The following is a 57,671-nucleotide window of genomic DNA, read 5'->3' as shown; positions in this document are numbered from 1 at the left end:
CGTCAATAACAGTGAAATCGCCGATGATCTGCAAATGACGCTCACCTGGGGCGCACCGTTTGAGGTGGGAGCATCGCGGTTTCTGTTTGATGGCTATATCGACTACTCAACGTCGGCATCGGACCATGACGCAGAGTTTCATTTCAATCCCCAGCTAAAATTAGACTTAGGGCACTACCGTGGCCGCCCAGGGGTGCTCTATGCAGGGATTGAGTACTCCTACTGGAACCATAAGTACGGCCTTACCGATAGTGTTATGGATACCGAAAGCGCGGTGAGTGCACTGGTTAAATTTCACTTCTAATCGGCGAAGGTAGCACCATGATGGTGCTACCAGCTATACAACAGCGAGGCGCTGGTGGTGGTATCAGTGCGCTCGCTGGCATCCTCCGGGGGCTGTGAGTTGTGCTTCACTTCATAAGAGAGGCGCAGCGACAGCCTAGCGTTAAGACGGGCGGTGAGCGCCGTTAGTGAGCGGCCGGTGGTGTTTGCATCGGTGTACTCCACCGACATCTCCTGGGTGATATCGGCGTAATCAGAAAACCGGTAGCGGTAATCCAGCGCGGTATAAGCCACGGCTAGCTGTTGATGATCTGTCTCCCGCAGGCGGTCGTTACGGTAGCCTGGCCCCGCTTCTAGTGAGAGCGTATGGCGCTTATTTTTCAATAGCTGACGCCCGTAGCCGCCAATCACCGAGAGCTGCTGGTCGTACCCGGCAAAGCGGTCTTTCTCCCAACGGGCAAACCCGAATAAATAGTGCGGCCCGCTGAAGTCGTAGCGCTCGCGTCCGGCCAATACGTACTGCTCAGCACTGGTTACGCCATCCTTGCTTACGTTACGCACCTCCCCCCGCAGCGAGTGGGTCAACGGCCCCGTTAGCCAAGTCAGGCGGGTCTTGCCGATCAAGGTCTGGCTATCGGTATTGCCGGAGAGACGGGTAAAACCAAGCTCCGCGTCACCACTAAAGAGTGGTGTATCCTCCTTTGGTGGTGGCGGCGCATAGAAGGGGGAGGCCGCCGCGTGACTAGCCCATAGCGCACAACCGACGAGCGCAAGATAGCGGGAAAGGGCTTGGGGCAGTCGTTGGAAAAGGGGATGCACGTATCTCCTCCTTGAGGGAGCATGAGTAAGTGGCTGCTATATAAGCAAAGTAGCGGGTGAACGCAACGACTAACGTCACCTGACGCTGCATGCCATAATGGCGTTGTCGCGCATTGTGAGTTCCGTTATGACTGCCACCCGCCCTAGAACGCTGGCCGAATTACAGCGCTGGCGCCGCACCCGCGCCAAGCGCCGCTGGTATAAGCGCAGTTTTCGCCTGCAGGTCATGATGCTGGTGGGGCTGCTGCTGGCGGGTATGTTGCTGGCTCAAGGCACTTATTTGAACCACCGCAAAGCCGAAATCATCACCCACCAAATGGGCGAGCGGGCACTGGCCGTGGCCAAAACCGTGGCTGGGATGCCGCAGATTGTAAACGCTTTTTTCACACCTGACCCCTCCGCCATTATCCAGCCCCTTGCCGAACGAGTGCGCCAGGAGACCGGTGCGCGCTACGTGGTGGTGGGTAATGCCCAATCGATCCGTTACTCCCATCCAGTGCCTGAGCGTATCGGCCACCCCATGGTGGGCGGCGATAACGAGCAGGCGCTGGTGTATGGCCAGTCGTATGTTTCTGAAGCCACCGGCACGCTAGGCACGGCCATGCGCGGTAAAACCCCAGTATGGGACGAGGAGGGCAATATCATCGGGGTGGTCTCGGTGGGCTTTATGCTCGACCGCGTCGATATGGACGTGGCCCGCTACACCAGCCTCGGCTGGGCGCTGGTGGCGCTGATGATTATGCTGGGATTCGCCGGTGCCTATTGGCTGTCGCAGCACTTGAAAAAGATCATTTTAGGGCTGGAGCCTTACGAAATCGCACGCTTGGCGATGGAGAAAGAGGCCATCTTGCAGTCGATCCATGAGGGCATTCTTGCGGTGAATCGGGATGGCCATATCACCCTGGTGAACCAGCAGGCGCGGCGCTTTTTAGAGCTGCCCGACGATCATGTGTTGCTCGGCCAGCCGATCCGCGAGGTGGTGCCTAACTCGCGGCTGTTGGAAGTGTTAAAGCGCGGAGAACAGGAGTTCAACCAGGAGATGTGGCTGGGGGATCACCCTGTGGTGGTCAACCGCGTGCCGATTCTGCATGAAGGAGAAATAGAAGGGGCAGTGGCTACCTTCCGCAGCCGACGGGAAATCATCGACCTCTCCCAAGCGCTCACCCAAGCCAGCCGTGATGTGGATATGCTGCGCGCCCAGGCCCACGAGTTCTCCAACAAGCTCTACACCATCTCCGGCCTGTTGCAGCTACAGCGTATTGATGAAGCGCTGGCGCTGATTCACCAGGAAACCGAGCGTGCCCAGGCGCAAATGAGCTTTTTGATGCGCCATGTGGCGGATGCGGTATTGAGCGGCACGCTGCTGGGCAAACTCACCCGCGCCCGCGAGCTGGGAGTTGCCCTGGAGATCGATGAGCAGAGCTCACTCTCCTGCCCACTGACCCCCACCGGCCAGGAGGTGATGATGAGCGTAGTCGGCAACCTGCTGGATAACGCCTGCCACGCCGCGCTCAACGGCCCCCACGGTGACCAGCCCACTGTGCGGCTGTTTTTCACCGACCTGGGCGAGCAACTACTTATTGAAGTGGAAGATAACGGTGCCGGGGTGCCCGCCGAGCATGCGGAGTCGATTTTTGCCGACGGGTTTTCCACCAAAACCGGCAAGCATCGGGGCATAGGGCTTGCCCTGGTAGCGAGGCTTTGCCGCCAGCACGGTGGCGCGGTGACGCTGGAAGAGAGCGAGCTGGGCGGTGCATGCTTTATTGCCGTGCTGGACCGCTCGCTATGCGCCGAGGCCGCCACCCAGCCCCTGACCTCATAACGAGATCATGACGACAATAAGAGGACACCGCATGTCTGCGACGCAATACGGCATTTTGGTCGTCGAAGACGATTTTCGCATCGCCGATATCCACCGCGCCTTTATTGAGCAGAGCGAGGGCTTTTATGTGGTCGGCATGGCGCGCAACGGCAGTGAAGCCAAGGCGCTGATGGCCCAGCACGCCGCTGAAATTCAACTGATTTTGCTGGATGCCTACCTACCGGACGTAGAAGGGCTGGAGCTACTCTGGGCCATCCGCCGGGACTATGTGCATGTGGATATTGTAATGGTGACCGCCGCCAAGGAGGTGGAGACCATTAGCGAAGCGCTGCGTGGCGGCGTATTCGATTATCTGATCAAACCCATTGAAGCGGCCCGCATGAACCAGATGTTGACCCGCTTTCGCCGCGAGCGTGAAGTGCTGGCGAACCGTGCCGAGATGAGCCAGGACGAATTGGATCACGTGCTGGCCCGGGTTACCCCGAGTGAACCCACACGCTCCGCTAGCCGAGCGCTGCCCAAAGGCATCGACCGCTTAACGCTGCGCCGGGTGGTGGATGCGCTGGCTGCCGCGCCCGACTCGCTCACCGCAATGCAGGTAGCACGCACCATGGGCGCCAGCCGTTCAACCGCACGGCGCTATTTGGAATTCTTGGTTGCTGAACAGGCGGTGAGCGCCGAGCTAGGGTATGGCGATGTGGGCCGCCCCGAGCGGCGCTATCGGCTGTTAAACGCCGCTAAGGGGTGGCTAGAAACGTTGTAAGCACGTCTGCGTGAACAAAATGAACAAAACGCACAAAAAGAACAATTTGTCGTTTATGGTCATAAGCTTGCCGCTAGGGGTGGCGCTCTTCTAACGTTCGCTGCGTAACCACACAAAGTTAATAGCCGAGTGCCCGGCGCCGTTTATTAACTCTGCGTATAAAGAAGCTTGGTTAACCATAAGCCAACGTTAATAACAACACTGTCTGAAATAACAATGTGGAGAACGCCAATGACGACGCTACCCTTAAAGCGCCTCGCCGTGCTTGCCTTGCCGATGGCTGCCCTGGCCATGACGACATCTGCCCAAGCGCAAGAGTGGACCCCGAGCCGTTCTATCGAATTTATTGCACCGGCTAACCCCGGTGGCGGCTGGGACACCCTGGTACGCACCATGTCCCGCGTAATTCAGCAAGAGTCCCTGGCGGATGAGAGTTTTGCAGCGATCAACGTGCCCGGCGGTGGCGGTGCGGTGGCGTGGGCCCAGGTGGCTCGCGATAGCGGCAACCCCCACAAACTGTTTGCCACCAGCCCGCCGATGATTCTGGTACCGCTGGCAGGCGCTTCCCGCTACGACCACACCGACTTCACGCCGATTGCGCGTATTAACACCGACTACTCGATTATTCTGGTCGCGGCGGATTCCGAATACCAAACCCTGGATGATCTGTTTGAAGCGCTCAAAGCCAACCCTGGCCTGAGCGTGGGCGGCGGCAGTGCGCCAGGCTCTATGGATCATATTTCGGTAGCGGGTCTAGCCTCGGCGGCGGGAATGGAACCCTCGGCAGTGAACTATATCCCGTTCTCTGGCGGTGGCGATGCCATGACCAACCTGATGGGCGGCCACATTGAAGCGGTGATCGGCGGTGCTGGTGAAGCCGTGGGCCAGCTAGGCGAAGGCAGCCAGCTGCGCGCACTGGGCGTCTCTTCTGAAGAGCGTCTGGGCGGTGGCCTGGCCGACGTGCCCACCTACCAAGAGCAGGGCTACGACTACACCTTCGATATCTGGCGTGGCGTGATGGGTGCGCCGGAGATGCCGGAAGAGGCGGTGGAGTACTACGAAACACTGTTCGCTGAAATGCTCGAAACCGACGCATGGCGCGAAGCCAGCGACCAGCTGGGCTGGATCGATGCCTACCAGGATAGCGAAGCGTTCGGTGCCTTCCTGGACGATCAGCAAGAGCAGTTCAGCAGCGTGCTGACCGACCTGGGCCTGCTGCGCCAGTAAGCGCCAGCGCCCGCTAGAGATTCCCCGGTGGCGCTATGCTGCTGGGATCTTCTGTCTGTTACCGCGAGGGCCAGCGCATTCGCGTTGGCTCCTTCGGAGAAATCCCAATGACCCGATTGAATACGAACCAGTGGCTAGCGCTTGTACTGGCGTTAGTGGCGGCTGCTTATTTAGCCATGGCCTGGCAAATCCCGACGTTCCCCTTACCGCGTCCGGTGGATTCCGACCTGTTCCCCAAAGTGTTGGGGGTGTCTCTGCTGCTGCTGGCAGCGCTGCTGTTCTTTGAAAAGCCGAGCGCCATTGCCGGGGCCGATGAGATCGACCATGAGGCCACCAACGGCCCGCTGCTGTTCACTCCCTGGGCGCGTGTCATCGTGACCTCGTTAGCCATCGCCGCCTATGCGTTTTTGCTGGTGCCGCTGGGCTTTGTGCTGGCCTCCACGTTGCTAAGCGTTGGTTTAACCGCCTACTACGGCTATCGCCGCCACGGCGTCAACCTGGCGGCATCGCTGGGTGTGGTACTGGCCCTTTACCTGACCATGACGCGGGTAATGGATGTTTACCTACCCACCGGCGTACTGCCGTTCTAAGCAGGGTGTGCTGACGCACGCTTAGCGGGTTTTAACGAGAGACACTCCCATGGATGCCTTAAACAATTTGATGTATGGCTTTGGCATCGCGCTTGAGCCAATCAATATCGCTTACGTTTTCGCCGGTGTGTTTGCCGGTACCATTATCGGTATGTTGCCCGGCCTGGGGCCGATCAGCGCGCTGGCGCTGATGATCCCAATTACCTTTGCCATGGAGCCCTCCTCCGGTTTGATTCTGATGGCAGGGGTCTATTACGGCGCTATTTTCGGCGGCTCGACCTCATCCATTCTGCTCAACGCCCCCGGCGTGGCGGGCACGGTAGCGACCTCTTTTGACGGCTACCCGATGGCCAAGCAGGGCATGGCGGGTAAAGCGCTGGCCATTGCGGCGTATGCCTCCTTTATCGGCGGTACGGTATCGGTCATCTTTTTGATGCTGGTGGCGCCGCTGCTCTCCAAAGTGGCGGTGAGCTTTGGCCCTGCTGAGTACTTTGCACTGATGGTGCTGGGCTTAACGGCGGTGGTGTCACTGTCGGATAAGTCGCTAGTCAAAGGCCTGATTGCGGCGGTGGTGGGTGTCATGATCTCGATTGTGGGGATCGACACGCAAACCGGCACCGAGCGCTTTACCTTTAACTCGATTCAACTACTCGACGGTATCGACTTCCTGGTGGTGGCGCTGGGTATCTTCGCCCTGGCGGAAGTGTTCTACATGCTGCTGCGCGGCAGCGGCGGTAAAGAGGTGCCGCGCAACGTGATTGGCTCGCTGAAGCTGAGCCGTGGCGAAGTGAAGAAAATTGCTGGCCCCATTAGCCGCAGTTCCGTACTGGGCTTCTTTACCGGCGTATTACCGGGGGCGGGTGCCACCATTGGCTCCTTCCTGGGCTACAGCATGGAGAAGCGCCTGGCGAAAGATGGCGACACCTTTGGTCAGGGCAACATTAAGGGCGTGGCCGCGCCGGAAGCGGCGAACAACGCTGCCTGTACCGGCTCTTTCGTGCCGCTACTGACGCTGGGCGTACCGGGTTCCGGCACCACGGCGGTACTGTTGGGCGCGCTGCTGGTAATGGGCGTCACCCCTGGCCCGATGATGCTGGAGCAGCGCCCGGACGTGTTCTGGGGCGTGATTGCCAGTATGTATATCGGCAACATCTTCCTGCTGGTACTGAACCTGCCGCTGATCCCGCTGATCGCCAAAATCCTCGACCTGCCGCGCCCGCTGCTGCTGTCGATGATCCTGATCTTCTGCATGATCGGCGTTTACGGCATGAGCTTCAGTATCTTCGACCTGCTGCTGCTGTTGGGCTTTGGCCTGTTGGGCTTGGGCATGCGCCTGTTTGGCTTCCCCACCGCACCGCTGATTCTTGCACTGATCCTGGGCAATATTATGGAAGAGTCCATGCGTCGGGCACTGCAGATCTCCGGTGGCGACTGGACCACCTTTATCGACAAGCCGATTTCGCTGTCGCTCCTGGTCATCGCGGTGCTCTCCCTGGGCCTGCCGCTGCTTAAAAAGCGGCGTAGCAAAGCGGCTACGGCGGCTAACTAAACACCCACGCTTTACGCCTCAGCGCTCTAGGTCTCCTAGGGCGCTTTTTTGTTGGCGGTATGAATACCCCTTAGTGGTGCAAGGCCTTCTGCTGGTGCCTAACAATTGTGCATCGTGGCTGCGTCATTGCGCCATGTTTGTGCTTATAGCCTAAATCTGCGTTTTTATAAAATAACTAAGTTATTGATTAATTATGTGTTAATGGCTTTTGCCTCAATCTGGCGCACCCCTTGCTAAGTGAATAGCGACGTGTGAATAACGAGCAACACCTCGCTAACCACAAGTGGACGCACCAAGTACTCCCGTCGCATTCACAACGACAACGCTTGGTCGCGGTACCCCAAACACGAGCCCCAACGATAAGGGGCGCAAGGAGGTTCAAGTGACCACACTGCAGCGCAAGACACACCCACGCACCCTTAGCCGCTTCGCCACTGCCCTGATCACCGCCGCTGTGATGGGCGCCAGCGCGCAAGCGGTTGCCCAAGACGATGACCCCATCAAAGTCGGTATTCTGCACTCGCTCTCCGGCACCATGGCCATCAGTGAATCGACCCTGAAAGACACCGTGGAAATGCTCATCGAGCAGCAGAACGAGGCCGGTGGCTTGCTGGGCCGTCAGTTGGAAGCTGTGGTGGTCGACCCCGCTTCTAACTGGCCGCTGTTTGCCGAGCGTGCCCGCGAGCTGCTGGCCCAGGAGGAAGTGGACGTCATCTTCGGTAACTGGACCTCCGTTTCCCGTAAAGCGGTGCTGCCGGTGGTGGAAGAGCTGAATGGTCTGCTGTTCTACCCGGTGCAGTACGAAGGCGAAGAGTCGTCTGAAAACGTTTTCTACACCGGTGCCGCGCCCAATCAGCAGGCCATCCCTGCCGTTGAGTATTTGATCAACGAAGTCGGTATCGAGCGCTTTGCGCTGATCGGCACCGACTACGTCTATCCGCGCACCACCAACCGCATCCTGGAAGCGTTCCTGAAAGATGAGCACGGCGTGGCGGACGAAGACATCATGGTCAACTACACGCCGTTTGGTCACTCGGACTGGCAGAACATCGTCTCCGAAATTCGCCGCTTTGGTGAAGAGGGCAAGCCTACCGCCGTGATCTCCACCATTAACGGCGACGCCAACGTGCCGTTCTACCGCGAGCTGGCTAACCAAGGCATCGATGCCGCCGACATTCCGGTGATCGCCTTCTCGGTGGGCGAGCAGGAGCTGTCCGGTATCGACACCGCGCCGCTGGTGGGCCATCTGGCCGCCTGGAACTACTTCATGAGCGTGGACACCGACGCCAACTACGACTTTATCGACGCCTGGATTGAGCACACCGGTGACGAGATGTCGGTGACCAACGACCCCATGGAAGCGCACTACATTGGCTTCAACATGTGGGCCGAAGCGGTGCGTAAAGCAGGCACCACCGATGTAGACGCGGTGAAAGACGCGATTATCGGCGTGACCGTGCCGAACCTCTCCGGCGGTTACGCGGCGATGATGCCTAACCACCACATCACCAAGCCGGTGCTGATTGGTGAAGTTCAGGATAACGGCCAGTTCGATATCGTCTGGCAAACGCCCTCGACCGTGGCCGGTGACGCGTGGTCGGATTACCTGCCGGGCTCCCGCGACCTGATCGCTGATTGGCGCAAGCCTATGGAGTGCGGCAACTTTAACGTTGTGAACGGTTCCTGTGGTGGCAGCACCGCAGCAGAAGAAGCCGAAGCAGCGCTTGCCGAGTAACTTTCGTCCCCTACTGCGCCAGCGCAATGGCGCAGTAGGGGAGCACGCTATCTCCCCCATTTGATCACCAAAGGAAGAACCCCATGAGGCGTTTCCTTTCCTTGGGGCTGCTGTGCTTGATGCTACTCGGCACCGCCGTGTCGGCGCAGGCACAAAGCAGCTCCTCGACTCCCGATGACCAAGCAGCACTCGCGCTGTTGACCGCGCTGGATGTGGACTCCTACCGCGATAAAGGCGAAGCCATTACCGCTATTTTGCAAAGCGATGACGAGCGCGCCCGCGACTGGCTGCAGGCACTGCTGGATGGCCGCCTACAACGCACCGACGATGGCCGCTTTGTGCTGGTGCTTGAGAACCGTGGTCGCGACTGGCCAGTGGCCGATGCGCTGACCAACGAGCCGCTGGGTGAAATGTCCCGCCGCGACCTGGACCGTATCGGCATCAACAATGCGCTGCGCAACCAGCTGCGCAGCGCCATTGCCGTGGTGGACCTCTACTCACCTAACGTAGAGCGCCGCCGCACTTCCGCTGACCGCTTGCTGGGCGAAGTGGACGGCGAGCTGGCCGAAACGCTGGAACCAGTCATTGCCGACGCGGAAGATGAGTATGTTCGCACGCGCTTGGCTCAGGCGGTGGCAATTTACCGCGCCGAGCAGGGCGAGATGGTGGGTGTCGAGGCGCTTACCGGCAGCCTTCACCCGCGTGCTCGCGTGGCGTTAGGCCGTGCCGCGAACAGCGACGATCCCATGGTTGCCGAGGCAGCAGCGACGGCGCTGGCAGGCATTGAGCAGCAGCTCAAGATTAACCGGGGCCTGGAGACGCTCTATTTCGGCTTGAGCCTGGGCTCGGTGCTGGTGCTGGCAGCGATTGGCTTAGCGATTACCTTTGGCGTGATGGGCGTAATCAACATGGCTCACGGCGAGCTGATGATGCTGGGCGCCTACACCACCTGGATGATGCAGCAACTGCTGCCGGGCCAGCCGGGGCTAGCGCTGATTCTATCGATTCCGGCGGGCTTTATGGTCGCCGCGCTGGTGGGTATTGCCATCGAGCGGGGCGTGATCCAGTTCCTCAAAGGCCGCCCGCTGGAAACCCTGCTGGCCACTTTCGGCATCAGCCTGATTCTGCAGCAGCTGGTGCGCACGGTGATCTCTCCGCTCAACCGTACCGTGGTGACGCCAGAGTGGATGAGCGGCTCGCTGGTGATCAACGACGCGCTGTCGCTCACGCTCAACCGGATGTTCGTGCTGGGCTTTGCGCTGGTGGTGTTCGCTGCGCTGATGCTGATTATGCGCCGCACCCGCTTAGGGCTTGAAGTGCGTGCCGTGACCCAAAACCGCGCCATGGCGCGCTCCATGGGCATCCGCGCCACCCGCGTGGATATTATGACCTTTGCGCTGGGCTCCGGCGTGGCGGGCTTGGCGGGCGTGGCGCTCTCCCAGCTCACCAACGTGGGCCCCAACCTCGGCCAGAACTACATCATCGACTCGTTCATGGTGGTGGTGTTTGGTGGCGTAGGTAACCTGTGGGGCACGCTAGTGGCGGGGCTCTCGCTGGGTGTCATCAACCAGGTGCTGGAACCCTGGGCAGGCGCGGTGCTGGCCAAGATTATCGTGCTGGTCTTCATCATTCTGTTTATTCAAAAACGCCCGCGTGGACTCTTCCCGCAGAAGGGCCGGGCTGCGGAGGGCTAACCCATGATGACGCAAGCAACTTCCAGCCAGTTTTGGCTGACCCGCCCATTCGGTGAGCGGGCCACGCAGACCTTCCTCGGCGTGCTGTTTGCCGCGCTGCTGCTGGTCACCGTGCTGCATCTGGCGGTGCCCCAGGGGCATCCGCTGCATGTGAACGCTTACACCGTCAACTTGTTCGGCAAGTACCTGAGCTACGCGCTGCTCGCCGTCGCGGTGGATCTGGTATGGGGTTACCTGGGCATCTTGAGCCTGGGGCACGGGGCGTTTTTCGCCATTGGCGGCTACGCCATGGGCATGTACCTGATGCGCCAAATCGGTGACCGTGGCACCTACGGTCATCCGGTACTGCCGGACTTTATGGTGTTCCTCAACTGGGACAGCCTGCCCTGGTACTGGCACGGCTTCGATATGGCCTGGTTCGCCTTTGCCATGGTGCTACTGGCACCGGGGCTGCTGGCGCTGGTGTTCGGCTTTTTGGCCTTCCGCTCACGGGTGACGGGGGTGTATCTCTCGATCATCACCCAGGCGCTCACGTTTGCCTTGATGCTGGCCTTCTTCCGTAACGAGATGGGCTTTGGTGGCAATAACGGCCTGACCGACTTCCGCGAGCTGCTGGGCTTTAACCTGCGTAGCGATGCCACGCGCTTGGGGCTGTTTATCGCCACCGGCGTAGCGCTGGCGCTGGGCTATATCCTCTGCCGGGCAATCGTGACCAGCAAGCTGGGCCGGGTATGTGTGGCCACCCGCGATGCCGAAGCGCGCACGCGCTTTATTGGCTACCGCGTCGAGCGCTTCCAGCTGTTTGTGTTTGTGGTCTCGGCCATGCTGGCGGGCCTTGCCGGGGCGCTCTATGTGCCGCAGGTGGGTATTATCAACCCCAGCGAGTTCTCGCCGCTGTTCTCGATTGAAATCGTGCTGTGGGTGGCGCTGGGTGGCCGGGCCACACTGTACGGCGCGGTGATCGGCGCGATTTTGGTCAACTACGCCAAAACCATCTTCACCGGCATTATGCCCGACGCCTGGCTATTCGCCCTGGGCGCGCTATTCGTGCTGGTCACGGTGCTGCTGCCTAAAGGCGTGGCGGGGCTGTTAGGCCACCTAAAGCGCCGCAAAGAGGATGATCACCCATCCAAGGAGGCCGCTGCATGAGCCTATTACAATCGCTAAAAGCGCGGGATCGGGTGTTTGATTTTATGGCCACCGAGGCCTCGCCGGTCGACGTGCGCCACGGCCCGATTCTGTATATGGAAGATGTCACCGTCAGCTTCGACGGTTTTAAAGCCATCAATAACCTAAACCTGACCATCGACGACGGCGAGCTGCGCTGCATTATCGGCCCCAACGGGGCCGGTAAAACCACCATGATGGATATCATCACCGGCAAAACCCGCCCCACCGAAGGCAGCGTGTGGTTCGGCAGCCGCCATAACCTGCTGCAGATGAACGAGCCGGAAATCGCCAGCCTCGGCATTGGCCGCAAGTTTCAGAAGCCCACGGTGTTCGAAGCGCTCAGCGTATTCGAGAACCTGGAGCTGGCCATGGCTGCCGACAAGCGCATTTTCCCCACGCTGACCGCCCGCATGACCGGGGAGATTAAAGACCGCATTGACGACGTGCTGGAAACCATCGGCCTCACTGCGCTGCGCTTTCAGCCCGCCGGTATTCTCTCCCACGGCCAAAAACAGTGGCTGGAGATTGGCATGCTGCTGATGCAGCGCCCGCGCCTGCTACTGGTGGATGAGCCGGTGGCAGGGATGACCGAGCAGGAGATGGAGCGCACCGCTGAGCTGCTCACCGGCCTGGCTGGCAAGCAGTCGGTGGTGGTGGTAGAGCACGACATGGGTTTTGTGCGCTCGATTGCGCGCAAGGTGACCGTGCTGCACCAGGGCAGCGTGCTGGCCGAAGGCAGCATGGATCAGGTCTCCAACGACCCCAACGTGGTCGAGGTGTATTTAGGGTCGGATGAAGAGGAGAGCGCCTGATGCTGGCCATTGAAAAGCTCAACCAGTTCTACGGCGAGAGCCATACGCTGTGGGACTTAGACCTAGACGTGCCCACCGGGCAGTGCACCTGCGTGATGGGCCGCAACGGGGTGGGTAAAACCACCCTAATGAAAGCCATCATGGGCGAAGTCGCGGTGAAAAGCGGCCAGCTGCGCTACCAAGGCGATGGCAGCGAGATCGAACTCACCAAAAAGGCCGTGGAAGCGCGCTCGCGCATGGGCATCGGCTTTGTGCCCCAGGGGCGGCAGATCTTCCCGCTGCTGACGGTGGAGGAGAACCTGCGCACTGGGCTTGCCGCGCGAGGCGACGGGCTGAAAAAAATTCCCGAGCGCATCTACGAACTGTTTCCGGTGCTCAAAGAGATGAAGCACCGCCGGGGTGGCGATTTATCCGGCGGGCAACAGCAGCAGCTCGCCATCGGCCGCGCGCTGGTGATTGAGCCTAAGCTGCTAATTCTGGACGAGCCAGGGGAGGGCATTCAGCCCAATATCGTCGCCCAAATTGGCCAAGTGATTCGCCAACTAATCAAAGAGGATGGCCTGACAGTGCTGCTGGTCGAGCAAAAGCTGCCCTTCGCCCGCAAATACGCCGACCGCTTCGTGATTATGGATCGCGGCCGCCCGGTGGCTAAAGGCGAGATCAGCGAACTCTCTAACGAGCTGATTAAGCAGCATTTGACGGTTTAGGTTATCCACAGCCACTCTTTGCTAAGCCTCATTCACTTTTATTTACCTACAACAAGCCCGCCCTTTAATATGCATCAAAAGGGCGGGCTTGTTGCTTAGAACCCTGCTTTGGGTTCGTATTGGTTATCCTTATTTATGTGTAATATGGTTGGTCTTTACAATGATCATCGGGTGGGGTATGCGTTATAAAGATAAACATCAGCTCGCCGCCGAGTGGCAAGCACTGTTAGAGCGTACACCTGTGGCGCTACGCCAAGCAGTTGAAACGCTGGTCGATGCTCATGGCACCCATCTTGCCGACCACTTCTATAGCGTGATGCTAGATGATCCTCATGCCTCGCTGTTTCTCTCGAACGACCAAGTTCAGCAGCGCTTGCACCCCTCCATGCGGCGCTGGTTAAGCGCAATGTTTGCCGTTGAGCACGCTGATTTTGTATCGCTGGTAGAACAGCAAGAGAAAGTTGGGCAAGTGCATGCCCGTATCGATATTCCGGTGAATCTGGTGCTTAATGGTGCCAGGCAGCTTAAACAGGCGCTATATAAAAAGATCAATGAAACATTTAACGCGTCACTTTCACCAGGAGATGCCTCGGTCTATGTATCGGATCATATCGATATGGCCATGGAGATCATGAGCCACGCCTATTCTGTTGCCAGTGACCGCCACGCTCGAACTGAAGAGGCTTATAGGCTCTTTTCCCTTACCCAAAATATTGGCGATGAGCGTGAGCGGCAGCGCGCTGCGTTACTCAACTGGGAAAACGCGCTGATGTTTGCCATTGCCGCACAGCAGGCTACTAGCGCATTACCTAGATTGACCAGCTCAGAGTTTGGTCTTTGGTACTTCCATAAAGCTTGCCACGCTTTTGATGGCGCGCCGGAAATAACCACTATCTCTCAACATATTCAACGGATAGATGAGGAGTGGCTAACACAGTTAAGCCATCAACATAATGAGATGCGATTAGCAGCGCTTGGCCATATTCGAGATGCTGCCCGTACAATTTTGATGATGCTTGATGACATCCTTAATCGAGCATCGGGGCTGGATGCAGGGCGCGACAGCTTAACGAGTCTACTGAACCGTAAATTCTTGCCTGTGGTATTAAATCGAGAGATTGAATTGTCCCGCAGCTCTGAAAAGTGCTTTGCGCTGTTAATGGTGGATATTGACCACTTTAAATCCATTAACGATACCCACGGCCATGATGCGGGCGATAGTGTGCTACAGCAGGTGGCGAGCATTCTCGACCGCTCCACGCGAGGTGGTGACTACGTATTCCGCATGGGTGGCGAAGAGTTTTTAATCGTGCTGGTGGATACCGACGAGAACGGTAGTCGACTCTTTGCTGAACGTTTACGCCAAACGGTAGCAAAAGAGTCTATGCTCGCGACAGCGGATACGCTCTTAAATATCACGGTCAGCATAGGGGTAACGCTCCATGACGGCCATCCCGACTATCAGCGCACTATACAGCGGGCAGACCAGGCGCTGTATCAAGCGAAACGCAGCGGACGCGACCAAGTGGTAGTAGCCGCCTGTGCTGAGTAATATCGCGGTGGAAGACACGCTGTTGCTGTTTTACTAAGGGAGAACACTATGTTGATGCGCCGCGTCACGCTGTTAATCGCACTGCTTCTGATGAGCACACCACTGGTGGCGGCCCATCATGGAAGCGATCACTCTGAGGCAATGGCAGGCCACTCCTCTATTGAGGTCACCCACCCCTGGGCCCGCGCCACTCCGCCAGGGGCCGGAGCGGGCGGCGGTTTTGTCACCCTCACTAATCACGGCGATAAGGATGACACGCTGGTAGGCGCAACTAGCCCGCTGACCGAACGTGTCGAAATCCACATGATGGAGATGCACGGCGATGTGATGCGTATGGTGCCACTGCCCGGCGGCATTGATATCCCAGCCGGAGAGACAGTCACGCTGGCGCCGGGTGGTTTACACTTGATGTTTATGGAATTGGCATCACCGTTGGTGGAAGGCCAACCTGTCCCCGTTACGCTGGAGTTCCAGCATGCCGAACCCATCCAGGTAAAACTACAGGTACTGCCAGTAGGTGCTGCGCTAGAGAGTAGTCACCACCAAAGTGGCCACGGCCATACCACTCATAACTGATTTATTTAGCTAACAGTAAGATGAGCGCCCCATCAGCCTTGGTTGATGGGGCGCTCTTATTTTTAGAGGGAGCTAGCTGGGACTCTGGCAAGTAACGCAGGGCTAATTGGCTCAGGTTTAAAGTGTAGGCCCCATCCAGGTGCATAACGCTATTTTTATGTGCTTTTTTGGTGCGCATAAGGACGAGATAAGAGATCAGTTGCTCAAAAAAAGGTCTTTATGACGGTGTGGCAGCGCTTTTCACCATTTTGGCGCACTCTTTGCATTTGTCAGGCAATGATGAATCCACCAGAAAGCGACAGCGCCCATGATGTTAAGCGAACTTGCCCCACCGGCTGCCGGTTCCGGTCACCGTTTCGACGCTGAACGCCGCTGGGCCGCCTCGCTGGCCTTGCGCTTTGCCAACCGCGATGGGGTGACCCGGTTAGTGCAGGCGCGCCACCAAGGGCCGTTACGGGTTCAGCGCCCCTTCTACCCGGAAGGCAGCCAGGAAGCGTGCCACGTTTATGTACTGCACCCGCCCGGTGGGCTTGTTAGCGGCGATGCGCTGACCATCCGCGCCCATGTAGAGCGCGGTGCCCATGCGCTGCTCACCACGCCCGCCGCCAATAAGCTCTACAAAGCCGACAGCCAAGGCGTGGCCTGGACACAGCACACCGAGCTAACGGTAGAAGAGGGCGGCACCCTGGAGTGGCTACCCCAGGAAACCATCGCCTTCAACGGCTCCAAAGGTACCCAACGCACCCATATTGCCCTGAATGGCAATGCCCGCTGCCTAGGCTGGGAAGTGATGGCGCTCGGCCGCCCGGCAAGCGATCTGCCCTATGTCACGGGGCGTATCGAGCAGCACTTTCGCTTAACCCTAGATGGCAAACCGCTGTGGCTTGAACGCCAGCCGCTGGACCCCGCCCACCCACGCTTTGCAGGCCGCTGGGGGCAGGGCGGCGCCACGGTGCAGGCCACGCTCTGGGCGGTGGGCATTGACGATGCCGCTGCGGCCATTGAAGCACTGCGCGAAGCGCTGCCGGATAACCCCCGCTGGGCGGTGACCGTGCGCCACGGCGTGCTGCTGCTGCGCTATCTAGGCACATCCCGTAACGAAGCCTGGGCGCTGTGTGAACAGGCCTGGCACCTGCTGCGGCCGCGCTGGATCGAGCGTGAGGCGCATACGCCGCGCATTTGGCTAACCTAATTGGCAACACGCTGCTAACGCTGGAGATACTCCATGGAACTGACCCCACGAGACAAAGACAAGCTGATGCTGTTTACCGCCGCTCAGCTTGCCGAGCGCCGCAAAGCGCGTGGTTTAAAACTGAACTACCCCGAAGCGGTAGCGCTGATCAGCTTTGAGATTATGGAAGGCGCACGGGATGGCCGCAGCGTGGCGGATTTAATGAGCTACGGCCGCGAGATCCTCACCCGAGACGACGTGATGGAAGGCGTGGCGGAGATGGTCGATGAAGTGCAGGTAGAAGCCACCTTCCCCGACGGCACCAAGTTGGTCACCGTCCACACGCCGATCAACTAATCATCCACCGTTAGGAGAGCGCCATGATTTCCGGCCCAATGATTCCAGGACAGTATCAGTTAAAAGAGGGTGAGATCGAGCTGTGCGCGGGTCGCGAGCGTATCACCGTGGAGGTGGCCAATACCGGCGACCGCCCCATTCAGCTTGGCTCCCACTACCACTTTGCCGAAGCCAACCCCGCGCTGGTGTTTGATCGGGATAAAACCCGTGGCTATCGCCTGGACGTCGCCGCCGGCACCGCCATCCGCTTCGAACCCGGCCAAACCCGCGACGTCACGCTGATTCCGTTTGTCGGCAAGCGGGAAATCTACGGCTTCCGTGGCGATGTGATGGGTGCGCTCGATTAGCCAACGGCTTAATAAAGAACAACCGACGGTAGGGCGGCCATCGTCTGTGTGACTGTCTGCGCCATGGATGGCGCAGTCAAGCGTACAAGGACGTATTCACAGCGTGTCACACAGACGATGGCCGCCCAGCACTGGACTCAACGCTTGAGGCAGAGGCAAATATGAAACCGGTAAACAAGATCAGTCGGCAGGCCTACGCCGATATGTACGGCCCCACCGTAGGCGACCGCGTGCGCCTGGGCGACACCGAGCTGTGGATTCAAGTCGAAAAAGACGCCACCCACTACGGGGAAGAAGTGAAGTTCGGCGGCGGCAAAGTCATCCGAGATGGCATGGGCCAAAGCCAGCGCCAGGATGCCACGGTGATGGACACCGTGATCACCAACGCGCTGATTTTAGACTGGTGGGGCATCGTCAAAGCCGATGTGGGGCTACAAAACGGCCGCATCGCCGCCATCGGCAAAGCAGGCAACCCTGATACCCAGCCCGATGTGGAGATCGTGATTGGCCCCGGCACCGAAGTGATTGCGGGCGAAGGCAAAATCCTCACCGCAGGCGGCATCGACGCCCACATCCACTTCATCTGCCCTCAGCAGGTTGAAGAAGCGCTGATGAGCGGCGTGACCACCATGCTCGGCGGCGGCACCGGCCCCGCCACCGGCTCCAACGCCACCACCTGCACCCCCGGTGAGTGGCACATTGGCAAAATGCTTCAAGCGGTAGACGACCTGCCAATGAACATCGGCCTGCTCGGCAAAGGCAACGCCAGCCTGCCAGAAGGGCTCGAAGCACAGTTGGAAGCGGGCGCGATGGGTCTCAAGCTGCATGAAGACTGGGGCACCACCCCGGCCTCGATTGATACCTGCCTGAGCGTGGCGGAAAAGTACGATGTGCAGATCGCCATTCACACCGACACGCTCAACGAGTCCGGCTTTGTCGAAGACACCCTGGCGGCGTTTAAAGAGCGCGGCATTCACACCTACCACACCGAAGGCGCAGGCGGCGGCCACGCCCCGGATATCCTCACCGCCTGCTCCAAAGAGTACGTGCTGCCGTCCTCCACCAACCCCACGCGGCCCTACACGGTGAACACCATTGATGAGCACCTGGACATGCTCATGGTCTGCCACCACCTGGACCCCAATATTCCCGAAGACGTGGCCTTTGCCGATTCACGCATTCGCCGCGAAACCATCGCCGCCGAGGATATTTTGCACGACCTGGGCGTGATCTCGATGATCGCCTCCGACTCCCAGGCCATGGGCCGCGTGGGCGAAGTCGTCTGCCGCACCTGGCAAACCGCCCATAAAATGAAAGTGCAGCGCGGCCTGTTGCCGGAAGATGAAGCGCTGGGGGCCGATAACCTGCGTGCTAAACGCTATATCGCCAAGTACACCATCAATCCCGCCATTACCCACGGCATTGCCCACGAGGTCGGCTCGATTGAGGTCGGCAAACTGGCGGATTTGGTGTTGTGGAAGCCCGCCTTCTTCGGCGTCAAACCCGCGCTGATTCTGAAAGGCGGCATGATTGCCGGTGCGCCGATGGGCGACCCCAACGCCTCCATCCCCACGCCGCAGCCGGTGCATTACCGCCCCATGTTCGGCACCTTTGGCCGCGCCGCCAGCCAGACCCGGCTCAACTTTGTTAGCCAAGCGGCGATTGACGCGGGCATCAAAGAGCGCCTGGGCCTACAGAGCACGCTTTCCGCCTGTAAAAACGTGCGCGGCGTGCGTAAAAAAGACATGAAGCTCAACGACGCCTGCCCAGAACTCACCGTCGACCCGCAAACCTACGAAGTGCGCTGCGACGGCGAACTGCTCACCTGCGAGCCCGCGACCGAGCTACCGCTGGCGCAGCGGTATCACTTGTTTTGATTGAGTTGTTGCCCGGGGCGCCGGGGGTAGGCCTACGAGAGGGCGCTGTAAATACGTCCCTGTACGCTACTTTTGCCATCCATGGCAAAAGACCCTCTCTACGGCCTACCCCCGGCTCAGCCTTCATGGATCGAGAAAGGATGAGAGCATGCTGAAATTAATTGAGCGCTTAGGGCCGATAGACGCAAGCGCCGCCAGCGACACACTGACACTGCCCTTTGAACTACGCATTCGCGGCCGTTTAAAAGCTGAGAGCGACAGCGGCCAGCCGCTGGGGCTGTTTCTGGATCGCGGCCCCGTACTGCGCGATGGCGAAGGCCTGAAAGCCGAAAATGGCGAGATCGTGCGCATTTGCGCCGCGATCGAACCCGTGGTGACCGCGCGAGTGAGTACTGGCTTACCGCTGGCACGGCTTGCTTACCACCTCGGCAACCGCCATGTGCAGCTCGCGCTGGGTGAAGATGCTAAAGGTGGCTGGGTACGCTTCCCGCCCGACCACGTCCTCGAAGAGCTGGCCGAGCTGCTGGGTGCCACGCTTGAGCACCACAACGCCACCTTCGACCCCGAACCGGGCGCCTACAACCAAGTGGGCGGTGAGCACCCGCACAGTCATTCACACAGCCACGGCCACGCTCATTCCCACGACCACGACCACGACCACGCACATGATCACCACCATGCCCACTGAGCAGCCATCAGACCTCGCCCTGCTAGGGTTGATGCAGCTGGTCAGCCCTGCGCTGCCCATCGGTGCCTTCGCCTTTTCCCAAGGGCTGGAGAGCGCTTTTGAACTGGGCTGGGTGAGTGATGAGCCAAGTCTAACCGAGTGGCTATCCGGCGTGCTGGAAGATGGCATAAGCTGCTGTGAGCTACCGTTGATCGAGCGGCTATATCGCGCTTTCGAGGAGCAGGATGGCACTGCGGTGGCAGAGTGGGACGACTGGCTGGCTGCCACCCGTGAAACCGCCGAACTCGCCGCCGAAGATAGCCGCCTGGGCGCCTCGCTGAAGCGGCTGCTGGGCAGCCTCGACCTATTACCAAAAAATGAAGGGCTGCCCAGTGAAGATGCAATCACGCCCTTGCTGCCGGCGCAGGCAGGCTATGTGACCCTATTTGCCTGGGCGGCCTACCAGCGCGGCATCCCCGTGCGCCAAGCGCAGCTCGGCTTTGGCTGGGCGTGGCTGGAAAACCAACTCGCGGTGGCCTGTAAAGCGTTGCCGCTGGGCCACACCGCTGCCCAGCGCATTATCGAGCAGTTACGTGGCGAGTTGGTGGATGCCGTCGATAAGGCCCAGCGGCTAGAAGATGACGAGCTTGGCCCCGCTCTGCCCGGCGTGGCGCTGGCCAGCGCTCTACACGAAACCCAATATTCCCGCTTGTTTAGAAGCTAACGAGCGTTGTTATTTAGGAGAAAACCATGACTCACTGTTTACGTGTTGGTGTAGGTGGGCCGGTCGGTTCCGGCAAAACCGCCCTGCTCAAGCAGCTCTGTACCGCGTTGCGCGACCACTACGATATCGCCGTCGTCACCAACGATATCTACACCCGCGAAGACGCCGATTTCCTGCTCAAGCACGATGCACTGCCCGCCGACCGAATTTTAGGCGTTGAGACCGGCGGCTGCCCGCACACGGCGATTCGTGAAGATGCCTCCATGAACCTAGCGGCGATTGACGAGCTGCACGCCCGTCATCCCAAGCTGGAGCTGGTGCTGGTCGAATCCGGCGGCGACAACCTCTCCGCCACGTTCAGCCCCGAGCTTTCCGACCTGACCCTCTACGTTATCGACGTATCCGCAGGCGATAAGATCCCCCGCAAGGGCGGGCCAGGCATCACCAAATCGGACCTGCTGATTATCAATAAGATCGACATCGCTGAGCAGGTGCACGCCTCTTTGGAGGTGATGGAGCGCGACTCGAAAAAGATGCGCGGCGAGCGGCCGTTCGTGTTCACCAATCTCTACGATGGCGTGGGGCTTGAAGAGATCATCCGCTTTATTCTCGATAAAGGGATGCTGGACGAGCGTCGCCCACAGGCGGCGTTAGCGTAAAGTCGTTCTGCTCTATCTGAGCAGCAAAAAAAAGCTGCCCAGCTCCTGAATTAAGGGAGCTGGGCAGCGTTGTTTCGTGCCTAGCATCGTGCCAAAACGGGCCGTCCCTGGCCACCACGTCTCTACAGTGAACTGATAAGCCATTGTTATCCTTAACATAGGTTATTAAGTTTTGTTATATCGCGTTAATTTATTGTTCATAAAGTAAAAATTATGAAAAGTGACTAAAGTTGACACACTTTGTGTCGATAACAAGGCACTAATTATGATGTGTCACTCCCTACTTGATGAGGCTGGAACTCAAACATGATGGCTACTTCTGAAAAAAGAAGTCGTTGGGCCTTGGGTTTGCAAACCAAGGTACTGATGTTGGTATTACTCCCCCTGCTATTGGTCACCATAGCTTTGGCTGGCTTTGAAGCGTATAGCAGCGCCAAAGATAGCCGTGAGGCGCTAGCGGAACAGCGCGAGCTATTAATTAAAGAGCGTCGAGACTCGGTGCGCGATATCGTGCAGCTAGCCACGACCGCCATCGCCCCGATTTATGAAAATGCCAGCGCCAATGACAGGGAAGCCAAAGAGCTTGCCGCCGATATGCTGCGCTCTATGCGCTTTGAAGGTGACAACTATATTTTTGTATATGAATACGATGGCACCAACGTCGTGTTGCCTCACTCTCAGGAGCGCGAGGGCCAAAACCTTAGCAACCTGCAAGCCCCCGATGGCTCTTATATCGTGCGGGACTTTATCCAAGTTGGCCAAGATGGCGGTGGGTTTTACGAATATCCCTGGGAATACCCCGGTACCAACGAGCCTCAGCTGAAGCACTCTTATATTGATCGCTTAGAGAAGTGGGGATGGATTGTAGGCGCCGGTGTGTATGTAACGGATGTTGATGAATCAATGGCCGAGGTGAAAGCCGCCGCCGCTGCTGACCTACGAAACGCGATTATATTCACAACGTTATTGGGCGTCGCTCTCTTTGTAGGCGTTGCTCTGCTGGCCTTTGGCTTTGTGCGTCGCATCGTCGGACCGATAAAGCGTACCGCAGAGGCGATGGGAGATATCGCTCAAGGGCGTGGCGATCTCACCAGCCGCCTAGCAGTAGAAAGCCGTGATGAAATTGGTAATCTCGCCGTTCAGTTCAACGCCTTTGTCGCGCGCATGCAGGATACCTTACGCGATGTCCGTCGCAGTACCGCCAGCGTTTACCACTCAGCTGAAGAAATTTCCCGCAGCTCAGAAGATCTAGCCACCCGTACCGAGCAAGCTGCGGCCAACCTGCAGCAAACGTCAGCCTCTATGGAGGAGATTACCTCTACCGTAAATCACAGTGCCGATAACGCTCAGCAGGCCAACAAGCTGGTACAGTCCACGGCGGAAGTAGCGTACCAGGGTGAAAAAGCCATGGGGCAGGTAGAAAGCACCATGCAAGATATTAATAATTCGGCTACGCGCATTAGTGAAATCATTACCATGATTGATGCGATTGCCTTCCAAACCAATATCCTGGCACTGAACGCTTCGGTGGAGGCCGCCCGTGCAGGTGAGCATGGCCGCGGCTTTGCAGTGGTTGCCCAGGAAGTGCGGACCCTAGCTAGCCGCTCTAGTAATGCGTCTAAAGAGATCCGTGCACTGATTGATACCTCCGTCCAGCACACCTATACGGGTGCTGAGCTAGTGCGTAACGCCGGTGCTACGATGCGCGACATTGTTGAGAGCGTCTCGAAAGTTACCGACGTGATTGGCGAAATTAGTGCAGGTGCCAAAGAGCAGAGCAGCGGTATCGGCCAGATCAATTCCGCCGTGGCAGAAATGGACACTATGACCCAGCAGAACGCCGCCATGGTGCAAGAGTCCACCACGGCCGCCGCCAATATGCGCCGTCATGCTGAGCACTTAAATGAGCTTATCCACTCCTTCGTATTGGGGGAAGATGAGCCACAAAGCAAAACGACACGGCAATTGCAGGGCCAGTCTCGCCAAGCATTACCTGCCAGTAAATCGAGCAGTCGCCAAGAGCTCAAACGCCCAGCACTCTCTGCTAAACCTTCAGCTACTAAAGCTGGTGGCGATGAGTGGGAAGAGTTTTAAAACAGCAGCGGGTCATCTTACCTGAACAGCAGTAACGAGAAGGGGCTTGCCAAACGGCAAGCCCCCTTTTCTTTCCATTCGTATTCCATTGGTAGCGCTAGCAATAGCAGCGCTAACTACCCGACCAGCCTAGCAGTATGGGCACGTAAACCACCAACAGCAGCACGCCGATCAGCCCCAGCAGGTAAGGAATAATCGCACGGGTAATTCGCTCTAGCGGCAGTTGGGTGACGGACGACGCCACGTAAAGGTTGATAGCCACGGGTGGGGTAATCATGCCAATCGATAGCCCGACCACGATAATCAGCCCGAAGTGGATCGGGTCGATACCCAGCTGCAGCACCAGCGGCAGCAGCACTGGTGTCAGAATGATCAAAGCGCTGGCCGTTTCGATAAACACCCCGGTCAGCAGTATCACCGCCACTACCAGCAGCATAATCACGTAGGGGTTGGTGGAGAGCGACAGCACCGCTTGGGCAATCGCACCGGGCACCTGCCAGCTAGAGAGCGTCCAGCTCAGTACCGCCGACATGGCAATCACCAGCATAATCACCGCCGTGGTCATCGCCGAACGGATCAGCAGCTTATACACCTGGGGCAGGGTTAAATCCCGATACACAAACAGCGACACCAGCAGCGCGTAATTCACCGCCACCACGGCCGCTTCCGAGGGGGTGAAAATGCCCGAGAAAATGCCGCCAAGAATAATCACCGGCGTCATCAGCCCCCAGCTGGCCGCCTTTAGCGTGCGCCAAATGGTCGCCAGCGAGAGCGGCGTGCCTTTCGGGTACTGGCGCTTGTACGCCTGGGTGATGGCGATAGCGATCAGCCCCAGCCCCATGGCCAGCCCCGGCAAAAAGCCGTTCAAAAATAGCTGGGAGACCGACTGCTGGGCAATCACCGCGTAGATGATCATTGGCACCGACGGGGGAATCACCACGCCAATGGTGCCGCTGGCGGCAATCAGGCTGGCCGCCGAGGCGGGGTCGTAGCCTTTACGTTTCAGCTCTGGCACCAGGCTTGAACCCACCGCCGCCGTCGTGGCCGCACCAGAGCCGGAAATGGCCGCGAAGAACATGCCCGCCATCACCGAGACAACCGACAGCCCACCTCGCATAAAGCCTACCAGCGAATCCGCAAAGCTCACCAACCGCTCGCTGACTTTACCCTGGGCCATTAAATCCCCAGCCAGGATAAACATCGGGATGGCGACCAGGGCAAAGGAGTTAATGCCCTGGAACATCTGCTGGGTGACCACCATCAGCGGCACGCCGGATTGATACAGCGCGTATAGCGAACTGGCACCAATCGCAAAGGCAATCGGCACGCCCAGCAGCATAAACAGGAAGAACAGCCCAAACAGTACCAGGGTCATAGCGGCTCCTCCTGGTCGGCGGCGGTGGGTTCACCGTTCACCAGCACTTCCACCATATCTACCAGGGCGTACCAGGCCATAATGCCCGCTGCGATTGGCATCACTGCGTATACATACGTCATCGAGAGCCGCAGCGAGGCGGATTTCTGGAAGCTCTGCACCTGCATATAGCGGTAGCCAATCACGATCAGCGCGATCATAAACGCCACGACAATCGCCAGCGCTGCTAGCCTGGCTAGCTTACGCAACGGCAGCGGCAGGGCATCTACTGCAAAAGTAACCGCAATGTGCCGCCCGCGCTGAAACGCCAGCGTGCCCGCTAAAAAGGTGATCCACACCAGCAGAAACCGGGCGACCTCTTCGGTCCAGCCCACGGCGCTAAACAGCACCCGCGAGATAATCTGCAGTGTAATTACGCCGATTAACGCTGCCATGCCCGCAAAGACTACGGGCTGGATGATGGCAACCAGCCCGCGTTCAATGCGTTGCAGCAGCGTCAAAAGAGGCTGTGCAAACGGCATCACTGTTGCAGCGCCTCCTGGATGCGCGGCAGGTAGTCACCAAACTTCTCGCCGTACTTCTCATATACTGGGGCTACAGCGGCTTGGAAGGCTTCCATATCCGGGGTGTCGTTAATTTCCATCCCCGCTTCGCGCAGTGCCGCGAGCTGTTCGGCTTCCATATCCGCATTCATTTGGCGCTCATGCTCGGCAGCTTCTTGGGCGGCCTCTTCCAGCACCGCTTGGGCTGCTTCGGGGAGCTGGTTCCAGGCGGGCATTCCCATTACGAAAATCGCCGGGGCGTAGGTGTGGCGGGAGAGCGTCATGTAGTTCTGGGTTTCATCCAGCTTGAATGAGTGAATCACGTTCACCGGGTTTTCCTGGCCATCGATAGTGCCCTGCTGCATAGCGGTGAGCGCTTCGGTCCACGCCATGGGAATTGCGTTGGCACCCAGCTCGCGGAAGGTGTCGGTGTAAACGGGGTTTTCCATCACGCGGATGCGCAGGCCATCCAGGTCTTCCGGCGAATTTACCGCCCGCTCGCTATTGGTCAGGTTACGGAAACCGCGCTCGGCGTAGGCCAAGCCTTTCAGATTCACGTCCGCCAGCTTATCCAGCAGTTCCTGGCCGATGGGGCCATCCAGCACTTCGTAGGCGGCTTCGGGGGAGGGGAAGAGGAACGGCAGTTCAAACACCGCCATCTCTTCGACAAAGTTGGCGACCGGCCCGTTGGTAATCACGCCCATATCTACGGTGCCGATCTGCATCCCTTCCAGCAGCGTGCGCTCATCGCCCAGCGTGGCATTGGGGAAGATCTCGATATCCACCTTGCCGTCAGTGCGTGCTTCCACCAGCTCTTCAAACTTGGTGGCAGCGATATGGAAGCCATCCTGCTCGTTGACCACGTGGGCAAGGCGCAGCGTCACGGGGTCCATATCGGCAAAATCGTTCGCGTTGGCGGCGCTTACCAGTGCCAGTGAGATGCCCAGAGCCAGCGTACTACGTGCAAATGTTTTCATTATGTTATGTTCCCAGCGTTGCTAAGGTTTAGAAGTGCCTGCAAAGCATGCACCACACTGGGGAAAAGGGTCAATTTCGCTGCCGCGCAAAACCGCTAAGTGGCTGGACACAGCGCGCCCACACGGGTACGATACGCACCCAAAGCGCCCGTAGCTCAGTTGGATAGAGTGTCGGCCTCCGAAGCCGAAGGTCGCAGGTTCAATTCCTGCCGGGCGCGCCAAATATATCAAGGGCTTACGTTAACGCGTAAGCCCTTTTGTTTTGGCTGTGTCAAATCTGTGTCATCCATGTGCCACGCCTGCCAATATTGCCTTCAAGCCTTGCTACTCAGCCGTTGACCTATGGCTTTTATCTGACACCGGTGTGTCACACGCATATTAGCGTTCTGCTACCCAGTGTGTCGCTTGTGGGTATAACTATCGATATTCTCACGTCCGCTTAGCACAAGATGCTTAAGTCGGCTGAGTATCGTAAGCTAGTGCTTATAAGCTCACCCGCCAGAATAAGCAGGATGCTGCCATGGATAAGAAGGCCCTCAGCGAACGCGATATTTGCACCAAATTCATTACCCCGGCCCTTGTACAGTCGGGGTGGGATATCCAAACGCAAATTCGTGAAGAGGTGACCTTTACCGCCGGGCGGATTATCGTGCGGGGGCGGTTGCATACCCGGGGCAAAAAGCGCCGGGCAGATTACCTACTTAGCTTCCAGAAAAACCAGCCGATTGCGGTGATAGAGGCGAAAGACAATAAGCACAGCCTGGGCGATGGCATGCAGCAGGCGCTGGCGTATAGCGATGCGCTGGATGTGCCTTTTGTGTTTTCAAGCAATGGCGACGGCTTCCTGTTTCACGACCGCACGGGGCTGGGTGGGCAAACCGAAACTACCCTGACGCTGGCAGAGTTTCCGTCGCCTAATGCGCTATGGGAGCGCTACTGCCAATACAAAGGCATTCAGCCCGATGCTCGCCCGGTGGTGGAGCAGCCCTATTACGATGATGGCAGTGGCCGAAGCCCGCGCTACTACCAGCGCATTGCCATCAACCGCACTGTTGAAGCCGTGGCGCGGGGGCAGGATCGTATCCTACTGGTGATGGCCACCGGCACCGGCAAGACCTTTACCGCGTTTCAGATCATCTGGCGGCTGTGGAAGTCACGCCAGAAGAAGCGAATCCTGTTCCTCGCTGACCGCAATATCCTGGTCGACCAAACCAAGAACAACGACTTCAAACCTTTCGGCCAGGCGATGACCAAGGTCACCAACCGCACGGTGGATGCCTCCTACGAGATTTATCTCTCGCTCTATCAGGCGGTGACCGGCAGCGAAGAAGAGCAGAATATCTACAAGCAGTTCTCGCCGGACTTCTTCGACCTGATTGTAATTGACGAGTGCCACCGGGGCAGCGCAGCGGAGGACTCCGCCTGGCGCAAGATTCTGGATTACTTCAGCGCGGCAACGCATATCGGTTTAACCGCTACGCCGAAAGAGACCAAAGAAGTCTCCAACATCGATTACTTCGGCGCGCCGCTTTATACCTACTCGCTCAAGCAGGGCATCGAGGATGGCTTTCTGGCCCCTTACAAAGTGGTGCGGGTGGATATCGACAAGGATCTGCAAGGCTGGCGGCCCAGCAAGGGCCAGCGGGATAAGCTTGGCCAGGAGATCGAAGACCGCATCTACAACCAGAAGGATTTCGATAAACAGCTGGTGCTGGAAAAGCGCACCACCTTGGTAGCCGCCAAGATTACCGAGCTGCTGGAAAGCAGCGACCCCTATCAGAAAACCATCGTCTTCTGTGAGGATATCGACCACGCCGAGCGTATGCGTCAGGCGCTGGTCAACGCCAACCCCAAGCGCGTAGCCGAGAACCGTAAATACGTGATGCGGATTACCGGCGATGAGCAGGAAGGTAAGGCCGAGCTGGACAACTTCATCAACCCGGAAGAACGCTACCCGGTGATTGCTACCACCAGCAAACTGATGACCACCGGCGTAGACGCCCAGACCTGCAAGCTGATTGTGCTTGATCAGCGCATCCAGTCGATGACCGAGTTCAAGCAGATTATTGGCCGAGGTACCCGCATCAACGACGACTACCACAAGCACTGGTTCACCATTCTGGATTTCAAGAAAGCCACCGAGCTGTTTGCCGACCCGGATTTTGACGGAGAGCCGGTGCAGGTTTATCAGCCCTATGCCGATGACGCCCCAATTATGCCAGCGGATGAGCAAGACGGCGCATTAGATGAAGAACAGGCAGGCTCACAAGATACAGCAGACACAGCCGCAAAAGGCGTTGAGACCGACTGGGCCGAGTACGAGGTAGACAGCAACGAGGTGGACGACAACGCCACTTGGGAATCTGACGATGCGGTGGGCTTGGATATCACCGAAGGGCCGGAACTGCGTCGGAAATACGTGGTAGATGACGTTGAGGTCAGTATTGTTGCCGAACGTGTTCAATACCTGGGGGCGGATGGCAAGCTGATCACCGAAAGCCTGCGTGACTACACCCGCAAGCAGGTGAAAGCCCAGTTCGCCTCCCTGGATGCGTTCCTGCGCCGCTGGCAGGATGCCGAGCGCAAGCAAGTGATTCTTGATGAACTGGCCGAGGAAGGCATCTTCTGGGATGCCCTGGTGGCCGAACTAGGCCAAAAGTGGGGCGAAGAACCAGACCCCTTCGATGTGATTTGCCATATCGCCTTTGACCGCCCACCGCTGACCCGCCGCGAGCGCGCCGAACAGGTCAGAAAGCGCGATATCTTCAACCGCTATGAAGGCCAGGCCCGCCAGGTGCTTGAATCCTTAGTGGATAAATACGCCGACTCAGGTATTGCTCCGATCGAAGACCCCAAGGTACTGACGCTGGACCCTTTCAGCCAGTTAGGTGCGCCGATGGAACTGATCAACGCCTTTGGCGGCAAAGCGGGTTATATACGTGCTGTTCACGAACTCGAAGATGAGTTGTACGCCTAGAATTTAAAGGAAACCAGCAAGCATGTACGCTTACATTTACAGCGGTGAAACGTCTGTTGAAACACTCCCTTCGCTTACTATTGACAAAAAAAGCATCAATTTTTTTATAAAACCGTTGATGGCCGGTAGTCAATTCCAGCAGCAGATCCAAGGCCCCGAGACGTGGCAGCTGACGTTTTTCAAGCAGACTAAGTTCTCCATTACCCTGACCGTACGTTTATATGAAAAACCGTTATCGTCTGATGATTCGAACTGTGTTGCGAAGGCGGCTTGGTTTAATAACGAATTCCAGACGGCTAACAACGAGCAGTTCTCACATGCCATGTCACAGTTTTTGAGGGGCTCTGGTGCGCTTTCGTTAGATCAGCTTATGCCCACAACTCAAGCTCGTTACTTGGTCAATGACCGTAGCGGGTTGGCTTATTTTTCTGCTAGTGCGGATCAGTTTAAGCGTGTTGTACTCTGTCAGGCGCTTGCAGTGGCTTATAGTCAAGTAATGAGCCAATGTATGGAACAGCTGAGCACCACTCTCAAAGGTAAAAAGTACAGTGAGATACTGACGCTTTACGAGCAGATACTCTTCTTCAATGCCTCCGACTATTTTTCACTTCCCGTTAAATTAGAGCGTCACGAGCTTTTTACCGTTTGGAAGTTGGTCCGTGACCACTGGCATCTTAATGAGCTAAATCGCGAGCTGACCGGCCAGCTTTCCAGTGTAGCGACTTTCCTTCAGGGGTACCGTGATAGGGTCGAAATGAAATCTCGTCAAGAAGAGCGCCAACGACAATCCCAGCGAGAAAAAGACCAAGAACGGCGAGATAAGCAGGCGGCGGAAGCTCGGGGGGAAGAGCGCGAACGGCGGCGTAAAAGAGAAAGAGACGAAGATCGTATTCGCCAGCAACGTGAAGAGGAACAACGGGAAGCTGAAAAAGCCATCGCAGAGCGTGAAGCGAAACGAGATCGCAAGATTAACTACGCTATCGGCTTTGCTAGCCTTCTACTCACTTTTTTATCAATTGTTTCATTGGTCGAGTTAACGCCTGAGCACTTCAGTCAGGCTTACAAAAACTGGGTTACTCCTGTCATCGAAAATATAAGCGATATCGAATGAGCATTTCCACCACCATTAAGTCCATTCAAGACATCATGCGTAAAGACGTGGGCGTTGACGGCGACGCCCAGCGTATTGGCCAGCTGGTCTGGCTACTGTTTTTAAAGATTTTTGACGACCGCGAGCAAGAGTGGGAAATGTTCAGCGATGACTACCGCTCGCCGATCCCCGAGCCGCTGCGCTGGCGTAATTGGGCCGCCGACCCGGAAGGCATGACCGGCGACGAGCTCAAGGATTTTATTGATAACACTCTTTTTCCCGGCCTGCAGCAGCTACAGCCCCAGGGCGACGACATTCGCGGTGTGGTGATTCGCAATGTGTTCGAGGATGCCTATAACTACATGAAGTCTGGCCAGCTTATGCGCCAGGTGATCAACCGCCTGCAGAGCGGCGTCGACTTCAACAAGTCCGCCGAGCGCCACGAGCTGGGCGAACTCTACGAACAGATCCTTAAAGACCTGCAAAGCGCGGGCAACGCCGGTGAGTTCTACACCCCGCGGGCGGTGACCGAATTTATGGTTAACCGGGTCGATCCCAAGCTGGAAGAAAGCGTGATGGACCCGGCCTGCGGCACCGGTGGGTTTTTAACTTGCACCATCGAGCACAAGCGCCGCCATTACGTGAAAACGCCGCAGGACGAACAGACCCTGCAGAACAGCATCCACGGGGTCGAGAAAAAGCCGCTGCCGCACCTGCTGGCCACCACCAATATGATTCTGCACGGCATTGAGGTGCCCAACCAGATCCGCCACGACAACACCCTGGCGCGCCCGCTTCGCGATTGGGGGCCGAAAGAACGGGTGGATGTGATAGTGGCCAACCCACCGTTTGGCGGCATGGAAGAAGACGGCATTGAAACCAACTTCCCCAGTGCCTTCCGCACCCGGGAAACCGCTGACCTGTTCATGACGCTGTTTATCCAACTGCTGAAAAACACCGGCCGTGCCGCCGTGGTGCTACCGGATGGCTTTCTGTTTGGCGAGGGCATGAAAACCCGCCTCAAGGAAAAGCTGCTGGAGGAGTGCAACCTGCACACCATCGTGCGCCTACCCAACGGCGTGTTTAACCCTTACACCGGCATCAAGACCAACCTGCTGTTCTTCACCAAGGGTCAGCCGACAGAAAATATCTGGTATTACGAACACCCCTACCCGGAAGGCTACAAGAACTACAGCAAGACCCGCCCGATGAAGTTTGCCGAGTTCCAGACAGAGATCGATTGGTGGGGCGATGAAGTCGATGGCTTTGCCAGCCGTGAGGAAACCCATCAGGCCTGGAAAGTCTCGATCGATGAGATCAAGGCGCGCAACTACAACCTGGATATCAAGAACCCCTGGCAGGGGGAAACCATCACCCACGACCCGGACGAACTGCTGACCGAGTACCAGCAGCAGCAGGCGGAGATTCAGGAACTGCGCGACCAGCTGAAAACCATCCTCGGTGATGCGCTGACCCGTGATGCGGGGGAGCAGGCATGAGTGCACAAACGCTGATAACAGAGCATCTGGATCTTTGGATGCAAGCGGTCACCCAGAAATCTACGGCGGGCCGGGGGCGCAACGGTAAAGTTGAGCTAACCGGCATTAAGAAGCTACGGGAGCTGATTCTGGAACTGGCGGTGCGCGGGAAGTTGGTGGAGCAAGATCCTGATGATGAGCCTGCTAGTGTGCTGCTGGAGCAAGTTGCTAATGAAAAGGCCCAGCTTGCTAAGGTAGGGAAAATCAAGAAGTCTAAGAAGCTGCCCGATATTGATGAAGAAGAAAAACCTTTTGGCCTTCCTGATGGTTGGCTATGGGCACGCATGGAGGCCATTAGCGAATATATTCAGCGTGGGAAAGGGCCTAAATACGCGGAAACAGGGGGAGTGAGGGTTGTCTCCCAAAAATGCGTTCAATGGTCAGGTTTTGATCTGAGTGTTTCTCGCTTCGTCGATGACAGTAGCTTAGACGGCTATCAGGATGAACGTTATATTCGTGATGGAGACGTTCTTTGGAACTCAACAGGCACAGGGACTGTTGGCCGGGCTATTGTGATTAAAAAGCCACAATATTCTATCGTTGCTGATTCACATGTGACGATTGTTCGTCTAGTGATTGCAGAACCACGCTATGTCCTAAATTACATTTCATCGCCTAGCGTGCAACATAGAATAGAGCCTGGTCACGAAAATTCATTGGTATCAGGCACCACCAAACAAGTCGAATTGAATTCTGGTTCAGTTAAGCTGCTTCCGGTTCCATTACCTCCCTTAAAAGAACAGAACCGCATCGTCCAGAAAGTCGATGAACTGATGGCCCTCTGCGACCGGCTGGAACAGTACACCAGCGACCAGCTCGACGCCCACGAAACACTTGTAGACACACTGCTTGGCACCTTAACCCAATCCGCCAACGCCACCGAACTGGCCGACAACTGGGTGCGCCTCTCAGAGCACTTCGACACGCTGTTTACCACCGAACAAAGCATCGACAAGCTCAAGCAGACTATTCTGCAACTGGCGGTGATGGGGCGGCTGGTGGAGCAGGATGCGGGGGATGAGTCGGCACACACTCTGCTTAATCGTTTGACGGACAGCAGGCAAGCATGGCTCCACGAAAAGAGCTCAAGCAACCCTGAGTGCAAGACCATGCTCCGTAAGCTGGGTAAGTTACGCCCGGCTCAACCCCCATTCCCGCTGCCCAGAGGTTGGCAGCCTGCACACTTGATCCAGCTTTGTCGTATGCTGGTTGATTGCCATAACAAAACCGCACCCTATGTTGAGGAAGGCATTCCAATCATTCGCACCTCAAACATTCGTGGACGGCGATTCAATTTCAACGAAATTAAGTATGTAAACGAAGAAACCTATGCTTACTGGTCCCGCAGAAGCCCACCAGAGCCTGGAGACATCATTTTTACCCGCGAGGCGCCAATGGGCGAAGCAGCCATAATCCCTGAGGGTAGAACTTGGTGTCTGGGCCAGAGAACCATGCTAATTCGGCCAATGCACGAGCACATAAACAATAGTTTTCTTCTCTTAGCTTTGACCGAACCCCACCTACTTGAGAGGGCAGCAGAAAAGGCAATTGGCTCCACAGTTAAGCATTTGCGCGTTGGCGACGTGGAGAATCTTGTAGTGCCAGTTCCACCACTAGCTGAACAACACCGCATCGTCCAAAAAGTCGATGAGCTGATGGCCATCTGCGACCAACTCAAGGAACGCCTGAACCAGGCCAGCAACACCCGCTGCCAGTTGGCGGGGGCCATTGTTGAACAAGGACTTTCAGTATGACGACCGAATATAACGTGTACTGCGATGAATCCTGCCATCTGGAAAATGACGGCCAAAAGGCGATGGTGTTGGGCGCGGTCTGGTGCCCGAAAGACAAACGGTTAGAAATCGCCGAACGGATTCGCGAAATCAAACAGAAGCACGGCCTCAAACGAGATTTTGAAATCAAATGGACCAAGGTGAGCCCATCAAAGCTGGCTTTCTATAAGGACATCGTTGATTACTTTTTCGATGATGACGACCTGCATTTCCGAGGCCTGATCGTCCCTGACAAAAGCATTTTGGACCATGGGCAGCATCAACAGGACCACGACGAGTGGTACTACAAGATGTACTTCACCATGCTGAAAACTATTTTTGACCCGGAGTCGCGCTATTACGTCTATATCGATATCAAAGATACACTGGGGCATGAGAAAGTCGAAAAGCTTCAGGACATTCTCTGTACCAACGCCTACGATTTTTCACGAAAAATGATCGCGGACGTTAAGCGTGTCCAATCGCATGAAGTCGAACACCTTCAAATTGCGGACTTGCTGATAGGTGCCCTTTCTTACTTGCACCGCGAATTATCCGGCAACAGCGCCAAGGAAGCTCTCATCGCCAGAATCCGCCAACGCAGCGGCTATCGGCTGACATGTAACACCATGATACGCGAGCTAAAGTTCAATCTTTTGATCTGGAGCAGCAGGATTTGACCATGGATGGAATACCTGAGTGGATACCCGATCTGGAGCTGTTTACTGACTACGGCGGTGACTGGGAGCAATACCTTGATGCGATTTACAGAATCTTCTGCCGGGATTTCGTAGACTCAAAGCCCCTCTTCCGAGGTCAGCGTTTGGCGTTGAAAAGACACCCGGTTTTAGACGGAAAAGAAGCAACCTTCTGGCATATGACCAGCGAAGGCAGCGTGGAATCCGAGAGAACACCAGATTTCAGACGATGCGAGCGAATCCGCTGGCCTCGTCCCGTCATCGAAAACGAGCAAGACTTGGCTTTGAAAGTGTGGTCAGAAAAACGGGGCAACGAAAACCGTATTCATCTATGGTTTGAGGCAGAAGGTTATTTGGTGGTTCTGGCCGAACGAGCGACATATACGCTCCCTTGGACAGCTTTTTATATCGAACGCCAACACCAGCGGGACAAGTACACGAAGCGTTGGAAAAGGAACACTGGGAGGAAATAAGGCTGGCCGCGCCCTCTAAGAGAACGGGGCCGTAACTCCTTCCACACTGACGCCTATAGGCTGGTAGATGAGCTGGATGAACTATAGTGACACCGTAGCCTGATTTCAATGATCATCTAGCATCCTTTGCCAAATTGGACGCTAATACTGTGCTGTAGGGTCTAAAAAATAAAAAAACAGCGTAGGTTGCAAGCAGCCAAGAGGGCAGGGTCGTATTATCAAGAGCGGTAGGCCGACCAAAGTGAGTTTGCAACTACCCCAGGGCCTGTAATCGCAAAAGAACCCCCGCTATATCGACGGCTAAGGTGCAGTTATGGCACAAAGCTTTGTCTACAGGATCAATAAAAAACCCCTAAGCAACTCGACTGGTTAGCAGTCTCATCGATAGGGGCCGTGTTGATATCAACCATAGTCCCCTCGTGAGTCACTAGCAATCGGTTTTGTATAGCCAAATAGCATAAAACGTACATCTGGTCATCGAACAAGGAGGCTGGCTGGGATGACAGGCGAGCGATGAAATTTGGCGATATTGGGCCAACTGAAAGAAAAACGCTGCTTGCAACGTGTCTCTGGGGGCTGCAACAGCCGAGCAGAGTATCTATTGCCTTGTGCTTCCACCATTATCACTGAAGTAATCGTCTTTAGCGACCAGCCCAATGTCACCTGCCTGTAATCCAGCATCACCCTCTTCACTGAACAAGTTTTGCACACGACGTTCTTGCTTGAAGTAAGCTAGGGTACGGAAGAAGCAGTCTTCACACAGATGCACTTCGTAGCGTTCGCCATCGTGTTGAGACCCATAGCCCCAGTGTGCTTGGAGTGTGGCAAATTCAAGTCCGCCGCTTGTTGTTTGCGTAGAGGTTAGGCATACATCACAGTGCACATCAGTAACTGTATCGACTTCTACTTTTTCAGTCACTTTCATCTTGATCTCCCTTATCTGCTATTAGCTTTTGCTAACTTGAAGCACTGCACTGCGTCAATTAGTGCTGCATAGATCATGTCAAACGCTTGGTGGTTAGCTCACCAGCAATGGGGTGTTGTGCCAAAAGCTGGGGGGATCGCGCCAACTGAGTTTGTGAAAAGCTCAGTCATGGTCGCGGGGTAGATATTCAAATAAGTCTCCTACCTGACAGTCAAAATATCGGCATAGCGCTTCCACCGCTTCAAGCTCGATGCGGCTTGCTGATTCGTGATAGAGCCTCGTAATCGTTCCTCGATTAATGCCCGTTTCACGTGCCACATCGACAATCTTTAGCTTTCTTTCTCCCATGATCCGAGATAGGTGGCACTTAATCATAATGTCCCTCTGTAGATTTATTTGATCTTCTGTAGGTCAAAAATTGTTGCAATAGGTCTTTTATGGGCTATTATGTCCTCTAGGAGGTCATAAGGGCTTTTTGATGCGCTTAATGATCTTCAAGACAATATCATAAGGAGAGCAAAAATGTCCTATTGCTACCTCACTACAGCCGAGCTTGCGGAGCGCATCAAGTATGACGCACGCACCATCCGCGAACGTTTAAAAGATGACGTGCTGCTGGAAGGTATTCATTACATTCGCCCATTTGGCGGCCGCAAGATTTTATATCTCTGGGAGCCCATTGAGCGCGATATGCAGCTGCACTCGAAAGAAGAAAGTCTTGGCGTACCGATGGCGGGTGGAGGTGTATGCCATGGGTAGAATTGCAATCAGGAAAGAAACTCAGAAGCTATTTTTTGACTTCAATTATTTGGGTAAACGCTGTCGTGAGCAAACAACGCTGGATAACACAGCAGCTAACCGTAAGAAATTAGAGCGGATTCTGGAGAAGATCGAGGCGGAGATTACGCTGGGGTCGTTTGATTATGGCCGCTACTTCCCGGATAGTCCGCGTGCCAAGACGTTAAGCAAGCGTGCATTAACGGCGGTTGGGGGTTATCACGCCACGCCGTTGCTACGCCAGTTCGCCGAAACGTGGTTTGCAGAGAAAGAGATCGAATGGCGTGAATCACAAATTGTCACGGTGCAAGGCTGCTTAGACCGCCATATCTTGCCCGCGTTAGGGCATAAGGAAGTCGGCAGCATCACTCGTGCAGAAATTCTTGAGTTCCGGGCCTCACTCGCCAAAGTTAATACCCGGAGCGGCAAGAAGCTTTCTGCCAGTCGCATTAACCACATCATGACGCCATTGCGCATGATGTTGAATGAAGCCGCCGACCGCTATGAGTTTAGCTCACCCTATCGCGGGATTAAATCGCTCAATGTGCCGCGCACGGATGTGGAGCCTTTTACGCTTGAGGAGGTGCAGCAGATCATTCAGCGCGTACGGGAAGACTTCCGTCAGTACTATACCGTGCGTTTCTTCACCGGCATGCGTACCGGCGAGATTGACGGCTTAATCTGGGAAAACGTGGATTTTGGCCGTCGCCAGATTTTAGTTCACCAAGCGCTGGTCCGTGGCCAAGTAGTACCCACTAAAACCGACGGTTCCTTCCGTTCTATCGACATGTCGCAACCCGTTTTTGATGCCCTGAAGGCGCAGTTTGAGGTGACGGGTAAAACGGGGCTGGTTTTTACCACGCGCAAGGGCACTGCCTTATCTCACGTCAATGTAACGAAACGGGTGTGGTATCCCTTGCTGGAGGAATTGCGGCTGCGTAAACGCCGCCCTTATCAAACTCGCCACACTGCCGCCACGCTCTGGCTGGCGGCAGGCGAGAGTCCTGAATGGATTGCCCGCCAGATGGGCCATACCACCACGGAAATGCTGTTCCGTGTGTACTCACGCTTTGTGCCTAATTTAACGCGCCAAGATGGCTCTGCGTTTGAGCGCATGCTGAATCAGAAACGTGCCTAGGAGAAAACGATGAAACCGATCGATACGCCAACGAAGCGCCGTGACAACATCGAAGATACCCTGCACGTGATGGCAGCACTGCAATCTCAACAACGCCTTGAACGCCGCTTGGCAGAAGCGCTCGCTGCAGCGACCAGCTTAGCACCAGGGTGTGCTTTGGTCATGTGGCTGGGAGATGGCCAAGAGCGTACTAACCTGGATGCGCTAACTACTTGGGTAGGTCGTACCCTTCAGCAGCTTGGGCTTGATGCCAATCGCCAAGCTATCCCGCGTTTACTTGCGGAACTAGAGCGCACGCTTTGGGCCTGGGAGGATCAAGCATGGCACTAACAAAGCAAATTGACACCCAAAAGGTAGATCGTCAGTTTGAAGGTGAGGTGTATGTCGCCGGAGTTGAAGGACCCGAGTGGTTGATGCAGCATCATGTCTGGTCGCTTTATCTGATTAGCGCTAAGGGCAACCTTCGTGTCTTCTTGACCGACCGCCATGCAGCTGAAGAGGGGGTCCCGAAAATGGGGCAGCGGCTTAAGGTAACAGTACGTTGGGCTAATTTCGTCAGCCAAAAGCTGTGTTTCATCACTCGTTATGAGGTGTTGGGCGAATAGAAGTAGGGCGGTCCATATTTCCCACTCTCCAGTTTATCCCCACCCCTTTTAACAAAGGCGGTGGGGATAATTGGTTATATGACTCGGTGTTTATATCATGCTGACTTTCTATAGGCGATGCGAAGCGTGCCGCTTCTCAAAGTAGCTGTAAAAGTTAGACTCCTGACAGTCACCCTGCAATTATCACGCTTGCCAAAGGGGCTTAGCATCGAAGGCTAGTATTTTGCAATGTAACTTAGGTACGCTTAACAGCCGGGTTGAGGTAAAGTATACTTTTAAAGTGATTTGAAATTTAGCGTGTGCATATCAATAGTTCAGCTTAATTGATATTCGCCTTTTGAGCTTGCTAAACACAGTCAACGCTTTTCGAGCGTCATTGGGAGACGCCGGCCCCTCCTGATAGGCATTAAAAGAGGCCGATAAACTAAAAAGGGAACTAAAATCATGAAATTATTTACTTTTTCTGCAGCTGCGTTAACTGGAAGCTTGCTGGTTTTAGGCAGCACCGCAGCGGTTGCAAACACTCACAGCGCCAATGTCAATCCTTGGCAGCACTGCGGTATCGGTGCAGCGATTTTCGATGACAATACCACTGCGGCCGCTATCTCCAACGTCATTTGGGACTCTGGTACTACCGCCGTTACCTCTGCCACTCTCTCTCCAGACACTTGCAGTAGCAAAGAAGTTAAGGTGGCACAGTTCATTGATACGACTTATGACCAGTTGGCGTTAGAAACTGCCATGGGTGAGGGTGAGCACTTGGCCGCCGCACTGGGTCTGATGAACTGCGGTACTGATGTCCAACAAGGTGTCGTCAGTCAATTGCGTACTGACCTGCAGGCCTCTACAGCCGCCGCGGGTTACGCTGAACAGGCGCACGCCGACAAAGCTTTCGAGTTTTATAGCAGCTTAACTCAGGCTGCCGCTGACTGCTCTGCCAGCTAAGCGGTGTTACCAGCGGAGCCGGTGATCACTTCCCGGCTCCGTCATCGCTGTCTCTTGTGTTTTCGTCATACCATTCAAGGATTTCTTCGCTATGCGACGCCTTTTGATGGCGCTTTCGGCATGCCTGTCTTTTCAATCAGGTAGTATCCAGGCCGCTGAACCGGCGCTTTTCAATCACCCCCAATGGCGTTCGCTGCTGCATTTCGACCGGGTTGGCATGCTCAGCCGGCCGCGCAGCGCTGTACTGGATGAGGCTTTTTTTCTGGCAGAGGATGGTCAGTTCAACCCAGAGGCTGAGCTCACGGCGACGCTAGCTGCACTGCGAGAGCATCCTCAGGACGATGAGAGCCATGCGAGCTGCCGCTTTCCCGCTCGTGCACTCTGGCTAACTCAAATGACGGGTGAGCGCTGGCCGGATGCTGTATGCCCTGACTGGGAAGCTTGGCAGTCACAGCACAGTGACTCAGAAGTAGGTCTGATGTTCGCTTCAGGCTATCTTGGCAATCCGGCTTCTTTCTTCGGTCACTTGATGTTGCACCTTGAGCAGGAAAATGAAGGTGCCAATGTGACAATGTCCCGGCTTCTCGACACCAGCCTTAACTTTGGCGCGGACGTGCCTGACGGTGAAGGACTGATGGCGTATATGGCCAAGGGGATCTTTGGTGGGTACGAAGCCCGGTACTCACACGCGCCTTTCTACCAGAATAATACTGTTTATTCAGAGCGCGAAATGCGAGACCTTTGGCACTATCAACTTGCCTTGCCACCTCAAAAACGTGAGCTTCTGGTCGCTCATTTATTTGAAGTTATTGGGCAAGACTTTGATTACCTCTTCCTTTCACAGAACTGCGCTTCTCGAATCGCCCGTACTCTGGAGCTAGTCGTGGAGGAAGACCTAACTCCGGGACACATGCCCTGGGTAGCGCCAGAAACATTGGTGCGCGCTATTAGCGACGCCAGTATAGATGGCCAACCACTCCTTCAAGATGCTCAACACGTACCTTCCAGACGTTTACAGACCGAATGGCGTTACCAAGCACTTGCACTCGAAGAGCAGCAGGTTATCCAGAGCGTCTGGCCTAGCATGGAGGACTTGACGCTGGATGATGAGGCGTTTAGCCACTTGCCGCCAGAGAGCCAGGCTGAGGTGCTAAACACCTTATTGAGCCATGTGGCTTTTTTAAAGCAAACCGGAGATGAGCACCATTTGGCCGAGACTGAGCGCCGTCTACTTCAGGCTCGCTTGGCATTACCATCATCCAGCACGTCGCTGTTACCCACCGAACGGCTGCCCTTGCATGAATCGACACCTCCGGCACTCATGCGTTTAGAGAGCGTTTATAATAGCGAGTTAGGAGAAGCAGCACGTCTAATATTGCGACCACTTCAGTACGATCTACTAGATAGCAACGCTACCCGGATGCCTAATGCCGCGTTGGAAATCGGCCGTACGGAGCTGTCGATGACAGATGAAGGCGTTCGTTTGCACCGCTTATCGCTTTTTAATATTACGAACTTGCATGCTCATAGCGTACCGCTGCCAGCATTGCCCAGCATGACATGGCACGCCTCTGGTGGTATTGAGCGCTCAAAGCTTGACTGTAACAGCTGCTTAGAAGGACAGGTCACATTACTGGCAGGAAAGTCGCGCCGTTTTGGTCGCCATTTACCTTTTGGTATGCTGGGGGGGCAACTGCGTACAGAGCGTCATCTGGTGGGGCCGCTTGCCCCAGTAGTCCAAGTTGGGATGCTGAGTGACTGGAGCAAAGGCCACCGAACCCTGTTGCAGGCGACTCATGTTGATGCATTAAAAGGAGAGGCGGGGCGCACTACCTCATGGCATTTACAGCACCGCATCTCGTTAGGCAGCGACTTGGACGCACGCATGGGTATTGAAAGCGACAAGGATTCTGAAGAGGTAAGCCTTGGGGTCTCATGGTACTTCTGAACCTCTGTAGCACCGGTGCTTATTTAACTATCCCTATCCAGGCTAAACTTTGATATTCATGCGCTGTTTAATTTGAAGACGGATCGTCTCCACACAGCCCTAAAATAAGCATCGTCATAAATGCTGCGAAGCGTACTGCCTCCCAAAGAGGCTGCTGAGCACTTTTGTAACTACCCCGAGTGATTTTTAGGTTGGCGTTTCCGTACCAATAGCGAGTGCGGCCCGAAGGGGAGGGCGTCGGTATCAGCTCAATACGTTTATGAGGAATATCCGTCGCTTTAGCCCAGTGGTGTTTGACGCTTTTTTCCTTGGTATTAGCTGCTACCTCAACGACCAGATAAGTGTGCTGAAAACAGCGCAGTGGTCGTAATAGTTCACGTACGCGATTGATGGCTTCTGCGTCGGGGAGCACAATATGCCCACTACTGCGCTGCATATGATTTCGCAAGGTGACCAAGCTCTCTTCGGCCTTGATGGGTTCTTTCTGGTGCCAATCAAGTAACCTGTGAAAAAACTGTCCTGCCTCTCTCAGTACGTGCGGTTTGATAGGGGGCGCCATGCAGCGGTGAAGTTCTGGCATATAGATACGTTTTGAGGCAACACGCCGCTGCCGGTCATGGCGGTTCTCTTCACGGCTAAACTGCTGGTTGGTGCGCCGCGTTTTGCGTTGCATCAGCTGTTCGCCATTGGCTACCCACTGGCATAGTTGGCCTTTATCAAGCGCAAACCTTCTAGCTGTCTGCTGGATGGCGTTGTCTAGCGATATCCCGTGAACTTCTTGTTGCTCGATAAGGCGGAGACACTGATAAATCGTCGTTGCCTCAGGCCAGTTAAGGACCGTTTCTAAAGAGGTGTCGAGCGGATTAACGTGTGGAGGCTGGTATTTTGCCCACGTGTGTGTCAGCGGGTCGTTCGCAAGAAACGGTTGCCAGTCAGCTTTCAAATAGCTCAGCAGCACGCTAGCTTGCGTCTTACCTATTAGATCGCGACGGCTGCGCCAGCTGGTTAGTGCCGTTTTGGAGGGTAAGTTCAGCAGCGTGAATTGCTGGTCGAGACAGAGTGATGGATTAAATTGTCTATAGGTTGTTTGGCCAAGTGCCCAATCTAACAAGTGAGAGTAAGAGCCGAGAGTTTCATCAGGGCTGGCATGCCCTGCCCAAAGTGCAAGCTGCCATAGTCGTTTGCGAGAAGGGCGGTCTTGGGGCGCAAGGCCTGCCAACACAGAAATATCAGCTTCTGTATTCGGCAATGCAATGTCTCCATTGTCATCAAGCAGCCAGGCCTCGGGGAGTAGTTCGCATGGCGAGCGCTCCAGCAAGCGCAATAACGTAAAGCTAACGAAACTATGCCTAAGATGGTGATAGCGTAGGCTGGGATCGCCACTTACCGTTTTCAAAGCCGTTTGCACGGGATGAAAGAGGGCTTTTTCATCAAGCAATAAGCGACCACTGCCACTGCTGCAAAAAAGTAGCTGCTTTTGTATTTGCTGGGTAGTGGTTTCGCCCTGGCGACGTTTTACCCACTCGATAAGTAGCTCCCGCTCTTTAGGCATTAATAACCACAGCGGTAACCGCCGCGTTGCTGCATAGCTCTTTCCTCGTCGATACGCATTGGAGCGGATGGATAGCTCCCCTATGAAGGTGTCGTTACCATCGATATAAACCACATCTCGAACTAGAAGCCCCGCGCACTCACTACGTCGCAGACCCAGGCGATACCCCAAGATGAGAGCGAGCTTTTGCATGGTGCGAAAGCGTTCAGGCTGTTTGGAAGATTCGATTAAGTCGAGTGCACGGCGATACTCAGCAGGCGTCACTATATTCACGTCTACGCGTTGTTGGGCGCCTTGCGTGTTTTCAAGGTCAATCGGTGGTGCTGCAATGGTATCTACTAAAAAGGCGTGGAAATCGCACAGGCGGTTCTGCACCTTTGCCCGATCACCGCTCGGCTTGATGCTATTTAAGACGTTCTCATACAGGGCCTCCCACTCATCCGCACTGGCCGTCTGAATATCGCCGAACTCCAAGCTGTGAGCCACAAGAGGTTGGCCAATTGTCGATAAGTATGTGGTGACCGAACTGACTGCGAGCCTAGACTTTACACGGCCGCCTTTCTTCAGAAGCTTATGGCACCATTTTGCCAGCAACGTCACCATCGCACCGTTACGGCTTGAAACATTCAAAAACGTGTCAATGTTATGGATCGCTTCACGCTCGCTGACTCGGCCAACTAACGAGTTAGAGAAACACCTTTGCAGTTGGCGGAGTTGCTGTAGCTGATCGGAAGGGGATGTGTGAGACTGAGTGGGTTCCTGAAACTCCAAATATACATCGTTGTCACTGGTGTCTACGGACGTATCGGTTAAAACGCAGCGGTGGAGCAGGCGCTGCCAAGATGAAGGACGTAGTGATAGCGCAATATTAGCTCTACTCGCGTAGTGATTCAGTACGGGAGGCCTGTCCAGCGATGAAGCAGTGTGAGCCATAGACAGCAGGGCCGAGTTATGCGCTGGCGACGCGTTGTTAGTAATATGTTTGAGATAAGACCTGAGGCACTGCGCGACAGGGAGGCGACTGTTTGTAGCGGTGCGAGGCCACTCTTTGCCTCTTTCTTGGTAGATATTCAGGAGCAGTAATTGGCTTATAGGACTCAGAAATAGCCGCCGATAGCAAAAGCCTTGCTCCTTTTCGATGAGCGTCTCGGGGGGCGTTTTAGAAGGTGCGTCGCCATCAACGGCGTCGTTGTATTCTGCTTTTTCTTCATCCTTGGTTGACTGCATACCCTCCACTAGGGTGAGAAACGCCGTATTGTTAGCCAACATTATACCTTGCTCAAAGGAAGCCGGCAGTTGCTCAACGTAACGTTTGTGCAGCAGAGCTCCTTCGCGAATTAGCTGAAATAACCATCGCCCTATCAGCCATTTATGCAAAGCATGGCCGCTAAGTGCTGCTACTCTTGGAAAAGCGTCGTGCGCTTCGACAAGCGCATCCCAGTTATTGAGTTCAGCGAAAGACGCGGTGGTGATGGTCGGGGGCTTGCGAGTTACCGTGACCAATGGGCTCGGAATTGTCACCGACCATTTCAGCTGTTTGTGTCCACGCTCTAGGCCCTTCACTAAGAAGTTGTGCGTTTTGCGCAGCGCCTTGGGTGGAGTGTTCAGATGTAGCGCGTCAAACACCGCTGTTATGGTCGCATCGGGAATCACAAGGCCTTGTTGACCTTCTATGATACCGGGAGCGTTTTGCTCTAATGTTTCGAGAATGCTCCAAAGGCGTTGGTAGCGCTCACGAGCGCGCTGATAGCGACGCTCCTCTTGGCCATCGGATGACATTTTTTTAGGCGGTGATAGTTGCCAACCTGACCAGGCGACCTGTGCGCTCATAACGCCTTACCCTTCAATGCCTTCCAGCCCTGCTCCTTCATCAGCTTTTCGATGGCGGGGGCGATAAGCTCACAGTACTCACGTGGGCAAAACGTTGAGTAGTTGTCCCAAGGTGCCTGTCCTGCATCCCAGTGCCCCATAAAAGCATCGACAACCTCGGAAGAAAAACCTTTTTCTTTCAGCTGAGTATGTAAATAATGGCGGTTGATATTGAGCGGCGGAGTGTCTCGCCAGTTCAAATGAGCCTCCAGCCTGGAGGGAGTAACTTCTTGCGGAGTACCGGACGGGTTCAAAAACATAAACGGGGTCTCCCATGCTTTTTGTAGGTAAACCTCCAAGCGGCCCAGAAGGCCGGTGCGATGGTGCTGGTAGTGCTCTAATTGCTCAACCATGAGCGAAGTGAGCGGTAAAAAGCGGGCGTGGCTTTGCTCATCATCTGTTTTATCCGCGATGACAATCATGCGCCGAGATAGCGAAATGTTTTCCCAGACTGGCAATGGATCGCGAATGCTGCGATAGCCGGTTGAAAACATCAGCATAGCGACGGTATACGCGACGTAGGCATTGTGCATACTGAACAGATCTAATGGTTGCACGCTTTTCTTAGCGGCTTTGATTCGCTGCTGCAGGGTGGCAACGAGCTCTTTTACGTATGTCGTTTTAGGTACCAGCTTGGAGCCTACATACTGGGGAGTGTCGGATATGGTAGAGCTGGCAGTCGCACAAGTGTGCTTGATTTCATCGGATTGAGGCGCAGCGGCGGAGCATTGCTGTTCAATCGCGCGCATAGCTCGTAAATACTGCTGCTCTAAATGGTGTGTGCTAGGTGCGTAGTAATACAGAGAGGTTTGCTGTCCAAACGATGGCATACGCGCTGTTATCAGGCACGCTGCCGTCAAATCGGCATCGCCGGCGTTGAGTGTATTGAAGAGGTGTGCCCCCAAGCGATGTACGGTTAACCGAGAGCCTGTTTTTCGGTTGGTTTCAGAAAGCAGCGTTTTTAAATCATTTTCCAGCTCTGCTCTGTTGTTGTTGTTGAATAGGGGGAGTGCACGTTTATTGACGCGTCGCACGATATGTGACGCGTGTCCTTCTACCAGCTGCCAGCTGAATGCCGGAATCGGCAGTCTCAACGATGCCTGAGTAGCGCGCATATGCGTTGGCCACTCCCCCGTCATTTGACGGCTGCTTTCTGGTCGCAAAATGCCAGACACCCAGTAGGCGTGCTCACCATGCACAACAATGATTGATTGTTCATCGATGGTGCTAGGTGATTTCCTTTTCATAGGTAACACCTGAGCATCTAAAACACTTTCTAAGCTGCGGCCGGTGGTTAACAGCAACCCGATCACGCAGCCAATGTAGCGGCGTTTGTTTGAAGGTAATTGGTTCAACTGCTGCATGAGCTGATAAAGATCAAATGCACTCAGCTGCTCCCACCGCCCCGGCAGGAGCTGCGCCGCTTTATCTTGAAAGATTTGCTGGCTGCGGGCACGAAATACCGCTTGCAAAGAGGAATCTCCCTTTGCCGTTTTGACAGGCTGATCGCTCTGGATTAGCTCAGTGGATGAGCGCTCTTCGGCGATGGATAAACCAGCGGTACGCAGCGTACTTTCGGTGTTTTCATTGAGGTCTTGGGCGAGTGTTAATACTGAGGCAGCCGTTGCTTCCCAGTAATCGTCCGCGTCATCATCGAAAAGCCGTTTACGCTGAACAGTGGGATTTTTTTGTGAATGATGATCTGTTTTTTCTTGATACCCGCGCCGTGGCTGCCTCCTATTCAGCCCATAGGCTAAGAAGCGTCCTAGCTCTTTAATATAAGCATCTTGTTGCTTACTTTCCTCATCCACCTGAAATGCATCACAGCGTATGCTTAGTTCGACAGTTGGCCGGTCCAAAGGAGCTAAAAAATCTAGCCAGCTTGCCTCAATGCGCCTTGCTACCTTGCAAGCCGCCTCTAAGCTTTTAGCGTATGTAGTCGGCTTGAGGCGCTTTTCGCGTTGTTCCGTAAACGCTTTGTTGTCCTGGGCCACTCGCATATCAAGGCGCCACTTAAACGCCGCATTAATGATGTGTGCGAGAAGAAGAAGCCGCTCGCTTAGCTTTTTTGGCTGCTCTTGTGCTGTCGAAAGTTTGAACAGGGCACCGTGGATAGGGTTTGAGCCATGAATGCCCTTCTCGCCACGATCCGATTGTGATCGTAATACTAACTGACCGCTATGAATTGCGTTTGCAAGCGCAGAAAGTTCAGAAGGGTTCCAGCAGTGATCGCCTATATCGATCAACTGTTCAATCGTCTGGATAAGAAGTGGTTTTATCGTCTCTATATCAAAGTAATCGTCACGGGGCTGAAGGATTTCTTCTAAAAGCTCATAAAGTTTAGCTTTTTCATCCATGAGGTAAGTCACTTTTAATAAAGTCGTCGGTCAAGATTGAAAGCATCACAGAAAGCGGTCTTATTGCTGAAGCGCTCAGAGACATCAATTAATGATGTTGGTTGAGCAGACGCTAGCGCTTTCCATACAGCAACTAAGTAGTGACCAGCCTCTTTTGGAGAGAGTGCATGGCACGCATCCGCAGATAACGCGAATAACAGAGCAAACGCATCCGTTTGTTGACTGGGCGGTGCTTCTACCAATGTGACGCGAACCCTCTCACTGCCGTGAAAACGGTTTTTCGCTATATACAGGGCATGCAGGTTCGCAAGACAAAACAGCGGATCGTCATGCTTTTTGCTCCTCTTGGCTTCGTAGACAACAGGAGGGTGCTGAAGGATATAGGCTTTCAGAGCATCGTCGGTCATCCTCTGAATCACTTGCAAAAATGGTGGGCGGGCTAATAAAAGGCGACGCACCGGGGGCGAGAGATATCGGCTTACCTCTATATGCGACAGTGGAGCCTTTCTTGAACCACGCTCTTTTAGCATCAAAACACCTGTTTAATTTTGTGAGAGTGCCTTTGCTTACCATCTGAAGGCATCATGCTTTAGGTATGTGTGACTTCTTTTTTATCATGATTTTTAAATGACGCAACCCCTGTAGCGTAAAAAACTTCAGCGTGACATCGTCACGCTGAAGTGTTCGCTTAGAGGTGGGCTATTGATATATATCTGTTCAAATAAGTTTCGCCGTTTGTTTTTAAAATATAATTGTAGTCAATTTTAAGAGTTATCCATGACATCGTCACGCTGATCTTCCAAGTGTCTTGAAGCCTGCACTTACCCGTACAATACGCCATCATTGCAGCGACGTTTTACACCTGGACAGGACTGCCCTTAAACACGACACTGCAGGCCTGACAGCTCTCTGGCTATATCACGGCGGAAGCCACGCTCAACGTTAGTTACTTTGGTGTGGATTAGCCTCTGCCGCGCATGCCATATGCTAGGTGTTTCTTAACGGTGGCACGCTGCGTAAAGTGGGTTTAAATATGCTGAAGTGCGAATTGGCCAAGTGCCACGGCCATTTTACGCTCCTGGTCATAGGTTATACTTTTCGACGGTAGTCGGCATCCGGTTCAAGGCGGCACTGAAGCCTACTACCGCTGATGTGGCGGTGGCGGCATCGTCCATTTTCGCCAGGATTAGAAAGCTGTCACGATTCGGCCGCATCCGATCAACTGCGGGTCGCGAAAAATATCATGGTTGGCGTCGGCTACAGCGACGGTATGCTCTACAACTTCCATAAAGTGGCTATTGGCTGGGGCATTGACCGATTTCGGCCCGCTGCGCTAACCCGCGCACGCTATTCCTGGGCGCGGCGGCCCAGTTCGGTATCTTTGCCACGCTGTTCGGCGCGGTGCTGCTCACGTCCATGGGCATTATGGACTTCTCGCTCAACCAGGCGGCGGCGATTGGTATTATCGGCGGGGCGGATGGCTCGACCTCGATTTATGTCTCTAGCGTGCTGGCGCCGGAACTGCTCGGGGCGATTGCCGTGGCCGCTTACGCCTATATGGCGCTGGTGCCACTGATCCAGCCGCCGATCATGCGTCTGCTGACCACTGAAAAAGAGCGCAAGATCACCATGACGCAACTGCGCCCGGTCTCCAAGCTCGAAAAAGTGGTCTTCCCGCTGATGCTACTGATTGCGGTAGCGCTGTTTCTGCCGGACGCCGCACCGCTGCTGGGGATGTTCTGCTTCGGTAACCTGATGCGCGAGTGTGGCGTGGTGGAGCGTCTCTCCGATACCGCGCAAAACGCACTGATCAATATCGTGACGATTATCCTCGGTCTCTCCGTGGGCTCAAAGCTCATGGCCGAGAGCTTCCTGGCATTTGAAACCCTGGGAATCCTGGGGCTGGGGATCGTAGCCTTCGGTATTGGCACGGCCGCTGGGGTATTGATGGCCAAGCTGATGAACCTGGTCAGCAAAATGCCCATCAACCCGCTGATTGGCGCGGCTGGGGTCTCCGCCGTACCGATGGCGGCGCGTGTTGCTAACAAGGTGGGTTTAGAGGCGAATCCGCATAACTTCCTGTTGATGCACGCCATGGGGCCGAACGTTGCTGGGGTCATTGGCTCGGCGGTGGCTGCTGGGGTGATGATTAAGTACCTGGGTTAAGCAGCTAGTTAGATAGCACTTCTGCCGCTATAGAACGCGGTTTACCGAGCAAGCGCTCGTGTAAGCCGCGTTTTTTTATGCTCGTTGGAGCTCAATAGCCGTTTTGAGGCGGTTTTCCAGACCGCTGATGTCCAGCTCTACATCTCGTGGCCAGCGAATAGTTAAGCAAGCGCCTTTCTTGGCCGAACTTGTTTGCTTCCTGCGTTCTCCACTTCAATAATTTCATGCCTATATATTTGTAAGGTGTTATGAGCCATAAATTTGACCGCAATATCAACATCTTGTTTCGAGTACGGTAAGGCTTTCTTTCATATTGGCGTTTTAGCATCATTTGCCTAATTATAATTTATTTTGTGCAGTATTGTTAAAGATAAATTATTCGGTGGGTTGACAACAACCAAAGTGGCAGGCAGCTCCGCTATTAAACTTATGCATACCATCTGCCTACTGGTAGAGGTGCTGGATCAAATGGTCAGGTTGACTTGCGAACCAGCTAAATGCCACCAGCTTACCAACGCTAGTTAGTGCCCCCTTAAAATGGTTGACCAATTTTTGATATTGATCAATCTGCTACTGATTGAAAGGATTTTTAAAAGCAAGATTTATCTCAATAAACATTTATATAAACGATGTTATCCTAAAGTCTCAGCTTTTTTTACTAGGTTTTAATCCATTTTTTCTGTTGTAATATTCATAGATTTCAATATCTTATGTTTTTCAGGGGGGGTGGGCGCTAAGCGCTGATAGCCGAGAATGGTGTGTCTAATATTAGCTGAAAATTTTTTAGACTAAAGTTCTGTTTCATAAATTCACGGTTGTCTCTATCTTGAAATGGTCAACCATTTGGAGGTGACTGGAATGAGTCAAATAGCTACCGCATCGAAAGCTAGCGATATCGAAGCACTTCGACAGCGGGCTTACAAAATTCGTCGCCACGCCCTGCGAATGGGTGAGGTGCAAGGTCAAGGTTATGTTGGCCAAGCTTTGGGGGTTGCTGATGTTTTGGCGGTTTCTTACTTCCGCGCGCTAAAACTGGATCCAAAAAATCCTGAGTGGGAAGAGCGCGATCGTTTTCTGCTATCCATCGGCCATTACGCCATTGCTCTTTATGCTGCCCTAATTGAGGCCGGTGTCATCGCCGAAAACGAGATCGAAGATTACGGAAGTGATGACAGTATTTTGCCCATGTCAGGTATGGCCGACTATACACCGGGTATGGAAATTACCGGTGGATCTCTAGGCCATGGTCTTGGCATTGGGGTGGGTATGGCGTTGGGGCTCAAGCGCAAAGAGAGTACTTCACGTATTTTTAACCTGCTTTCGGATGGTGAGCTAAATGAAGGCTCGACCTGGGAGGCCGTAGCATCCGCAGCTCACTGGAACCTGGACAACCTGATTGCCATTGTTGACGTCAACGATCAGCAGGCCGATGACAAATCGTCCACCGTACTTAACTACGAGCCGATCGCTGATAAATGGACGGCGTTTGGATGGGAAACTTATCGCGTCGATGGCAATAATCTCGAAGCATTGGTTGATGCCTTCGATAGTGCCATGGAAAGCAGTTCCAATAAGCCCCGTGTCATTATCTGCGACACTCTGATGGGGCGTGGTGTGCCTTTCCTCGAAGAACGTGACAAGAACCACTTCATTCGTGTTGATGAGGATGAGTGGAGTGTGGCGCTCAAACAGCTCGACGAAGTTTACGGTGTCCAGTAAGGAGGAAAAGAAATGAGCGCCAAGAAGAAATTAAAAACCTCAGCGATGATTGCGTCCATTGCCGGTGAAGGCCAGCCGGTAACAGCGGCTCCTTTCGGTCATGCGTTAGTAGAAGCTGCCGAGAAAAATCCAAAGATTGTCGGCATGACTGCGGATCTAGGAAAGTATACGGACCTGCATATATTCGCCCAGGCATATCCTGATCGTTATTACCAGATGGGTATGGCCGAACAACTGCTAATGATGGCAGGGGCAGGTATGGCGCGCGAAGGCTTCATTCCTTTCGTGACGACCTACAGTGTCTTTGCCTCGCGCCGGGCCTACGATTTTATTTGTTTGGCAATTGCCGAAGAGAAGTTGAATGTCAAAATCATCGGCGGGCTTCCGGGGTTGACCACAGGTTATGGGCCGAGTCACCAAGCCACTGAAGATATCGCCATATTCCGCGGCATGCCGAACCTGACCATCATTGACCCCTGCGATGCAGTAGATATTGAGCAGTCGGTGCAAGCAATGGCGGATTACGATGGCCCTGTCTACTTGCGCCTGTTGCGTGGCAAGGTGCCTCGCGTCCTAGACCGCTTCGAGGATTACCATTTTGAGATTGGTAAAGCTAAACGTCTCATGAATGGTCAAGATGCCTTGATTATCTCTTCTGGGCTCATGACGACACGGGCGATTGAGGCTGCAGATGAACTGAAGGAGAAAGGAATTGAGGTGGCTGTCATGCATTGCGCTACGGTTAAGCCGCTGGACACTGATGCCATCCTGGCAGAGGTTCGCTCTATCCCAGACCGCCCCGTCTTCGTGGCTGAAAATCATTCGGTTATCGGCGGTTTAGGTGAAAGTATTGCGTCACTGCTGATGAAGGAAGGAGTGGCAGTCAAGTTCCATCAGATCGGTCTTCCCGACGAGTTCTTGGATGCTGGTGCACTACCGACGCTTCATGATCGCTATGGTATTTCAACCAGAGAGGTAGTGAAAGCAGTCGCCAAAAATGTATCTGTAGAGGAGGAAGTCAGTCCAACCATCTAGATCGCTATCTGCATTTATAACCACTATCTGTACTTACAACAATTATCTGAACAGAGAGAAACGCCATGAAAAAAACAGTCCTAGCATCGGTGATTACTGGTGCATTTTTCCTCACCGGTACTGCCGCTGCTCAACAGACCCTTCAACTTGCTCATAATGCGGCTGAAGGCAATCCTAAGTGGGATGCTTCAGAACGCTTCGCTGAACTAGTAGAGGAAGGTACCAACGGTCAGTTGGTTGTGGATGTTGGTGGTAATGCGCAGTATGGCGATGATATGGAAGCCTTGACTCAGATGAGAATGGGTACGTTGGCTTTTAGCACCAATAGCCAAGGCGCTACCTCCAGCGTGGTGCCACAGTTCTCCGTTCTTGGCTTACCGTTTCTGTTCGACTCTCTTTCCAGTGCTTGGAAGGTAATGGACGGCGAGGTCGGTGATGAGCTGAAAAGGCTTTCGGAAGAAAAGGGACTAGTCCTTCTTGCACTGTGGGATAACGGCATTCGCCATGTCAGCAACAATGTTCGCCCTATCGAAACCCCCGAAGATCTGGAGGGCCTCAAAATCCGCACCCCTCCCGATGAAATGACAGTGGATATTTTCGAGGCACTGGGTGCTAACCCCACTCCAATGAATTTTTCCGAACTGTACATAGCACTAGAGCAGGGTGTTGTGGACGGTCAAGAAAACCCACTAATGAATATTCACTCCTCTAAGCTTCATGAAGTGCAGGACTACATCTCACTGACTGGTCACAAGTACGAGTCTACTCCGCTGTTAATAAGCAAGATGGTCTGGGATACGCTTTCACCAGAGCATCAAGAAGTGATTCAAACAGCAGCAGTTGAGGCTGGCGAGTTTAATCGTCAGGCATCTCTTGAGGCGGACGAAGCGCTGCGGAGCGAGATGGAAGAAGCTGGCGTCACCTTTAACGAGGTGGATACTGAGCTGTTCATTGAAGCCACTTCATCCGTTTATGACCAGTGGGCTGAAGAATATCCTGAACTGGTTGAGTTGGTCGTCCAAGCGGCACAAAGCGGGTCGCAATAACGGGAGGGGCTTTCATGAAGCTCTCAAAAGAGAGCCGCCACAGTGAAGTGGATGAACCCACTTCACTGTTAGTGAGCTCAAAAAGTATGATTTACCACGCTTTTAAATGGGTATCTATTTTAGCCATCGTGATCATCTTCCTCTCGCTGTTAACGGGTGTGCTGGTGAGGTACCTGTTTTCCACTAACTTGGGCTGGGTAACAGAAGTGCCAAACCTAGTTTTTCCCTGGTTAACCATGTGCGCTATCGCCGCTGCAGCGGCTAGAAACGAGCATATCGGAGTTGAGTTATTGGTAGCTAAGTTGCCAAGACTGCCCAAGAAGGTAGTAGTGCTGGTCGTGAACTTAATCGCGATGATTGCCTTTGGTGTTATGGCGGTTCACGGCCTAGATGTCGTTGAAATTGCAGGTTCACAAAGGCTTCCCATAACACAAATAGGTATGTCCTGGGCTTACTGGTCGGTCGTCGTCGGTTTTATCGGCTTGGCAGTTGTTTCATTCATTAACATCGCGATGGTACTGACCGGAGGAGAACAGTTCTCCGAACCTCAAGTCTCTCACGGGGAGGATGGGATATGACGGTCCAAATGCTTATTGGCTTTATTCTGTTTTTATTAATGGCGATGCCGGTTGGTTACTCATTGGTGATTAGCGGCTGGGCGGCGCTATCTGTTTTCGGGCCTATGCCATCAAGTATGGCAGTGATGAAAATATTTCAACCGACACAAAGCTTTCCTTTACTGGCGATACCCTTCTTCATTCTGTCAGGTGGCCTGATGATGTCAGGTAAGCTGGGCCAGAAGTTGGTGGGGTTAGCGTCTATGCTGGTCGGCAAGTATCACGGTGGTCTCGGCCAGGTCACCGTGGTGGGCTCCACAGTATTTGGCGGGGTGTCCGGCTCTGCGGTAGCTGAGGCCTCGGCATTAGGCTCCATGCTGATTCCTTGGCAGAAGAGGGAAGGTTACCCCGGCGCTTTTGGGGCGGCAGTTACCTCGGCTTCATCCGTCATTGCGGGTCTGATGCCGCCTTCGATACCCCTCATCCTGTTTGCCACCGTCTCGAACACCTCAATTGCGTCATTGTTTGTCGCGGCAGTGATTCCAGCACTGATGCTCGCCGGGGGCATGATGCTGGCCTGTTATATTGTGGGTAAAAAGCGCAGGTTCCCGCGCCTAACAATGAAGTACACCGGTGCTGAGGTAAGGAATACATTTTTCACGGCGCTGCCTGCGTTGTTGATGCCGGTATTTATTGTCGTGTTGCTGCGCGCCGGTATTGCCACACCCACTGAAGTGAGCATTATCGCCGTTGCTTATGCACTGATAGTCAGCAGTGTTATCTATCGCGACCTGACGACAGAACGCGTTATGAGCGCGTTGGTAAACACGGTAATTACTACTGGCATCGTGATGCTGATTATTGCGGCGGCCAACATCATTGCTTATATCTTGACCTCGGGTGGTGTGCCTCAGGCCGTCGCACAATGGTCGGTGGAGTATTTAAAACATCCAATACTGATCATCCTGGCAATTAACCTGCTCATGCTTTTTATTGGCATGTTCCTTGATTTGCCTGCTGCCATCTTACTGCTGGGACCGACACTGGTCTCTATTGCTAATGCAATTGGGCTGGATCTCGTACAGCTCGGCATCATTATGTGTGTGAACCTAAGCATCGGACTGTTTTCGCCTCCCATCGGCACGACGCTGTTTGTCTCTTCTGCCATTGCTCGTGAGCGTATTGGCGCCGTAGTGAAGGAGTTGGGGCCTTTCTATCTAGTAGCCATCACTGTGCTACTACTGGTGTCGTTCGTGCCCGCGCTGATCATTTATTGAGGAAGCGTTATGCGAAATATTGTTTTTGCAGGACTAGGTGCTATGGGGAGGCCCATGGCAACCCGGTTGAAAGAAGGTGGCTTCCAAGTGCTGGGCATTGACGCCTTTGAACAAACAGAAACGGCCTTTAACGGCCAGTCGATCTCATCCGAGGAAAAACATCACTGTCTAGCAAGTTGTGATGGACTTTTTATCATGGTGGTGAATGCTGACCAAGTGCGCTCCGTACTATTTGGTGCAGGGTACATTGAGTCGATTGGACAAGGCGCCTGCATCGTTCAAATGTCGACCATTGCTCCGGATGATGCAGTGTCCATCGCAAAAGAAGTCGCGGCGGCGAGGCCCGATTTGCTTTTTGTAGAAGCTCCGGTTTCGGGCGGTGTGGTAGGCGCTCAAGCAGGTGAACTTACCATTATGGCGGCGGGCGCTTCTACTGCTTTGAAAGAGTGTCGTCATGCATTTGAAAAGCTGAGCAAAGTTGTGTTTGAGGCTGGGCAACAGCCGGGGCAAGGTGCAGCGATGAAGGCGGTTAACCAACTGCTGTGTGGCGTGCACATTGCCGCTGCAGCCGAAGCTATGTCCCTAGCAGAGAAAAGCGGTCTTGATACATCAACAATGCTTGCCATGCTGCAGGGGTCGTCGGCTTCTAGCTGGATGCTTAAAGATCGAGGGCCACGAATGATCAATGAGCCGGGCGATGTCACTAGTGTTATCGATATCTTCTGCAAGGATATGGGAATCGTTTGTGATTCGGCAAAGGCATCTAAAGCTTTTACCCCCTTGGCTGAAACTGCGCGTCAATTATTTATCTCTAGCTCAGAGCGAGGAGAGGGCAAGCTTGATGATAGTCAGTTGATTCGCACCTATCGGCTGCTCAACGGAATGAGCTGAGGAGTCTTCATGGCATCTTTTGTATCAGTTAGTACTGCTGCCTATGACGGTTATGGGTTCGACGTGATCTTGCCATCGCTGGCAAGGTGTGGCGTGCAGAACGTGGAGTTTGCTTTTATTGACGGTTATGTGGAGGCCTTTACCGACAGCGACTTTACGGAAGCTTTCGCCAATGAGCTAAGAAGTGAAATGCAACGTCATGGCCAGCAGTGCCGATATTTCTCAGGCCATATCGATTTGGGCATTGATAACGCGACAACCAGACTTGAAGCGCGCTGCCGATTTGCCGCCTCTTTGGGCGCTTCTTTTGTGATAACCAACGCCGCCACCCGTGAGCGGTCGTCCACTTTTTTTCAGCAAGCTGATACGTTGGCTGCGATTGCCCGTAACTATGGCATACGCATTTTGCTAGAAAATCCAGGTAATAGGGTGCCCAACTTGCTAGACCACGCGGGTGATGTACTTGGGTTGTTGGAGCAACTAGATACCCAGGCTTTTGGTCTAAATTACGACATTGGCAATCTATTAGCGCATTGCCCTGACCGGGAGCCGCTTGCTGACGCTCGTGCGGCAATACCGCTTGCCGATCACGTTCATCTCAAGCCATGTGTCCGGAAAGGCGACAGGATCGACTTTGTTTCATTGGGCGAAGGGGACATAGATGATACCACGTTAGCAGCCGAGCTTTTTCGTCAGGACAAGCCGTTTTCGCTTGAACTTCCGTTTCGTCTTCATCGTGATGCTAATGCTCAGCCTTGGCGCGATGACCAACCACTGCCGCTTGATTTAATCGAGATGCGTATTGCCCGCTCCCTTGAAGAGCTGCTGGCATCACTTAACTAACGACTTACTAACCATTAATAAAAGGAAAACATCATGCTGCTTAAAGATAAAGTATGTATTGTCACTGGCGCTGCAGGTGAGAAAGGTATTGGCTTGAAAACTGCTCGGCTCTTCTACGAGCAGGGCGCCTCCATCGTGATTTCCGATATCAACGAGCAGGCCTGCGAGAAAGTGCGCGTAGAGTTCGACGCCGAGCGTTCATTAGTCGTGACTGGAAATGTGGCAAATCGCGAAGACTGTTTCAATCTGGCCAAAGCAGTGATCGATAAATTTGGTCGTATTGATGTGCTGGTCAATAACGCGGGCATCACTCAGCCGGTAAAGTTTGAGGACATTTCGCCTGAAGATTATGACCGGATTCTGGATGTTAACCTACGTGGCATGATGTACATGTCGCAGGCAGTAGTGCCGCATATGAAGCAAGGTGGGGCTGGGTCAATTATCAATACGTCCTCTGTTTCTGCGCAACGCGGCGGGGGGATCTTCGGTGGCCCGCATTATAGTGCTGCCAAAGCCGGTATGCTTGGGCTTGGCAAAGCCATGGCACGTGAGCTTGGAGCCAATGGCATTCGGGTTAACGCTGTTACCCCGGGCTTGATCGCGACTGATATCACTGCAGGCAAGCTTGATGATCAAATGAAAGCCAAGATTCTTGAAGGGATTCCTCTGGGTCGTCTGGGCGCTCCTGATGATGTAGCCAAAGCCTTCCTGTTCTTGGCGAGCGACCTATCAAGTTATATAACAGGGGCCACCCTGGATGTTAACGGCGGTATGCACATTCACTGACTATGGTAAGCTACCCCTGTACTTACGATACGGTATAGGGGTGGCGCTTGGGCGATATTATGAGCCAAATTGATCCGAACCTTTTGGATAGGCTTAAGGAGTTTGTTTCTGTCTCCGAACTGTCTAAAGATGGCCGGTTAAAGCTTCCGGCAGAAAGGGCGTTGTGTGAGCATTTTGATATGCATCGCTCGTCAGTCAGAAATGTTCTTTCCTTACTGCAAAGCCTTGGGTTCATCGAACGCAAGCAGGGCAGTGGTACGTTTCTTAAAATGCCCGAACCAGTTTTTATTCAGCTGTATTTTGAGCTGGCTCTTAAGCTTAATTATATATCGGTGGATCATCTTGAGTCTGCTCGGGAGATGTTTGAAAAAGAAATCGTACAGGCAGCAGCCGTCAATCATCAGTCCCATGAGCTAAAAAAACTTGAGATGCTATGCGATAAAATTGTAACTTCTACTGATGTGCTAGAAGGTATTCAGGCTGATTATGAGTTTCATGAGCTATTAGCCATTATGGCTAAAAACCCCGCTGTATTGATTATTTTCCAGGGGCTATCCTCGGTGCTGAAAAAAGTGCTTCACCAGCGCCGAATTTTGGCA

51 protein-coding genes, 1 tRNA gene and 2 pseudogenes (2 of these 54 only partly in view) are annotated in these 57,671 nt (G+C 54.6%); 44 read left to right on the top strand and 10 right to left on the bottom strand.

Annotation, left to right across the window (positions count from 1 at the left end):
• On the top strand, positions 1-304 hold the final stretch of the coding sequence (locus LG300_RS15345; protein ID WP_404376161.1) for an outer membrane protein OmpK. Its footprint begins 443 nt before the window's first position; 304 of the gene's 747 nt are visible here — the last part of the coding sequence; its start codon lies off the left edge, out of view; it ends in the stop codon at positions 302-304.
• A 26-nt stretch (positions 305-330) separates the two neighbouring features.
• On the opposite strand, the gene LG300_RS15340 is transcribed toward LG300_RS15345, so the two are convergent.
• Complete coding sequence (locus LG300_RS15340) at positions 331-1,080, bottom strand: YdiY family protein (RefSeq protein ID WP_404378055.1); 750 nt, start codon at positions 1,078-1,080, stop codon at positions 331-333.
• Between the two features lie 148 nt (positions 1,081-1,228).
• Here LG300_RS15340 and LG300_RS15335 point away from each other — a divergent pair, with 148 nt between their 5' ends.
• From LG300_RS15335 to LG300_RS15240, 20 genes are all read left to right on the top strand, one after another.
• A complete protein-coding gene (locus tag LG300_RS15335) occupies positions 1,229-2,923 on the top strand; it encodes an ATP-binding protein (protein WP_404376160.1) in 1,695 nt (564 codons plus the stop codon).
• A 31-nt stretch (positions 2,924-2,954) separates the two neighbouring features.
• Positions 2,955-3,686 (top strand): response regulator, encoded by a 732-nt coding sequence (locus LG300_RS15330; protein WP_404376159.1) that lies wholly within the window; start codon positions 2,955-2,957, stop codon positions 3,684-3,686.
• A gap of 231 nt (positions 3,687-3,917) precedes the next feature.
• Positions 3,918-4,913 carry a Bug family tripartite tricarboxylate transporter substrate binding protein gene (locus LG300_RS15325; protein ID WP_404376158.1) on the top strand — a complete coding sequence of 332 codons (996 nt, stop codon included), beginning with the start codon at positions 3,918-3,920 and terminating at the stop codon, positions 4,911-4,913.
• 107 nt (positions 4,914-5,020) lie between these two features.
• Positions 5,021-5,503: a tripartite tricarboxylate transporter TctB family protein gene (locus tag LG300_RS15320; RefSeq protein ID WP_054644893.1), complete on the top strand. Its 483-nt coding sequence runs from the start codon at positions 5,021-5,023 to the stop codon at positions 5,501-5,503.
• A 49-nt stretch (positions 5,504-5,552) separates the two neighbouring features.
• Complete coding sequence (locus LG300_RS15315) at positions 5,553-7,052, top strand: tripartite tricarboxylate transporter permease (RefSeq protein ID WP_404376157.1); 1,500 nt, start codon at positions 5,553-5,555, stop codon at positions 7,050-7,052.
• A 382-nt stretch (positions 7,053-7,434) separates the two neighbouring features.
• A complete protein-coding gene (gene urtA, locus LG300_RS15310) occupies positions 7,435-8,787 on the top strand; it encodes an urea ABC transporter substrate-binding protein (protein WP_404376156.1) in 1,353 nt (450 codons plus the stop codon).
• An 83-nt stretch (positions 8,788-8,870) separates the two neighbouring features.
• Positions 8,871-10,481, top strand: coding sequence for an urea ABC transporter permease subunit UrtB (urtB, locus tag LG300_RS15305; protein ID WP_404376155.1), 1,611 nt, complete (start codon positions 8,871-8,873; stop codon positions 10,479-10,481).
• A 3-nt stretch (positions 10,482-10,484) separates the two neighbouring features.
• Positions 10,485-11,630 carry an urea ABC transporter permease subunit UrtC gene (gene urtC, locus LG300_RS15300; RefSeq protein WP_404376154.1) on the top strand — a complete coding sequence of 382 codons (1,146 nt, stop codon included), beginning with the start codon at positions 10,485-10,487 and terminating at the stop codon, positions 11,628-11,630.
• Positions 11,627-12,463, top strand: coding sequence for an urea ABC transporter ATP-binding protein UrtD (gene urtD / locus LG300_RS15295; protein WP_404376153.1), 837 nt, complete (start codon positions 11,627-11,629; stop codon positions 12,461-12,463). Before urtC ends, urtD begins: the two co-directional genes overlap by 4 nt.
• Positions 12,463-13,170 carry an urea ABC transporter ATP-binding subunit UrtE gene (gene urtE / locus LG300_RS15290; protein WP_404376152.1) on the top strand — a complete coding sequence of 236 codons (708 nt, stop codon included), beginning with the start codon at positions 12,463-12,465 and terminating at the stop codon, positions 13,168-13,170. Before urtD ends, urtE begins: the two co-directional genes overlap by 1 nt.
• A 178-nt stretch (positions 13,171-13,348) precedes the next feature.
• Positions 13,349-14,722, top strand: a complete 1,374-nt coding sequence (locus LG300_RS15285; RefSeq protein WP_404376151.1) for a diguanylate cyclase — start codon at positions 13,349-13,351, stop codon at positions 14,720-14,722.
• A 48-nt stretch (positions 14,723-14,770) separates the two neighbouring features.
• Positions 14,771-15,298, top strand: a complete 528-nt coding sequence (locus LG300_RS15280) for a copper chaperone PCu(A)C (RefSeq protein ID WP_404376150.1) — start codon at positions 14,771-14,773, stop codon at positions 15,296-15,298.
• A 307-nt stretch (positions 15,299-15,605) separates the two neighbouring features.
• A complete protein-coding gene (locus tag LG300_RS15275; protein ID WP_404376149.1) occupies positions 15,606-16,490 on the top strand; it encodes an urease accessory protein UreD in 885 nt (294 codons plus the stop codon).
• A 33-nt stretch (positions 16,491-16,523) separates the two neighbouring features.
• Complete coding sequence (gene ureA / locus LG300_RS15270; protein WP_016915359.1) at positions 16,524-16,826, top strand: urease subunit gamma; 303 nt, start codon at positions 16,524-16,526, stop codon at positions 16,824-16,826.
• Positions 16,827-16,864: 38 nt separating this feature from the next.
• A complete protein-coding gene (locus LG300_RS15265) occupies positions 16,865-17,173 on the top strand; it encodes an urease subunit beta (RefSeq protein WP_404378054.1) in 309 nt (102 codons plus the stop codon).
• A gap of 161 nt (positions 17,174-17,334) precedes the next feature.
• The gene (gene ureC / locus LG300_RS15260) at positions 17,335-19,050 is read left to right on the top strand and encodes an urease subunit alpha (protein ID WP_058579803.1); all 1,716 of its coding nucleotides are present in this window, start codon (positions 17,335-17,337) and stop codon (positions 19,048-19,050) included.
• 148 nt (positions 19,051-19,198) lie between these two features.
• Positions 19,199-19,738 carry an urease accessory protein UreE gene (gene ureE, locus LG300_RS15255; RefSeq protein ID WP_404376148.1) on the top strand — a complete coding sequence of 180 codons (540 nt, stop codon included), beginning with the start codon at positions 19,199-19,201 and terminating at the stop codon, positions 19,736-19,738.
• Positions 19,728-20,441, top strand: a complete 714-nt coding sequence (locus LG300_RS15250) for an urease accessory protein UreF (RefSeq protein ID WP_404378052.1) — start codon at positions 19,728-19,730, stop codon at positions 20,439-20,441. The genes ureE and LG300_RS15250 overlap by 11 nt, the downstream gene beginning before the upstream one ends.
• 26 nt (positions 20,442-20,467) lie before the next feature.
• A complete protein-coding gene (ureG, locus tag LG300_RS15245) occupies positions 20,468-21,100 on the top strand; it encodes an urease accessory protein UreG (RefSeq protein WP_399844409.1) in 633 nt (210 codons plus the stop codon).
• A 309-nt stretch (positions 21,101-21,409) separates the two neighbouring features.
• Entirely contained in the window at positions 21,410-23,194 is a 1,785-nt protein-coding gene (locus LG300_RS15240) for a methyl-accepting chemotaxis protein (protein WP_404378051.1), read from the top strand.
• 112 nt (positions 23,195-23,306) lie between these two features.
• On the opposite strand, the gene LG300_RS15235 is transcribed toward LG300_RS15240, so the two are convergent.
• From LG300_RS15235 to LG300_RS15225, 3 genes are read right to left on the bottom strand one after another with little or no spacing between them, the layout of a single operon-like run.
• Positions 23,307-24,569, bottom strand: coding sequence for a TRAP transporter large permease (locus LG300_RS15235; RefSeq protein ID WP_404376147.1), 1,263 nt, complete (start codon positions 24,567-24,569; stop codon positions 23,307-23,309).
• Positions 24,566-25,090, bottom strand: a complete 525-nt coding sequence (locus tag LG300_RS15230; RefSeq protein WP_404378050.1) for a TRAP transporter small permease — start codon at positions 25,088-25,090, stop codon at positions 24,566-24,568. The genes LG300_RS15235 and LG300_RS15230 overlap by 4 nt, the downstream gene beginning before the upstream one ends.
• Positions 25,090-26,088 carry a TRAP transporter substrate-binding protein gene (locus tag LG300_RS15225; protein WP_404376146.1) on the bottom strand — a complete coding sequence of 333 codons (999 nt, stop codon included), beginning with the start codon at positions 26,086-26,088 and terminating at the stop codon, positions 25,090-25,092. Before LG300_RS15225 ends, LG300_RS15230 begins: the two co-directional genes overlap by 1 nt.
• A 144-nt stretch (positions 26,089-26,232) precedes the next feature.
• On the opposite strand from LG300_RS15225, the gene LG300_RS15220 reads away from it, so the two are divergent.
• The 7 genes from LG300_RS15220 to LG300_RS15190 all read left to right on the top strand — a co-directional run bounded on the left by LG300_RS15220 (position 26,233) and on the right by LG300_RS15190 (position 34,636).
• Positions 26,233-26,309, top strand: a tRNA-Arg gene (locus LG300_RS15220).
• 299 nt (positions 26,310-26,608) lie between these two features.
• Positions 26,609-29,065 carry an EcoAI/FtnUII family type I restriction enzme subunit R gene (gene hsdR / locus LG300_RS15215; RefSeq protein WP_404376145.1) on the top strand — a complete coding sequence of 819 codons (2,457 nt, stop codon included), beginning with the start codon at positions 26,609-26,611 and terminating at the stop codon, positions 29,063-29,065.
• 22 nt (positions 29,066-29,087) lie between these two features.
• A complete protein-coding gene (locus tag LG300_RS15210) occupies positions 29,088-30,176 on the top strand; it encodes a hypothetical protein (RefSeq protein WP_404376144.1) in 1,089 nt (362 codons plus the stop codon).
• Positions 30,173-31,654 carry an N-6 DNA methylase gene (locus tag LG300_RS15205; RefSeq protein WP_404376143.1) on the top strand — a complete coding sequence of 494 codons (1,482 nt, stop codon included), beginning with the start codon at positions 30,173-30,175 and terminating at the stop codon, positions 31,652-31,654. Before LG300_RS15210 ends, LG300_RS15205 begins: the two co-directional genes overlap by 4 nt.
• Entirely contained in the window at positions 31,651-33,447 is a 1,797-nt protein-coding gene (locus LG300_RS15200) for a restriction endonuclease subunit S (RefSeq protein ID WP_404376142.1), read from the top strand. Before LG300_RS15205 ends, LG300_RS15200 begins: the two co-directional genes overlap by 4 nt.
• Entirely contained in the window at positions 33,444-34,145 is a 702-nt protein-coding gene (locus LG300_RS15195) for a DUF3800 domain-containing protein (protein ID WP_404376141.1), read from the top strand. The genes LG300_RS15200 and LG300_RS15195 overlap by 4 nt, the downstream gene beginning before the upstream one ends.
• A 2-nt stretch (positions 34,146-34,147) precedes the next feature.
• The gene (locus tag LG300_RS15190; RefSeq protein WP_404376140.1) at positions 34,148-34,636 is read left to right on the top strand and encodes a hypothetical protein; all 489 of its coding nucleotides are present in this window, start codon (positions 34,148-34,150) and stop codon (positions 34,634-34,636) included.
• A 598-nt stretch (positions 34,637-35,234) separates the two neighbouring features.
• On the opposite strand, the gene LG300_RS15185 is transcribed toward LG300_RS15190, so the two are convergent.
• Together LG300_RS15185 and LG300_RS15180 are read right to left on the bottom strand one after the other, a co-directional pair.
• Complete coding sequence (locus tag LG300_RS15185; protein ID WP_404376139.1) at positions 35,235-35,561, bottom strand: hypothetical protein; 327 nt, start codon at positions 35,559-35,561, stop codon at positions 35,235-35,237.
• Positions 35,562-35,723: 162 nt separating this feature from the next.
• Positions 35,724-35,936: a helix-turn-helix domain-containing protein gene (locus LG300_RS15180; RefSeq protein ID WP_404376138.1), complete on the bottom strand. Its 213-nt coding sequence runs from the start codon at positions 35,934-35,936 to the stop codon at positions 35,724-35,726.
• A gap of 147 nt (positions 35,937-36,083) precedes the next feature.
• Here LG300_RS15180 and LG300_RS15175 point away from each other — a divergent pair, with 147 nt between their 5' ends.
• The 6 genes from LG300_RS15175 to LG300_RS15150 all read left to right on the top strand — a co-directional run bounded on the left by LG300_RS15175 (position 36,084) and on the right by LG300_RS15150 (position 40,974).
• Complete coding sequence (locus LG300_RS15175) at positions 36,084-36,320, top strand: hypothetical protein (RefSeq protein WP_399845436.1); 237 nt, start codon at positions 36,084-36,086, stop codon at positions 36,318-36,320.
• The gene (locus LG300_RS15170) at positions 36,313-37,476 is read left to right on the top strand and encodes an Arm DNA-binding domain-containing protein (RefSeq protein WP_404376137.1); all 1,164 of its coding nucleotides are present in this window, start codon (positions 36,313-36,315) and stop codon (positions 37,474-37,476) included. The genes LG300_RS15175 and LG300_RS15170 overlap by 8 nt, the downstream gene beginning before the upstream one ends.
• A 9-nt stretch (positions 37,477-37,485) precedes the next feature.
• Positions 37,486-37,806, top strand: coding sequence for a hypothetical protein (locus tag LG300_RS15165; RefSeq protein WP_404376136.1), 321 nt, complete (start codon positions 37,486-37,488; stop codon positions 37,804-37,806).
• Positions 37,797-38,081 carry a hypothetical protein gene (locus LG300_RS15160; protein WP_074211327.1) on the top strand — a complete coding sequence of 95 codons (285 nt, stop codon included), beginning with the start codon at positions 37,797-37,799 and terminating at the stop codon, positions 38,079-38,081. The genes LG300_RS15165 and LG300_RS15160 overlap by 10 nt, the downstream gene beginning before the upstream one ends.
• Positions 38,082-38,525: 444 nt before the next feature.
• On the top strand, positions 38,526-39,026 hold the full coding sequence (locus tag LG300_RS15155) for a DUF3015 family protein (protein WP_404376135.1): 501 nt from the start codon (positions 38,526-38,528) through the stop codon (positions 39,024-39,026).
• A gap of 91 nt (positions 39,027-39,117) precedes the next feature.
• Positions 39,118-40,974, top strand: coding sequence for a DUF4105 domain-containing protein (locus LG300_RS15150; protein WP_404376134.1), 1,857 nt, complete (start codon positions 39,118-39,120; stop codon positions 40,972-40,974).
• A gap of 67 nt (positions 40,975-41,041) precedes the next feature.
• Here the strand turns inward: LG300_RS15150 and LG300_RS15145 are convergent, their stop codons facing one another.
• The 4 genes and pseudogenes from LG300_RS15145 to LG300_RS15130 form a co-directional block, all read right to left on the bottom strand.
• On the bottom strand, positions 41,042-44,356 hold the full coding sequence (locus LG300_RS15145) for a tyrosine-type recombinase/integrase (protein ID WP_404376133.1): 3,315 nt from the start codon (positions 44,354-44,356) through the stop codon (positions 41,042-41,044).
• Complete coding sequence (locus LG300_RS15140) at positions 44,353-46,752, bottom strand: hypothetical protein (protein WP_404376132.1); 2,400 nt, start codon at positions 46,750-46,752, stop codon at positions 44,353-44,355. The genes LG300_RS15145 and LG300_RS15140 overlap by 4 nt, the downstream gene beginning before the upstream one ends.
• Before the next feature lie 14 nt (positions 46,753-46,766).
• The gene (locus LG300_RS15135; protein WP_074211331.1) at positions 46,767-47,159 is read right to left on the bottom strand and encodes a hypothetical protein; all 393 of its coding nucleotides are present in this window, start codon (positions 47,157-47,159) and stop codon (positions 46,767-46,769) included.
• A gap of 656 nt (positions 47,160-47,815) precedes the next feature.
• Positions 47,816-47,945: pseudogene (locus tag LG300_RS15130) on the bottom strand (IS30 family transposase); the annotation flags it as partial.
• 5 nt (positions 47,946-47,950) lie between these two features.
• Between LG300_RS15130 and LG300_RS15125 the strand changes: the two are divergent.
• The 10 genes and pseudogenes from LG300_RS15125 to LG300_RS15080 all read left to right on the top strand — a co-directional run.
• A pseudogene (locus LG300_RS15125) lies at positions 47,951-48,918 on the top strand (sodium ion-translocating decarboxylase subunit beta); the annotation flags it as partial.
• Positions 48,919-49,776: 858 nt separating this feature from the next.
• On the top strand, positions 49,777-50,637 hold the full coding sequence (locus LG300_RS15120; RefSeq protein WP_404376131.1) for a transketolase: 861 nt from the start codon (positions 49,777-49,779) through the stop codon (positions 50,635-50,637).
• A 12-nt stretch (positions 50,638-50,649) separates the two neighbouring features.
• The gene (locus LG300_RS15115) at positions 50,650-51,672 is read left to right on the top strand and encodes a transketolase family protein (RefSeq protein ID WP_404376130.1); all 1,023 of its coding nucleotides are present in this window, start codon (positions 50,650-50,652) and stop codon (positions 51,670-51,672) included.
• 65 nt (positions 51,673-51,737) lie between these two features.
• Positions 51,738-52,718, top strand: a complete 981-nt coding sequence (locus LG300_RS15110) for a TRAP transporter substrate-binding protein (RefSeq protein ID WP_404376129.1) — start codon at positions 51,738-51,740, stop codon at positions 52,716-52,718.
• A gap of 14 nt (positions 52,719-52,732) precedes the next feature.
• On the top strand, positions 52,733-53,296 hold the full coding sequence (locus LG300_RS15105) for a TRAP transporter small permease (protein WP_404376128.1): 564 nt from the start codon (positions 52,733-52,735) through the stop codon (positions 53,294-53,296).
• Positions 53,293-54,552, top strand: a complete 1,260-nt coding sequence (locus tag LG300_RS15100; RefSeq protein WP_404376127.1) for a TRAP transporter large permease — start codon at positions 53,293-53,295, stop codon at positions 54,550-54,552. Before LG300_RS15105 ends, LG300_RS15100 begins: the two co-directional genes overlap by 4 nt.
• Positions 54,553-54,561: 9 nt before the next feature.
• On the top strand, positions 54,562-55,443 hold the full coding sequence (locus tag LG300_RS15095; protein WP_404376126.1) for an NAD(P)-dependent oxidoreductase: 882 nt from the start codon (positions 54,562-54,564) through the stop codon (positions 55,441-55,443).
• A 9-nt stretch (positions 55,444-55,452) separates the two neighbouring features.
• A complete protein-coding gene (locus LG300_RS15090; RefSeq protein WP_404376125.1) occupies positions 55,453-56,286 on the top strand; it encodes a sugar phosphate isomerase/epimerase family protein in 834 nt (277 codons plus the stop codon).
• Positions 56,287-56,319: 33 nt separating this feature from the next.
• Positions 56,320-57,072, top strand: a complete 753-nt coding sequence (locus LG300_RS15085) for an SDR family NAD(P)-dependent oxidoreductase (RefSeq protein ID WP_404376124.1) — start codon at positions 56,320-56,322, stop codon at positions 57,070-57,072.
• A gap of 59 nt (positions 57,073-57,131) precedes the next feature.
• Positions 57,132-57,671, top strand: partial view of a FadR/GntR family transcriptional regulator gene (locus LG300_RS15080; protein ID WP_404376123.1) — the 5' portion only. It continues 180 nt past the right edge of the window; the window shows 540 of its 720 coding nt (coding positions 1-540); the start codon lies at positions 57,132-57,134; its stop codon lies off the right edge, out of view.

The organism is Vreelandella aquamarina (assembly GCF_044805175.1).
In the GTDB taxonomy this organism is placed as follows: domain Bacteria; phylum Pseudomonadota; class Gammaproteobacteria; order Pseudomonadales; family Halomonadaceae; genus Vreelandella; species Vreelandella aquamarina_B.
Note: the sequence above shows the minus strand (reverse complement) of the source record. Positions and strands in the feature narration are given on the sequence as shown.

Coding starts and splice junctions, on each gene's coding strand:
- LG300_RS15335 (WP_404376160.1), top strand. CDS start 1,229: ATGACTGCCACCCGCCCTAGAACGCTGGCCGAATTACAGCGCTGGCGC.
- LG300_RS15330 (WP_404376159.1), top strand. CDS start 2,955: ATGTCTGCGACGCAATACGGCATTTTGGTCGTCGAAGACGATTTTCGC.
- LG300_RS15325 (WP_404376158.1), top strand. CDS start 3,918: ATGACGACGCTACCCTTAAAGCGCCTCGCCGTGCTTGCCTTGCCGATG.
- LG300_RS15320 (WP_054644893.1), top strand. CDS start 5,021: ATGACCCGATTGAATACGAACCAGTGGCTAGCGCTTGTACTGGCGTTA.
- LG300_RS15315 (WP_404376157.1), top strand. CDS start 5,553: ATGGATGCCTTAAACAATTTGATGTATGGCTTTGGCATCGCGCTTGAG.
- urtB (WP_404376155.1), top strand. CDS start 8,871: ATGAGGCGTTTCCTTTCCTTGGGGCTGCTGTGCTTGATGCTACTCGGC.
- urtC (WP_404376154.1), top strand. CDS start 10,485: ATGATGACGCAAGCAACTTCCAGCCAGTTTTGGCTGACCCGCCCATTC.
- urtD (WP_404376153.1), top strand. CDS start 11,627: ATGAGCCTATTACAATCGCTAAAAGCGCGGGATCGGGTGTTTGATTTT.
- urtE (WP_404376152.1), top strand. CDS start 12,463: ATGCTGGCCATTGAAAAGCTCAACCAGTTCTACGGCGAGAGCCATACG.
- LG300_RS15285 (WP_404376151.1), top strand. CDS start 13,349: ATGCGTTATAAAGATAAACATCAGCTCGCCGCCGAGTGGCAAGCACTG.
- LG300_RS15280 (WP_404376150.1), top strand. CDS start 14,771: ATGTTGATGCGCCGCGTCACGCTGTTAATCGCACTGCTTCTGATGAGC.
- LG300_RS15275 (WP_404376149.1), top strand. CDS start 15,606: ATGATGTTAAGCGAACTTGCCCCACCGGCTGCCGGTTCCGGTCACCGT.
- ureA (WP_016915359.1), top strand. CDS start 16,524: ATGGAACTGACCCCACGAGACAAAGACAAGCTGATGCTGTTTACCGCC.
- LG300_RS15265 (WP_404378054.1), top strand. CDS start 16,865: ATGATTCCAGGACAGTATCAGTTAAAAGAGGGTGAGATCGAGCTGTGC.
- ureC (WP_058579803.1), top strand. CDS start 17,335: ATGAAACCGGTAAACAAGATCAGTCGGCAGGCCTACGCCGATATGTAC.
- ureE (WP_404376148.1), top strand. CDS start 19,199: ATGCTGAAATTAATTGAGCGCTTAGGGCCGATAGACGCAAGCGCCGCC.
- LG300_RS15250 (WP_404378052.1), top strand. CDS start 19,728: ATGCCCACTGAGCAGCCATCAGACCTCGCCCTGCTAGGGTTGATGCAG.
- ureG (WP_399844409.1), top strand. CDS start 20,468: ATGACTCACTGTTTACGTGTTGGTGTAGGTGGGCCGGTCGGTTCCGGC.
- LG300_RS15240 (WP_404378051.1), top strand. CDS start 21,410: ATGGCTACTTCTGAAAAAAGAAGTCGTTGGGCCTTGGGTTTGCAAACC.
- LG300_RS15235 (WP_404376147.1), bottom strand. CDS start 24,569: ATGACCCTGGTACTGTTTGGGCTGTTCTTCCTGTTTATGCTGCTGGGC.
- LG300_RS15230 (WP_404378050.1), bottom strand. CDS start 25,090: ATGCCGTTTGCACAGCCTCTTTTGACGCTGCTGCAACGCATTGAACGC.
- LG300_RS15225 (WP_404376146.1), bottom strand. CDS start 26,088: ATGAAAACATTTGCACGTAGTACGCTGGCTCTGGGCATCTCACTGGCA.
- hsdR (WP_404376145.1), top strand. CDS start 26,609: ATGGATAAGAAGGCCCTCAGCGAACGCGATATTTGCACCAAATTCATT.
- LG300_RS15210 (WP_404376144.1), top strand. CDS start 29,088: ATGTACGCTTACATTTACAGCGGTGAAACGTCTGTTGAAACACTCCCT.
- LG300_RS15205 (WP_404376143.1), top strand. CDS start 30,173: ATGAGCATTTCCACCACCATTAAGTCCATTCAAGACATCATGCGTAAA.
- LG300_RS15200 (WP_404376142.1), top strand. CDS start 31,651: ATGAGTGCACAAACGCTGATAACAGAGCATCTGGATCTTTGGATGCAA.
- LG300_RS15195 (WP_404376141.1), top strand. CDS start 33,444: ATGACGACCGAATATAACGTGTACTGCGATGAATCCTGCCATCTGGAA.
- LG300_RS15190 (WP_404376140.1), top strand. CDS start 34,148: ATGGATGGAATACCTGAGTGGATACCCGATCTGGAGCTGTTTACTGAC.
- LG300_RS15185 (WP_404376139.1), bottom strand. CDS start 35,561: ATGAAAGTGACTGAAAAAGTAGAAGTCGATACAGTTACTGATGTGCAC.
- LG300_RS15180 (WP_404376138.1), bottom strand. CDS start 35,936: ATGATTAAGTGCCACCTATCTCGGATCATGGGAGAAAGAAAGCTAAAG.
- LG300_RS15175 (WP_399845436.1), top strand. CDS start 36,084: ATGTCCTATTGCTACCTCACTACAGCCGAGCTTGCGGAGCGCATCAAG.
- LG300_RS15170 (WP_404376137.1), top strand. CDS start 36,313: ATGGGTAGAATTGCAATCAGGAAAGAAACTCAGAAGCTATTTTTTGAC.
- LG300_RS15165 (WP_404376136.1), top strand. CDS start 37,486: ATGAAACCGATCGATACGCCAACGAAGCGCCGTGACAACATCGAAGAT.
- LG300_RS15160 (WP_074211327.1), top strand. CDS start 37,797: ATGGCACTAACAAAGCAAATTGACACCCAAAAGGTAGATCGTCAGTTT.
- LG300_RS15155 (WP_404376135.1), top strand. CDS start 38,526: ATGAAATTATTTACTTTTTCTGCAGCTGCGTTAACTGGAAGCTTGCTG.
- LG300_RS15150 (WP_404376134.1), top strand. CDS start 39,118: ATGCGACGCCTTTTGATGGCGCTTTCGGCATGCCTGTCTTTTCAATCA.
- LG300_RS15145 (WP_404376133.1), bottom strand. CDS start 44,356: ATGAGCGCACAGGTCGCCTGGTCAGGTTGGCAACTATCACCGCCTAAA.
- LG300_RS15140 (WP_404376132.1), bottom strand. CDS start 46,752: ATGGATGAAAAAGCTAAACTTTATGAGCTTTTAGAAGAAATCCTTCAG.
- LG300_RS15135 (WP_074211331.1), bottom strand. CDS start 47,159: ATGACCGACGATGCTCTGAAAGCCTATATCCTTCAGCACCCTCCTGTT.
- LG300_RS15120 (WP_404376131.1), top strand. CDS start 49,777: ATGAGTCAAATAGCTACCGCATCGAAAGCTAGCGATATCGAAGCACTT.
- LG300_RS15115 (WP_404376130.1), top strand. CDS start 50,650: ATGAGCGCCAAGAAGAAATTAAAAACCTCAGCGATGATTGCGTCCATT.
- LG300_RS15110 (WP_404376129.1), top strand. CDS start 51,738: ATGAAAAAAACAGTCCTAGCATCGGTGATTACTGGTGCATTTTTCCTC.
- LG300_RS15105 (WP_404376128.1), top strand. CDS start 52,733: ATGAAGCTCTCAAAAGAGAGCCGCCACAGTGAAGTGGATGAACCCACT.
- LG300_RS15100 (WP_404376127.1), top strand. CDS start 53,293: ATGACGGTCCAAATGCTTATTGGCTTTATTCTGTTTTTATTAATGGCG.
- LG300_RS15095 (WP_404376126.1), top strand. CDS start 54,562: ATGCGAAATATTGTTTTTGCAGGACTAGGTGCTATGGGGAGGCCCATG.
- LG300_RS15090 (WP_404376125.1), top strand. CDS start 55,453: ATGGCATCTTTTGTATCAGTTAGTACTGCTGCCTATGACGGTTATGGG.
- LG300_RS15085 (WP_404376124.1), top strand. CDS start 56,320: ATGCTGCTTAAAGATAAAGTATGTATTGTCACTGGCGCTGCAGGTGAG.